At 61.7% G+C, this 55,206-nt stretch carries 59 protein-coding genes and 1 tRNA gene (1 of these 60 only partly in view); 42 read left to right on the top strand and 18 right to left on the bottom strand.

Translation table 11 applies throughout. The annotated features are described in order from the left end of the window. Positions 1–150 precede the first annotated feature (150 nt). From ACFQO4_RS17865 to ACFQO4_RS17815, 11 genes are all read left to right on the top strand, one after another. Positions 151–489, top strand: coding sequence for a DUF7528 family protein (locus ACFQO4_RS17865; RefSeq protein ID WP_500262212.1), 339 nt, complete (start codon positions 151–153; stop codon positions 487–489). Between the two features lie 109 nt (positions 490–598). After that, positions 599–745: a DUF8555 family protein gene (locus tag ACFQO4_RS17860; protein WP_500262211.1), complete on the top strand. Its 147-nt coding sequence runs from the start codon at positions 599–601 to the stop codon at positions 743–745. A gap of 522 nt (positions 746–1,267) precedes the next feature. Next, positions 1,268–1,543: a PadR family transcriptional regulator gene (locus ACFQO4_RS17855; RefSeq protein WP_252698748.1), complete on the top strand. Its 276-nt coding sequence runs from the start codon at positions 1,268–1,270 to the stop codon at positions 1,541–1,543. Between the two features lie 60 nt (positions 1,544–1,603). Further along, on the top strand, positions 1,604–2,911 hold the full coding sequence (locus ACFQO4_RS17850) for an MgtC/SapB family protein (RefSeq protein ID WP_500262210.1): 1,308 nt from the start codon (positions 1,604–1,606) through the stop codon (positions 2,909–2,911). Between the two features lie 139 nt (positions 2,912–3,050). Further along, a complete protein-coding gene (locus ACFQO4_RS17845; RefSeq protein WP_500262209.1) occupies positions 3,051–4,403 on the top strand; it encodes an aminotransferase class III-fold pyridoxal phosphate-dependent enzyme in 1,353 nt (450 codons plus the stop codon). Positions 4,404–4,475: 72 nt separating this feature from the next. After that, positions 4,476–5,234 (top strand): Ntn hydrolase family protein, encoded by a 759-nt coding sequence (locus ACFQO4_RS17840; protein WP_500262208.1) that lies wholly within the window; start codon positions 4,476–4,478, stop codon positions 5,232–5,234. Continuing rightward, positions 5,234–5,947 carry an archaeal proteasome endopeptidase complex subunit alpha gene (locus tag ACFQO4_RS17835; protein WP_500262207.1) on the top strand — a complete coding sequence of 238 codons (714 nt, stop codon included), beginning with the start codon at positions 5,234–5,236 and terminating at the stop codon, positions 5,945–5,947. Before ACFQO4_RS17840 ends, ACFQO4_RS17835 begins: the two co-directional genes overlap by 1 nt. Before the next feature lie 296 nt (positions 5,948–6,243). Continuing rightward, a complete protein-coding gene (locus ACFQO4_RS17830) occupies positions 6,244–6,735 on the top strand; it encodes a hypothetical protein (RefSeq protein ID WP_500262206.1) in 492 nt (163 codons plus the stop codon). Positions 6,736–7,011: 276 nt separating this feature from the next. Further along, the gene (locus ACFQO4_RS17825) at positions 7,012–7,278 is read left to right on the top strand and encodes a hypothetical protein (RefSeq protein ID WP_500262205.1); all 267 of its coding nucleotides are present in this window, start codon (positions 7,012–7,014) and stop codon (positions 7,276–7,278) included. Positions 7,279–7,469: 191 nt separating this feature from the next. Beyond that, positions 7,470–7,721 (top strand): hypothetical protein, encoded by a 252-nt coding sequence (locus tag ACFQO4_RS17820; RefSeq protein ID WP_500262204.1) that lies wholly within the window; start codon positions 7,470–7,472, stop codon positions 7,719–7,721. Between the two features lie 252 nt (positions 7,722–7,973). Further along, positions 7,974–8,693, top strand: coding sequence for a DUF2270 domain-containing protein (locus tag ACFQO4_RS17815; protein ID WP_500262203.1), 720 nt, complete (start codon positions 7,974–7,976; stop codon positions 8,691–8,693). Positions 8,694–9,150: 457 nt separating this feature from the next. Here ACFQO4_RS17815 and ACFQO4_RS17810 read toward each other — a convergent pair whose 3' ends face one another. After that, on the bottom strand, positions 9,151–9,810 hold the full coding sequence (locus ACFQO4_RS17810) for a helix-turn-helix domain-containing protein (protein WP_500262202.1): 660 nt from the start codon (positions 9,808–9,810) through the stop codon (positions 9,151–9,153). A gap of 835 nt (positions 9,811–10,645) precedes the next feature. On the opposite strand from ACFQO4_RS17810, the gene ACFQO4_RS17805 reads away from it, so the two are divergent. From ACFQO4_RS17805 to ACFQO4_RS17785, 5 genes are all read left to right on the top strand, one after another. After that, positions 10,646–11,167: an Lrp/AsnC family transcriptional regulator gene (locus ACFQO4_RS17805; RefSeq protein WP_500262201.1), complete on the top strand. Its 522-nt coding sequence runs from the start codon at positions 10,646–10,648 to the stop codon at positions 11,165–11,167. Between the two features lie 163 nt (positions 11,168–11,330). After that, the gene (locus ACFQO4_RS17800; RefSeq protein ID WP_500262200.1) at positions 11,331–11,681 is read left to right on the top strand and encodes a DUF7344 domain-containing protein; all 351 of its coding nucleotides are present in this window, start codon (positions 11,331–11,333) and stop codon (positions 11,679–11,681) included. Between the two features lie 253 nt (positions 11,682–11,934). Then, positions 11,935–12,753, top strand: a complete 819-nt coding sequence (locus tag ACFQO4_RS17795; RefSeq protein WP_500262199.1) for a TrmB family transcriptional regulator — start codon at positions 11,935–11,937, stop codon at positions 12,751–12,753. Between the two features lie 280 nt (positions 12,754–13,033). After that, positions 13,034–13,423 (top strand): hypothetical protein, encoded by a 390-nt coding sequence (locus ACFQO4_RS17790; protein WP_500262198.1) that lies wholly within the window; start codon positions 13,034–13,036, stop codon positions 13,421–13,423. Between the two features lie 298 nt (positions 13,424–13,721). Next, entirely contained in the window at positions 13,722–14,273 is a 552-nt protein-coding gene (locus tag ACFQO4_RS17785; protein ID WP_500262197.1) for a cupin domain-containing protein, read from the top strand. Positions 14,274–14,474: 201 nt separating this feature from the next. On the opposite strand, the gene ACFQO4_RS17780 is transcribed toward ACFQO4_RS17785, so the two are convergent. Next, the gene (locus tag ACFQO4_RS17780) at positions 14,475–15,482 is read right to left on the bottom strand and encodes an ArsR/SmtB family transcription factor (RefSeq protein ID WP_500262196.1); all 1,008 of its coding nucleotides are present in this window, start codon (positions 15,480–15,482) and stop codon (positions 14,475–14,477) included. 57 nt (positions 15,483–15,539) lie between these two features. After that, positions 15,540–15,863, bottom strand: a complete 324-nt coding sequence (locus ACFQO4_RS17775; protein WP_253435284.1) for a ribbon-helix-helix protein — start codon at positions 15,861–15,863, stop codon at positions 15,540–15,542. A 96-nt stretch (positions 15,864–15,959) separates the two neighbouring features. On the opposite strand from ACFQO4_RS17775, the gene ACFQO4_RS17770 reads away from it, so the two are divergent. Next, a complete protein-coding gene (locus ACFQO4_RS17770; RefSeq protein ID WP_500262195.1) occupies positions 15,960–16,919 on the top strand; it encodes an HhH-GPD family protein in 960 nt (319 codons plus the stop codon). A gap of 113 nt (positions 16,920–17,032) precedes the next feature. Here ACFQO4_RS17770 and ACFQO4_RS17765 read toward each other — a convergent pair whose 3' ends face one another. From ACFQO4_RS17765 to ACFQO4_RS17750, 4 genes are all read right to left on the bottom strand, one after another. After that, positions 17,033–18,121 (bottom strand): DNA-methyltransferase, encoded by a 1,089-nt coding sequence (locus ACFQO4_RS17765; RefSeq protein ID WP_500262194.1) that lies wholly within the window; start codon positions 18,119–18,121, stop codon positions 17,033–17,035. A 299-nt stretch (positions 18,122–18,420) separates the two neighbouring features. Continuing rightward, positions 18,421–18,990 (bottom strand): hypothetical protein, encoded by a 570-nt coding sequence (locus ACFQO4_RS17760; RefSeq protein ID WP_500262193.1) that lies wholly within the window; start codon positions 18,988–18,990, stop codon positions 18,421–18,423. A gap of 194 nt (positions 18,991–19,184) precedes the next feature. Next, positions 19,185–19,784, bottom strand: a complete 600-nt coding sequence (locus ACFQO4_RS17755; protein ID WP_500262192.1) for a YIP1 family protein — start codon at positions 19,782–19,784, stop codon at positions 19,185–19,187. A gap of 44 nt (positions 19,785–19,828) precedes the next feature. Next, the gene (locus ACFQO4_RS17750; protein ID WP_312907825.1) at positions 19,829–20,413 is read right to left on the bottom strand and encodes a thymidine kinase; all 585 of its coding nucleotides are present in this window, start codon (positions 20,411–20,413) and stop codon (positions 19,829–19,831) included. A gap of 120 nt (positions 20,414–20,533) precedes the next feature. Here ACFQO4_RS17750 and ACFQO4_RS17745 point away from each other — a divergent pair, with 120 nt between their 5' ends. Next, complete coding sequence (locus ACFQO4_RS17745; protein ID WP_500262191.1) at positions 20,534–21,181, top strand: hypothetical protein; 648 nt, start codon at positions 20,534–20,536, stop codon at positions 21,179–21,181. 20 nt (positions 21,182–21,201) lie between these two features. On the opposite strand, the gene ACFQO4_RS17740 is transcribed toward ACFQO4_RS17745, so the two are convergent. Together ACFQO4_RS17740 and ACFQO4_RS17735 are read right to left on the bottom strand one after the other, a co-directional pair. Further along, positions 21,202–21,780: an NADPH-dependent FMN reductase gene (locus tag ACFQO4_RS17740; protein ID WP_500262190.1), complete on the bottom strand. Its 579-nt coding sequence runs from the start codon at positions 21,778–21,780 to the stop codon at positions 21,202–21,204. Positions 21,781–21,842: 62 nt separating this feature from the next. Then, positions 21,843–23,141 carry an O-acetylhomoserine aminocarboxypropyltransferase/cysteine synthase family protein gene (locus ACFQO4_RS17735; protein ID WP_500262189.1) on the bottom strand — a complete coding sequence of 433 codons (1,299 nt, stop codon included), beginning with the start codon at positions 23,139–23,141 and terminating at the stop codon, positions 21,843–21,845. A gap of 227 nt (positions 23,142–23,368) precedes the next feature. On the opposite strand from ACFQO4_RS17735, the gene ACFQO4_RS17730 reads away from it, so the two are divergent. After that, a complete protein-coding gene (locus tag ACFQO4_RS17730) occupies positions 23,369–23,752 on the top strand; it encodes a hypothetical protein (RefSeq protein WP_500262188.1) in 384 nt (127 codons plus the stop codon). A 419-nt stretch (positions 23,753–24,171) separates the two neighbouring features. Here the strand turns inward: ACFQO4_RS17730 and ACFQO4_RS17725 are convergent, their stop codons facing one another. Next, positions 24,172–24,333: a DUF7838 family putative zinc beta-ribbon protein gene (locus tag ACFQO4_RS17725; RefSeq protein WP_500262187.1), complete on the bottom strand. Its 162-nt coding sequence runs from the start codon at positions 24,331–24,333 to the stop codon at positions 24,172–24,174. 275 nt (positions 24,334–24,608) lie between these two features. Here ACFQO4_RS17725 and ACFQO4_RS17720 point away from each other — a divergent pair, with 275 nt between their 5' ends. From ACFQO4_RS17720 to ACFQO4_RS17685, 8 genes are all read left to right on the top strand, one after another. After that, positions 24,609–25,181 carry a cob(I)yrinic acid a,c-diamide adenosyltransferase gene (locus ACFQO4_RS17720; protein ID WP_500262186.1) on the top strand — a complete coding sequence of 191 codons (573 nt, stop codon included), beginning with the start codon at positions 24,609–24,611 and terminating at the stop codon, positions 25,179–25,181. Positions 25,182–25,232: 51 nt separating this feature from the next. Further along, positions 25,233–25,307, top strand: a tRNA-Val gene (locus ACFQO4_RS17715). 442 nt (positions 25,308–25,749) lie between these two features. After that, positions 25,750–25,896: a hypothetical protein gene (locus ACFQO4_RS17710; protein WP_312907835.1), complete on the top strand. Its 147-nt coding sequence runs from the start codon at positions 25,750–25,752 to the stop codon at positions 25,894–25,896. Positions 25,897–25,899: 3 nt separating this feature from the next. After that, complete coding sequence (locus ACFQO4_RS17705; protein ID WP_500262185.1) at positions 25,900–26,445, top strand: cupredoxin domain-containing protein; 546 nt, start codon at positions 25,900–25,902, stop codon at positions 26,443–26,445. Then, the gene (locus tag ACFQO4_RS17700) at positions 26,446–28,164 is read left to right on the top strand and encodes a cytochrome c oxidase subunit I (RefSeq protein ID WP_500262184.1); all 1,719 of its coding nucleotides are present in this window, start codon (positions 26,446–26,448) and stop codon (positions 28,162–28,164) included. A gap of 55 nt (positions 28,165–28,219) precedes the next feature. After that, positions 28,220–28,930, top strand: a complete 711-nt coding sequence (locus ACFQO4_RS17695) for a hypothetical protein (RefSeq protein ID WP_500262183.1) — start codon at positions 28,220–28,222, stop codon at positions 28,928–28,930. 365 nt (positions 28,931–29,295) lie between these two features. Next, on the top strand, positions 29,296–30,528 hold the full coding sequence (locus ACFQO4_RS17690) for a hypothetical protein (RefSeq protein WP_500262182.1): 1,233 nt from the start codon (positions 29,296–29,298) through the stop codon (positions 30,526–30,528). Between the two features lie 73 nt (positions 30,529–30,601). Continuing rightward, positions 30,602–31,006 (top strand): ubiquitin family protein, encoded by a 405-nt coding sequence (locus ACFQO4_RS17685; protein WP_500262181.1) that lies wholly within the window; start codon positions 30,602–30,604, stop codon positions 31,004–31,006. On the opposite strand, the gene ACFQO4_RS17680 is transcribed toward ACFQO4_RS17685, so the two are convergent. Continuing rightward, positions 31,003–31,653, bottom strand: coding sequence for a helix-turn-helix domain-containing protein (locus ACFQO4_RS17680; protein ID WP_500262180.1), 651 nt, complete (start codon positions 31,651–31,653; stop codon positions 31,003–31,005). The two genes, ACFQO4_RS17685 and ACFQO4_RS17680, sit on opposite strands and share 4 nt — an antisense overlap. 143 nt (positions 31,654–31,796) lie before the next feature. Between ACFQO4_RS17680 and ACFQO4_RS17675 the strand changes: the two genes are divergently transcribed. Beyond that, positions 31,797–32,030, top strand: coding sequence for a DUF2249 domain-containing protein (locus ACFQO4_RS17675; protein ID WP_254156364.1), 234 nt, complete (start codon positions 31,797–31,799; stop codon positions 32,028–32,030). Positions 32,031–32,097: 67 nt separating this feature from the next. Beyond that, a complete protein-coding gene (locus tag ACFQO4_RS17670) occupies positions 32,098–32,433 on the top strand; it encodes a CGCGG family putative rSAM-modified RiPP protein (RefSeq protein WP_500262179.1) in 336 nt (111 codons plus the stop codon). A gap of 621 nt (positions 32,434–33,054) precedes the next feature. Here ACFQO4_RS17670 and ACFQO4_RS17665 read toward each other — a convergent pair. Both ACFQO4_RS17665 and ACFQO4_RS17660 read right to left on the bottom strand, forming a co-directional pair. Beyond that, positions 33,055–33,495 (bottom strand): DUF7970 domain-containing protein, encoded by a 441-nt coding sequence (locus ACFQO4_RS17665; RefSeq protein WP_500262178.1) that lies wholly within the window; start codon positions 33,493–33,495, stop codon positions 33,055–33,057. Continuing rightward, entirely contained in the window at positions 33,492–34,361 is an 870-nt protein-coding gene (locus ACFQO4_RS17660) for a ParA family protein (RefSeq protein WP_500262177.1), read from the bottom strand. Before ACFQO4_RS17660 ends, ACFQO4_RS17665 begins: the two co-directional genes overlap by 4 nt. A 1,047-nt stretch (positions 34,362–35,408) precedes the next feature. Here ACFQO4_RS17660 and ACFQO4_RS17655 point away from each other — a divergent pair. The 3 genes from ACFQO4_RS17655 (at position 35,409) to ACFQO4_RS17645 (ending at position 38,647) form a co-directional block, all read left to right on the top strand. After that, positions 35,409–36,302 carry a Gfo/Idh/MocA family protein gene (locus ACFQO4_RS17655; RefSeq protein ID WP_500262176.1) on the top strand — a complete coding sequence of 298 codons (894 nt, stop codon included), beginning with the start codon at positions 35,409–35,411 and terminating at the stop codon, positions 36,300–36,302. Between the two features lie 340 nt (positions 36,303–36,642). After that, entirely contained in the window at positions 36,643–37,686 is a 1,044-nt protein-coding gene (locus ACFQO4_RS17650) for a zinc-dependent alcohol dehydrogenase (protein ID WP_500262175.1), read from the top strand. A gap of 178 nt (positions 37,687–37,864) precedes the next feature. Beyond that, on the top strand, positions 37,865–38,647 hold the full coding sequence (locus tag ACFQO4_RS17645; RefSeq protein WP_500262174.1) for an IclR family transcriptional regulator: 783 nt from the start codon (positions 37,865–37,867) through the stop codon (positions 38,645–38,647). On the opposite strand, the gene ACFQO4_RS17640 is transcribed toward ACFQO4_RS17645, so the two are convergent. After that, entirely contained in the window at positions 38,628–38,777 is a 150-nt protein-coding gene (locus ACFQO4_RS17640) for a hypothetical protein (RefSeq protein ID WP_500262173.1), read from the bottom strand. The two genes, ACFQO4_RS17645 and ACFQO4_RS17640, sit on opposite strands and share 20 nt — an antisense overlap. On the opposite strand from ACFQO4_RS17640, the gene ACFQO4_RS17635 reads away from it, so the two are divergent. The 3 genes from ACFQO4_RS17635 (at position 38,776) to ACFQO4_RS17625 (ending at position 42,162) form a co-directional block, all read left to right on the top strand. After that, entirely contained in the window at positions 38,776–38,994 is a 219-nt protein-coding gene (locus tag ACFQO4_RS17635) for a DUF8074 family membrane protein (protein WP_500262172.1), read from the top strand. The two genes, ACFQO4_RS17640 and ACFQO4_RS17635, sit on opposite strands and share 2 nt — an antisense overlap. A 717-nt stretch (positions 38,995–39,711) precedes the next feature. Beyond that, positions 39,712–41,184 carry an arylsulfatase gene (locus ACFQO4_RS17630; RefSeq protein ID WP_500262171.1) on the top strand — a complete coding sequence of 491 codons (1,473 nt, stop codon included), beginning with the start codon at positions 39,712–39,714 and terminating at the stop codon, positions 41,182–41,184. Between the two features lie 189 nt (positions 41,185–41,373). After that, positions 41,374–42,162, top strand: coding sequence for a sugar phosphate isomerase/epimerase family protein (locus ACFQO4_RS17625; RefSeq protein ID WP_500262170.1), 789 nt, complete (start codon positions 41,374–41,376; stop codon positions 42,160–42,162). Between the two features lie 122 nt (positions 42,163–42,284). Here ACFQO4_RS17625 and xacF read toward each other — a convergent pair whose 3' ends face one another. Together xacF and ACFQO4_RS17615 are read right to left on the bottom strand one after the other, a co-directional pair. Then, positions 42,285–43,736 (bottom strand): 2,5-dioxovalerate dehydrogenase, encoded by a 1,452-nt coding sequence (gene xacF / locus ACFQO4_RS17620; protein ID WP_500262169.1) that lies wholly within the window; start codon positions 43,734–43,736, stop codon positions 42,285–42,287. 113 nt (positions 43,737–43,849) lie between these two features. Then, positions 43,850–44,896, bottom strand: coding sequence for an NAD-dependent epimerase/dehydratase family protein (locus tag ACFQO4_RS17615; RefSeq protein ID WP_500262168.1), 1,047 nt, complete (start codon positions 44,894–44,896; stop codon positions 43,850–43,852). A gap of 238 nt (positions 44,897–45,134) precedes the next feature. On the opposite strand from ACFQO4_RS17615, the gene ACFQO4_RS17610 reads away from it, so the two are divergent. Further along, positions 45,135–45,593, top strand: a complete 459-nt coding sequence (locus ACFQO4_RS17610) for a universal stress protein (protein WP_500262167.1) — start codon at positions 45,135–45,137, stop codon at positions 45,591–45,593. Between the two features lie 99 nt (positions 45,594–45,692). On the opposite strand, the gene ACFQO4_RS17605 is transcribed toward ACFQO4_RS17610, so the two are convergent. Then, entirely contained in the window at positions 45,693–46,790 is a 1,098-nt protein-coding gene (locus tag ACFQO4_RS17605; protein WP_500262166.1) for a M14 family zinc carboxypeptidase, read from the bottom strand. A 230-nt stretch (positions 46,791–47,020) separates the two neighbouring features. Between ACFQO4_RS17605 and ACFQO4_RS17600 the strand changes: the two genes are divergently transcribed. Next, positions 47,021–47,398 carry a Rid family detoxifying hydrolase gene (locus ACFQO4_RS17600; protein WP_500262165.1) on the top strand — a complete coding sequence of 126 codons (378 nt, stop codon included), beginning with the start codon at positions 47,021–47,023 and terminating at the stop codon, positions 47,396–47,398. A gap of 335 nt (positions 47,399–47,733) precedes the next feature. Continuing rightward, positions 47,734–48,504, top strand: coding sequence for an IclR family transcriptional regulator (locus ACFQO4_RS17595; protein WP_500262164.1), 771 nt, complete (start codon positions 47,734–47,736; stop codon positions 48,502–48,504). A gap of 586 nt (positions 48,505–49,090) precedes the next feature. On the opposite strand, the gene ACFQO4_RS17590 is transcribed toward ACFQO4_RS17595, so the two are convergent. After that, on the bottom strand, positions 49,091–50,038 hold the full coding sequence (locus ACFQO4_RS17590; RefSeq protein ID WP_500262163.1) for a dihydrodipicolinate synthase family protein: 948 nt from the start codon (positions 50,036–50,038) through the stop codon (positions 49,091–49,093). Between the two features lie 256 nt (positions 50,039–50,294). Between ACFQO4_RS17590 and ACFQO4_RS17585 the strand changes: the two genes are divergently transcribed. The 4 genes from ACFQO4_RS17585 to ACFQO4_RS17570 form a co-directional block, all read left to right on the top strand. Then, the gene (locus tag ACFQO4_RS17585; RefSeq protein WP_500262162.1) at positions 50,295–51,443 is read left to right on the top strand and encodes a HEAT repeat domain-containing protein; all 1,149 of its coding nucleotides are present in this window, start codon (positions 50,295–50,297) and stop codon (positions 51,441–51,443) included. A gap of 190 nt (positions 51,444–51,633) precedes the next feature. Further along, positions 51,634–53,808, top strand: a complete 2,175-nt coding sequence (locus ACFQO4_RS17580) for an ABC transporter ATP-binding protein (protein ID WP_500262161.1) — start codon at positions 51,634–51,636, stop codon at positions 53,806–53,808. Between the two features lie 54 nt (positions 53,809–53,862). Continuing rightward, positions 53,863–54,084: a hypothetical protein gene (locus tag ACFQO4_RS17575; protein WP_500262160.1), complete on the top strand. Its 222-nt coding sequence runs from the start codon at positions 53,863–53,865 to the stop codon at positions 54,082–54,084. A gap of 100 nt (positions 54,085–54,184) precedes the next feature. Continuing rightward, positions 54,185–55,206, top strand: partial view of an ABC transporter permease gene (locus ACFQO4_RS17570; protein ID WP_500262159.1) — the 5' portion only. The gene runs 64 nt beyond the window's last position; 1,022 of the gene's 1,086 nt are visible here — the first part of the coding sequence; it begins with the start codon at positions 54,185–54,187; its stop codon lies beyond the right edge, outside the window.

Raw genomic sequence — 55,206 nt, 5'->3', positions numbered from 1 at the left:
AAACGATTTTATTTCGAGCGCGAGAACGGACGGATACGATGACACGGAGTACCCACGCTCCTGGTCGAGAAATTCGTCGATAGCGACGGCACGCAGGTACGAACGACCGACGACGGCGTCGTCCTCGAGGTCGGTTCCACCACCTACGCGTTGACCAGTACCGACGCAGCACAGCTTCGCGACCAGCTCGCCGACGCGCTCTCGCGGACCCGAACATTTACCCACACGGAAGCGACGCATCGGCCCGACGGGTCCTACGTCGTTGCCCGTCGCGGCGCGACCTCGAGCGGCCACCGAAAGGTCTTCGACTCCTTCGAAGCGGTGGTCGACCTCTTCGAGGCGCTCCCGACGACGTTCACGGCGGACGACGTCGGGCGAACTGGGCTTTCCGGCAGTCGGCGACACATACTCGTCTGGCACGTCCTGGAGCATCCGGAGTTCCCCTGTGAGTTGCGCCGCCGACAACCGTTGACCGCTCGAAAAGTCTGACCCGAACCCATCGATGGGCCGGGATTCGAGAGCGGGCGTACGACACCCGGCCGATCGCAAATCGAGTTCCGGGGTCCCACTTTTTACCGTGCAGATACGAGATAGACCCATGCGTGAAGAGGACGAAATCCGCGACCAGTACGAGTTCCTCGTCGAGCAACTCGAGAGCGACGAGATGCGCCACGAGGGCGTCAGACAGATGTTCACGTACTACCGCCGGGCGCTGGGCTGGGTCCTCGAGGAAGAACACATGTGACTGTCGAGCCCGAACGTAGTCCGACACTGACCAGTCACGTTTCGAGGCGGTGTCGGTACCTTTAAGGTTCTTCGGTGAATTCTACCAATTGACGCTTCGCTTTGGAGGGCCGAAGCGTCAGCGGGGACCAATTCAGGGCGGCAAGCAATCACGCGGCCCTTTTCACGCCGCGTGGTTTGCTTTCCTGTTTACAACGCTTCTGAGCGCAAAGTCCTGCACGTCGAGTAGTCGTACCGTCCGCTATCGGTTTCGTATCGGCATATACGACGGCTGGCGACAGTCGACGACGGTCGATAGAGTCGAGCACCGGGGGTCGCACAGAACACAATTAATTCCAGACTGAACACAATTCATCGTAGACATGAGGACTTCGTTATGCGTCACGCGTTCCATACTGGTCGAAGCCCTTACGTTTCGAAAGTCTCGCCAGTCGCGTGTTCGACGGAATACTCCGTCCGTGTTCCGACTGCAACCCGGTATATTTATTAAAATTCGACAAGAAGTACGAGTGGTACGTTCCCAATGTACGACTTGACAGGATTTCAGCGCGACCTCCTCTACGTGATCGCCGGCGAAGAAGAGCCACACGGCCTCGCGATCAAGGAGGAACTCGAGCAGTACTACGAGAAGGAGATCCACCACGGCCGGCTCTACCCCAACCTCGACACGCTCGTTGACAAGGGACTCGTGGAGAAGGGGAGCCGAGACCGACGGACCAACTTCTACACGCTCACTCGACGCGGTCGACGTGAACTCGAGGCTCGTCGGGACTGGGAGGGCCAGTACGTCGACCTTTGAGACGCGTTCTCTCCAGGTATCGCACTCGACTAGCCCGAAATCCGGTTTGTGTACGACGCAATGCTACCAGACGCTCCCCTGCAGATACAGTTACAGATACTCGAAGCCCCCCTCGACGAGGCAGTCGTTCGAATCGCTCTCGCCGGCGCCCTCGGGATGTTCCTGGGGCTCGAGCGCGAGTGGTCACAGAAGTCCGCCGGCATCCGGACATTCTCACTGATCAGCTTGCTCGCTGCGGTTTTCACGATTCTCGTCCTCGAGGCCGACGTCGGCGAGAGCCTGTTGCTCCTCGGCGGTCTGCTCGTCATCGTCCAGGGCGTGTTGCTCGCCGTGCAGGGGCTGATGAGCGAGGAAGACACCGGCCTCTCGCTGACGACGTCCGTCTCGATGCTGGTCGCCTACGGCGTGGGTTCGCTCGTTGCGGCGGAGTTCGTCATCGAGGGCGTGACCGTGGCCGTCCTCTCCTCGCTCCTGCTCGTGCTCAAACGCGAACTCCACGAGTTCGCGTGGGGACTCTCGCGCGAGGAGATGCGGTCGACGACGGAGTTCGCCATCCTGGCGTTCGTCATCTACCCCATCTTGCCGGCCGAGTACGATCTCTCGCTCGGTTCGGTCACGATTCCGCTCGAGCCCCAGGTCATCTGGCTCATGGTCGTCGCCGTCGCCGGAATCGGGATCGTCAACTACGCCATCGTCTCGACGTACGGCGGTCGCGGCATCGCGGTCACCGGGTTCTTCGGTGGCCTGGCGTCCTCGACGGCCGTCGTCGGGACGATGCTCGACCATGTTCGACAGCGCCCGGAGGCAGCCTCGTACGCGGTCGCCGCAATCTTGCTCGCGAACGCGGCGATGGCGGTGCGGAACCTCGCAATCGCCGTCGCGTTCACCGCGGGAAGCGCCGTCGCGCCGCTCGTCCAGGCCGTCGTGCCACTCGGCACGGTCATCGTCCTCGCGTTTCTCATCGCGTTCTTCATCGCCGATTGGTCTGAATCCACGGAGATGGACCTCGAGAACCCGTTCTCACTGAAGAATGCCCTCGCGTTCGGGGCCGTCTTCTTCGCGGTCCTCGTCTTCGGTTCGCTGGCGGAAACCTGGTTCGGCACGCTCGGCTTTTACGCCACCGCCGTCGCGAGCGGGCTCGTCTCGAGCGCCGGGGCGACTACCTCCGCCGTCGTTCTCTATCGCGGCGGGACGCTCACTGCCTCCGAGGCGACGATCGCAATCTTGCTGGCGACGGTCTCGAGTATCGTCGTCAAGGCGTTCCTCGCGGCGACGTCCTCGGACGGGCAGTTCAAGCGCAAAGTTGCGGTTTCCAGCGGTGTGCTCCTGGCCGGCGGGGCCGTCGCCACCGCCCTCATCGTCGTCTGAGTGGCGTTCCAGGCCTGAACTGATAGGTCAAACCGATAGCGTTCATCCGGTTTCACTCGTCAATCGACGCTTAGGAGGGTACTGAGTATTGCCCGAACCACAACGAATATTTTTAATCGTCGGCCGGCGCAACTGCGGTATGGACCGAGATACGGTCGAGCCGCGAGTCGAGACGATGCCGGGCAAACGAGCGACGAAGTGGGCCGAGTACCACCACCAGTTCGCCGCCCCGAGCACCTACGTCTACGACTTCGTCTGGGATACGCAGGCCGACGCTATCGGGCCGTTCTGTACCGACGTCGACGGAAACGTCCTCATGGACTTCACGAGTCACGTCGCTGCGGCCCCGCTCGGGTACAACAACCCGGCGGTGAAGGAGAAACTCGAGGCCTTCGACCTCGTCGATCCGACGAAAATCGCCGGCCAGGACTTCTACGTGAGCGGTGGTGGCTCCCCTTCGAACCCGGACTTTCCCGGACCGTCTCAGCTGATGGATCGACTGATCGACCTGACCGACCACTACGACATGGATCGGGTGTTCCTCTCGAACTCCGGCGCCGAGGCGGTCGAAAACGCGATCAAGATCTGTTACGCGAGTGGCGGCCACCGCGCGATCACCTTCGACGGCGCGTTCCACGGGCGCACCCTGGGCGCCCTCTCGCTGAACCGGTCGAAGGCCGTCCACCGGAAGGGGTACCCCGAGGTACCCGGCGTCATCAGCGTTCCTTACCCCTCGAGCCAGGAGAGCTACGAGAACGACTGGCTCACGGACGGACCCGGCGGCAACGTCGTCGCCGACAAACTCGACCCCGACCGCGGCGTCGTCGATGCCGACGAGGTAGCCTACCTCATCCTCGAGCCGGTCCAGGGCGAAGGCGGCTACCGCGTTCCCCATCCCGAGTTCGCCCGCGACGTCGAGGCGCTCCGAGAGCTGTTCGGCCTTCGGGTCATCGCCGACGAGATCCAGTCCGGACTCGGCCGGAGCGGCGAGATGTGGGCGGTCGACCACCTCGATCTCACCCCGGACGTCATCACCAGCGCGAAGGGCCTGCGCGTCGGCGCGACTATCTCCCGTTCGGACGTCTTCCCCGAGGAGACGGGCCGCATCTCCTCGACGTGGGGAGCCGGCGACGTCCTCGCGTCACTTCAGGGCGTGCTCACTATCGACGCGATTCGCGAGCAGAACTTACTCGAGAACGTACGCGAACGCGGCGAGCAGTTCCGCTCGATCCTCGCCGAACGCGACGTCGAGGGCGTCACCGACGTGCGCGGCCGTGGCCTGATGCTCGCACTCGAGTTCGACACCAAGGATCGCCGCGAGGCCGTCGTCGAGGCGGCGATGAAGCGCGGGCTGCTCACGCTCGGCTGTGGACACAAGACGCTGCGAATCCTGCCGCCGCTCGACGTCACCGAACGCGAGATCGACCTCGGCTCGCGGCTCCTACTCGAGACGATCGACGACGTCGCGACGCAGACGGCGACGACCGCCTGACGACCTGCGACTCGACTGGCTAAAATATATTTTAGCTAACATATATTCCGATGGATCGCGTCCACTCGAGTGATGACGCGATACAGCAGTGCCCACGACTCGCGGCTGAGTAATGACTCGCAACCGGGTAACGACTCGCGGCCGGGGCTCGAGTTCGACAAGCGATTCTCGATCCCGGGCTACCGAACCGCACCACTCGCACAGCACGCACCAGCGACGGAAAGTAGCGACACGCACGACCTCGAGTTCTCGACCGGAACGACGATCGTCGGAATCAGAGCGGCGGAGAGCGTCGTGATGGCCGCCGACCAGCGAATGAGTCTCGGGGGCCGCTTCACCGCCAACAAGGACGTCCGAAAGATTTCGGCGGTCCACCCGACCGCTGCGATGGCGATCTCGGGGTCCGTCGGCCCGGCACAGGAGGTCATCAGGCGGCTACGTGCGGAGGCTGGACTCTACGAATCCCGCCGAGGCGAGCCGATGAGCCTGCCCGCACTCGCGCGAACCGCGGGAGCCCTCGTCCGCGGTCTCCCCGTCGCCCCGCTCCTGTGTGGTGTCGACGACACGGGCGGGTACGTCTACGAACTCGACGGTGGCGGGAGCGTCGTGGAGGACCGCTACGCGGCCGGCGGGAGCGGCATGCAGGTCGCCTACGGCGTGCTCGAGGGACGGCTCGAGGACGACCCGACGCCCGAACTCGATACGGCGACGGACGCCGCGATCGCCGCCGTCGAGGCTGCGAGTGAGCGCGATACCGCGAGCGGTGACGGGGTGACCACCGCTACGATCACGACCGACGGCGTGACCGTCGATCAGCGGAGGGCGAGCTGATGCAGTCGAACCAGCAGGCCTACGACCGCGGGACGTCGATCTTCTCGCCGGACGGCCGACTCTACCAGGTCGAGTACGCCCGCGAGGCCGTCGCTCGAGGGAGTCCCGTCGTCGGGGTGAAAACGACCGGCGGCGTCGTGTTCGTCGCCGACAGCCGAACGCCCTCGCCCTTGCTCGCGAACGACAGCGTCGAGAAACTCCACGATATCGACGGCCGACTGGCCGCCGCGAGCGCGGGCCACGTCGCCGACGCCCGCCGCCTCGTGGATTACGCTCGTCGGTACACTCAGGAGGAGCGACTCCGGTACGGGGAGGCGCCGGGTGTCGAACCGGTCGCCACGGCCGTGGCCGACCACGTTCAGGAGTCGACCCAGTCGGGCGGCACCCGACCGTTCGGGACCGCGCTCCTGCTCGGCGGGGTCGACCCGGAGCCGCGGCTCTACGAACTCGACCCCTCCGGGCTGACCCGGCGCTGGCGAGCGACGGCGATCGGCGGCGACAGCGAGGCGATTCGGGCGTCCCTCGAGGCGACCTACGAGGCCGACCTGGACGGCGACGACGGCGTCCGGGTCGCGCTCAAGGCGCTCGCGGATGCTCGGGGCGAGGAGTGGTCCGGCGCGTCGGTCGACATCGGCGTGATCGACTCGAGTGGAATCGATCGGTTCGATTCACAGCGGTGTGCACAGGCGCTGGTGGACGCCGGACTCACGTAAGTCGATCACGCCCTCAGGGTCACGGAGACTGCTGGCCGATAACAAGCCCTCGCCGGTGAAAGTCAAATCGCTACTCCTGGATGTCAAAAATTCGAAGACTGGAGCCTGTTAAACTCATAGAAACAGACAGTAACGTAGTGCGAGATACAGAGGATGAGTTCAGCACGGCGCCCACGTTTATTCCATGTGTTTAGTCCGAAACCAACCGGCACATACGGATGCGAACTGAGAGTACGAGTAAAATGACTGTTTGACCTTGGTGAAGGTATATGCTCAATCGCTGAATATATTCACCTATGAACCGTCGACAAGCCCTCACTTTTACTGGTGTCGCCTTCGCATCCGCTTTTGTTGGTTGTTTGGGGAACATTAGTGGAACAACTCCCGAAAACAAAGATGACGACAATAACTCGGCTAACTCCGGACACGATGCTGAGATGGAAGACAACCCCTCCGGCTGTTCTTTCAACGTTGAAATAGTCGAAGATCCCCCTGACGATGCTCCGCTCATCATCGCCGAAGATGAAAATTTGAGGGAGATTGAGATCATAGACCGGATTTTTGAAGAGGCCACTGATTCAGAAAAACAGCACGGGACGGTGTTGAGGGGAAGCGGGGAGTACGAACAATTCTCCGTGGTACCAGAATCAACCGACGAATTTGAAGAGGCAAAAGCGACGCTCAAATCACTTCCCCAGTATGATAATCCCGCTTACCCATCGGGAGTCTACGTGAAATCCGAGAGTGATGAAATTGTGGTAGCAATCGTTGAGCAATGTCAAACATAACGCCTTCGTGTGGTGTGTTTCACATGTACTGAGCGATCATGGGCTCTTGTAGATCGCCTCTCATCTCGTGCCACATTCGCGCTTTGTATTCAGCAGATCGTGATCAAACTACCGAAGCGCTGTCAAAAGTGGCGTGCGATCCCTAGCTTCAACCCCACAAGGATTCGTCTGAAACAAGTTGATAGGAGGTAGAAAGCCGATGTCGTTTTTCTACGTGTTTATCTCAAATCTGCGACAACACTTATTACACCTACAGGTTGATTGAACAGTAGAGCTATGGCCCAGTCAGATCGAGATCGCATAGACCCGCCAGATCCAGAACTCCGGTTCGATGCTGGAAGCTACGAAGGATCCTTGGTTAACGCAATTATTGTTCTCCGGGGCCTGATCGGGATCTGCCTGATCCTCACCATGCTGATCTGGACACTTATCACCGCCAACTCCATCTTCTCCGAGCGATCAGTGCTGTACCTCGGTCACTGGATACCGGTGATCCTTGCGATGGCCGCAGCCGTGTACCTCCTTGGAAAGCTGTACGAGTAACTCTACCTGGAGCAGCCGACGCGAACCGCGACGACCTGCATAGGCGGATTCCGTTTCTCGACGTCACACTTCTCCTGAAGCGCCTGCCGAACGAGGAGATCGCTGGGAGGCGATGCTCCGATACCATTTCGCTACCTGTTTGATGCACAACCGCAACAACCCTTAAATCTTTGATGGGAGAACCACCAAGTATGGCTGTGAGTAAGTCCGAACCACGACTTCGATTCGATGCTCGCGGCTACGAGGAGTCCGTGCTCGGGCTGATCGTCCTGATCCAAATCACCCTCGCGGCGGTTCTTATCTTCCTGCTTCTGGTATGGGCGCATCTCGCTATCGGTGCTCTCTTTTCCTCTCACGTGAACTGGATGGACGCATTCACTGATCTTGGTTTCCTGGCCGTAATCGGCCTAGTCGTGTACCTCCTGGGCCAACTGTACGAGTAGTTCACTCCGGGAGGGCCTGACGGACCAGGAAGTTGATTGGTAGAACGGTAGGTTGATAAATACAACACCTGTTGTTAGTAATCATTACCCATCCGATTGGTACCAACTCCTGCCACATCCGCGCTTTGTATTCAGCACACACTAAATGAACTACCCGGTTCTTGTCAGAAACGACGTAACCGACTCAGTACATGGCACTCAGAGTACGCCGTCACCATAGCTGCTTATGGAGCGAGGAGGTGTCTCTTCTCTATGCCCGATTCGAGTAGCGACGAGTTCGACCCAACCGCACCAGACCAACGGGAGATTGGCCGCGAAATGGTTAACGACAGCACGGGACTTGGTTCGGTGATGGCCCACGCCTATCGCGGAGAGATCGACCGAGTAGGGACGTGGCGCCAGCGCCTCGACGAGACGACGACGTGGGCGGTGACGCTGATGGCAGCAATCTTGACGTGGGCGTTTTCGAGTACCGATAACCCACACTATATCGTGCTGATCGGGATCGTCGTCGTCACCGTCTTTCTGGGCATCGAAGCCCGGCGGTACCGGGACTACGACGTCTTTCGCTCTCGCGCTCGAGTCATCCAGGAGAACCTGTTCGCAAACGCCCTCGATCCGTCCCAGGGCACTGAAAGCCACGACTGGCGAGCGGAACTGAGCAGGGACTATCGCCGGCCGACGCTGAAAGTCTCGTTCTACGAAGCACTCGCAAACCGGCTCCGGCGTGTGTACCTTGCTCTGCTCAGTGTCTTATTGGTCGCGTGGGTCTTCAGGATTACAGCGTTCGCGCCGCGCCAGGACTGGCTGACAACCGCTGGAATCGCCCGTATCCCCGGGATTGCTGTGGTTGTCGTTGTGGGTGTGTTCTACGTCGTACTGCTGGGCGTCACCTTCTGGCCTCATGAGCGCCATGCCAAGGGTGAATTCCGTGAAGGGGACCCGGACGACTGGAAAGAGACAGACCGATAAACCCGTTCTCTGTACTGAACGATCACCCCCATCCAGATTGACTCTCACTTTGTGCGACATTCGCGCTCTGTATCTTGCAGAGAGTCGACTAACTACCGAACTGTTGTCAGAAGCGGTATGCAAGATCCAGAGGATAAGATCACTACAATAGTTTCGCGTCTTTCCTCGGACTGCTCAGTAGCTCGGCGTATCCCACTCGTTCGTCAGCTCAGTCGTCACTCAAACCCGTAGTACTCGTCTTTTCGACGGCCTGAAACTCGGTTGATCCGCATTGACACCCGTTTCTCGCCCCGATCGGTTGTGCCGTGCCGTCAGGCCACTGCTCCGCTGCATAGGCAGCTCCGCAATTGAGACATGTAACGGCTGTCCGTTTGCTCTTTCCATTAGGCATAACTATCCCTTCAACGGGTACTTCCGTCAGCACTTCTTTTGGGTATCCAACGGGTTTTTAAGCGAGCTATTGATTCGACTCTACTGTTTCGGGGAGGGTGCTCTCGAGGATGTGTTTCATCCCTCGGCGGAGTCGAGACGCGATGGCCTGCTGAGAGATGCCGAGTTCGTCGCCAAGTTCTTCCATCGTCACTTCGCGCGGGGATTCGAAGTACCCACGCTCGTGGGCGAGTACCAGTGTGTCTTGTTGCTTGTCAGTGAGTGCTGCCTCGGTTTCGGTCTCAACCGGCGTCAGTGCGTGTAGTTCCGTCAGCGTGACCGGGATTTCTAACTCTCGACAGCGAGATTGAAAGGTTGCAAGATCGCTTCGTGTGTCTCCGCGAATGTCGAACGTCCACCGACGGCTCGTGCCGGTCGCTTTGATGAGCGGAACGCCGGTTTCGGTCAGTACGCTCAGCACGTCGTCGTACTCGATCGACCACTCGACACGCAGGAGATACTCGCCATCAACGGAATCGACGAGTTGGATGTCCCTCACGCCTGGATGGGAATCAAACGCGCTCTCGATGTCCTCAACGTCCGTTCCTCGAACCCAGAAGTAGGGGATCACCACGTCCTGTGAAGGGATCAGTCGCTCCAGTTCGACCGTCACGTCCGGGAGTTGTGCGAAGACGGTGCCGAGGGGGAACTGATCGGATGGAACGGTATAGGTCGCCTCAGTCGCCATGACTCGAACGATGTCACACTGATTGTAAAACTCTTCCATGGAACAATGTGGAGGGGACGAAGGACTCCGTCAATCCGCTTTGATCGCGCTCGCCGTGCTAACTACGCGCCCTGAGTTCTGCACATACCAAATGAATTGCCTGGTTCCTTTCAAAAACGACATGAGCGACTCAGAGGGTGTATGCAGTACGGCCAGCCCATTTATTTCGCCGTTTCAGGAAGAGACCCATCACTACATACGAACGCTTACAGACCAAATCTCACGATAGCCGTACACGGTCGATTTCAGCAATATTCGAATTCATAACGTACTCTCTGATACAGTCCTCGCAGACGAATGTCCAATAGATCTTCCCACTCTCATATGTTACTTTAGTCACTTTCCCATCCTCAATCTGACAGTCAGTACATTCGATAGTTGATTGAGGGGATAGAAACGGATACTCATGTTCTACAGAATAGTTCATGGTTTCACTACAGGCTACAGTGACTTATCCTTGGTGTGATTATCTGGGTTACAGGGCAAACTCTCAATTCTTCTAAACTGGCGTTACGTCTATTATTTGTACTGAGCGATTCAAGCAACCCGGATCTGGAACCACTCCAGTGAGAGATATACGCCTTGTATCTTGCAGAGCTCGACTAACTATCAAACTGTTGTTAGAAGCAGCGTGCAAGATACAGAGAGTGGATACAGCAAGCTGGCTTTGTTTGTTGTGGACATCCTCTGCTGAATCAGCCGGTCAATAGACCTGCGGAGTTAGCGGACAGACTGCTTCAATCTACTAATGAATGGCCCGTGCGGACTTTTCAGCCGCGCTGTCCAAGGACACCGTATGGACGACAACCCACTCGACGAAGTGGACCGGAGCATCCTGCACCAACTCCAGCTCAACGCCCGCCAGACCGATACGGAGATCGCCGAGAAGGTGGATGTGACCTCCACGACGGTCCGGAACCGCCTCGACAAACTCGAAGGTACGGGCGTGATCCGGGGCTACCACCCCGAGATCAACTACGAGGAAGCGGGCTACCCCCTCCACGTCATGTTCGTCTGCACGGTCAATCCGAATGAGCTGGAATCGCTGGCCGAACAGATCCTCGACGTTCGCGGTGTGGTGACCACCCGCGATTTACTTGGGGGCGAACGGAATGTCCACGTCGAGGTCGTCGCCGGCACGGTTAGGGAGATCGAAGAGATCCGCAACGAACTGGCGGGCTTGGGCATGACGATCAACAGCTCCGAGATTATCTCCGAGACGCAGGTCCAGTCATGGGATCACTTCTATCCACGGACGGGCCCCGACGCGGATCAGGACAACGACACCGACGACGGATCAGTCACCGATCAAGGATAGTCGGGGAACCGCTTGAAATTTTCAAATCTATCCTGCTTCTATAGGCCCTCGATCCACACTCGAGTTTCAATATATCCACCGACAATCGACTTAGGTTGGATTTTCCAAATGTAACAATTATCTGGGTAACAGACCTTATCCGTTAGCACGTCCTTGCCACGGTATGGGCGAATCAACCGAAGCGGTAACCAATACGTTCAGCATATTGGCAGATTCCGTTCGTCGGTACGTCCTGTACTACCTCGACGAGCAGGAGACTCCAGTCTCCTTCGATCGCCTCGTCACTCGGGTTGCCGCTTGGCACACCGACAGTGATCCGGACACCGTCGACGACGCCACCCTCTCCGAGATACGCACGGCCCTGTATCATGTACACCTACCCAAACTCACCGAGGCAGGCTATATCGGGTGGGATGGGGACACCCACACGATTCGGCGAGGACCCAACTTCGACGAGAACGCGCCGTTACATCAGTTGGTGGCAGATCACGAAGACGAACTGGCCGCGGGGTAGCCGTAACCCAATGAGCCGGCGTCTCCGCACGTTTCTCTCCCGACTCGGTGGGCGCACACAGGCCGAGCCACCGGCCTCTCGTCACGATTCCGAGAATAAAGCCACGTCGACTCTGTATTCGTGCCCTGCCTGTGAAACGACGTACATCAGCGAGAAGATGGATGCCTGCTCGAAGTGTGGAGAGTCAGTCACCCAAATCCCGACCGAGCGTGAATTGGCCCTCTCAACCAGTCGGACATGACAGGATCACCCAATGACAACTCAGCAACGTAAAGCCGAGACGGTGAGTCTGTTACAGGACCTCGGGCTGAAGGAGTACGAGGCGCGGGGTTTCCTAGCATTGACCCAACTCTCGACGGGGACCGCCAAGGAAATCAACGAGATCTCAGAGGTACCTCGGACGCGGGTGTACGACGCTGTCCGAGTGCTGGAGTCAAAGGGGCTGGTCGAAGTGCAGCACTCGAACCCCCAGCAGTTTCGCGCGGTCAGCATCGAGGAGGCAACCGCGATCTTGCGTCAGCAGTACGACGCACGGATCGACACCCTTCAGTCACACCTCGAAGCGCTCGATCTTCAGCCGGAGGACGACGACAGCGAGCGAATGCAGGAGGTATGGACGCTGTCCGGCCATGATGGCATCCAGGCCCGGACACACAATCTGCTGGCGGACGCCGAATCGGAGATTGTCCTGCTGGTCGTCGAGGAGGAACTTCTGACGGAGGCGTTGTACGACCGGCTCCACGACGCAGTAGACCGCGGCGTCGACGTGATCATCGGTGGTGAGACGGACGCGATCATCGCCAAGCTCGGTACCGAGCTGCCATCCGTGAAGGTGTTCGAAACCGAACTGGACTGGCTCCTGGGGCCCGCGAGCGACGACGAGGTTGCCATCAGCCGCCTGCTGTTGGTCGACCGCATGACGTTGCTGGTCAGTTCCTTCTACCCGGACGCCGACCCCGACGACTCACACGAGCAGGCGATTTTCGCCAACGGCCTGGAGAACGGTATCGTCGTCCTCCTTCGCCGGATAATCTCCTCGGGTCTGCTCCCCGTGGCGAACCCGGTGAGGTAGCCAGTCAGCGGTTCCCGAGCCAGACTGCGCGAACAGAGTGATGACTACAGACTCTGTACTGATCACAACGCCCACGTTTCGTTCGCTCCCTATCGGCTGAACCTGACGGTCACTACAGTTATGATTGTGTGATTTTGTGAGTGACATTTGGTCCTTGTTTAGTCTACAACCTGTACTGACCGAGAATCTCTTCTAAATATCTCCTCTGATTCACCTGTATCCTCACAGCCAAACCTGCTTGGAAAAGCGTTTACCATTTCTACGTCGCCTGTCTTTTGTTATGGGAACAGATAACGAGTCGAACGCTGGTACTGTCGACGCCATAGTATCGGGTTCCATGTCCTCAACTGATTTTCCGATAGATCTTGATGATTTCTTCCAGCACCTTGCCAACGAACAGACTCGTTACGTACTGTATCTCCTAACGGAAAGGGGAGAGACTGTTCATCTGGAAGAGATCAATGACTATTTTGACAGTAGTAGTGACAAAGTGATGCTTCATCACACTGTTGTCCCACGGCTGGTCGATTTCCATCTGATCGACCACGATCAGGAGACCAAAGCAATAACACCGACTCCGCTTTGCGACGATCTAACATCTGCTCTCGAAACCGTCAAAACATTGGAAAAGGAACCCGTTAACGAGTTTCTGGAACAGATGAACCGATAAACACCCTGAACTAAGCATATCGATGCGGTAAGTCCTTTACCTGTACTGGTCAATCACCACTCCTCGTTGATTGACTCTCACCACATTCTGCATTCGCGCTCTGTATTCAGCAGGCCTTGATCGAACTGTCGAGCTGCTGTCAAGAGGAGCGTGCTGTATACAGAGGCTCTATGCAGCAAGTCGGTTCCTTTGTCTCTCGTTGGCACGGCGTAGATTATATGTTCGCAGACTCTGCAAACACTATATCATTTTTCTGTTGTATGTATAAGTATAAGGTCATTCTTCATAATGGCCAGTTATGACAAAGGACGAGGTTCCTAAATCAGAACTGACCCCTGAGGAACTTGCCCGTACTCACCTTCCCGACCAAACGATGTACAAGATCGGGACCGAGCACCCCGAGGATACGGATTCCGAAGGTGTTAGGAGTACTCCACTGGTTATCAGAACAAACGAGTTCAGATTGCTCTACTTCGAGATGGAGCCCTCCAAAAAGATCGATTGGCATACACACGTCCCGGGTCTCGACGAGGTAAATATGTGTCTTGATGGGCGGGCCAGGTATACCCTCGAACGGGAAGATGGGAGCCATCAAACGCTCGAAATCGGGCCGATGGAGTTCGTCTACGTGCCGGGTGGAGCTCGGCACAAAATCGAGGCAATCGGCGAGCAGTGTCACGAATCACTCTCTGCGGCCAAATTCGATAACGTCGCCCGACTCGAAGCTCTTGAAGACGTTACGGACACGGATGCGACGGATACCGACGAGACTGAATGGCAGGATGCGCTCTTCGTCGATCGGAAACGGAACGAAGTCGTCGCTCTCGATGAGAACTACGTTTCAAAGTAGCATCCGAGTCTCTCAGTGGTCCACCAGACCTGTTCAATTCGCATCTGGACGCCCGGTGAACCGCCTGTATTGAGCGAATCGGGAGTATTCGATTTGAACGCCCTTTCAATGCGAGATACGCGCCCTGTATTCAGCACGGTCACAGCGACCTATCATTCCTCGAGGGTTTCAATGGCCGAAGAACATACCGTCGAGGGCCGATCAGACAGTCGCGCTCTCGTCGCTCGAGTCTGTTTCGAGCGCGGGTTGCGTCTCGTCGTCCTCGGCCGTCGACGGTTCGTTCGCATTCGACTCCGCGTCGGACCCGGAATCGGCCCTGGCGCCGTCGTCGGTAATCGGCCGTCGGCGGCTATCTACGACGGTCCCGTCCCCGCTGACGTAGAGGATCAACGTTTCGCCCTCGAGTCGCGTGCTCACCAGGAGACACCAGGGATCGCTCGAGACGACGCGTTCGCGCCACTCGCGACCGACGTTCCAGAGCGAGCGCTCCTGAACGTCGCGGTCGTGATCGTAGTAGAACGACACGACGGCGGGATGCTCGAGGACCGCGAGGGTGACCGGGCAGCGAAGCGACGCTCCGCAGGCATCACATTTGAAGGCCAGTTGGACGCGGTCTGGACCGTCGGCGTCGCCGTCGGGTATCCCGACCACCGGTTCGACGTCCGCCGTCGTCTCCCCGCCGCAGTCGGGGCAGACGCCGTCGGAGAACGTCCGAATGCGGTGACGGTGATAGGAGTCGAGGGCCGCGGGTATCGAGTCCGCCTCTCGAGTCGCGTATCCGCTCGGCGGGAACGACAGTTCCAGAATCGGCGCCTCGCACGCCCGACACGCCACTCGAGAGACGTTGTCGGTGACGGTCGCGACCAGTTCGGTCTCCTCGCAGAACGGGCAGGGCTCGGAGAGGGCGATCGATTCGCAGTCCACGCTGTCGGTGTAGGTGCCCGCCCGGATCGCCCGGCCGACCTCGCGGCCGGCGTAGGTGAGTTCGTACTGATCGTCCTCGCGCTGTCGGACGAACTCGCCGGTTAGCTGTCGGAGGTGGTAGGCGAACCCCGCCGACGTGTCGGTGCCGCCCGCCTCGAACAGTTCCGAGAACGTGCACGGGCCGTCCGCGAGCAGGGTACGGACGGTACGCATCCGGATCTCGTTTCCGAGCGCCTGGAACGCGTCGCTGGGGGCTGGGCCGTCCTCGACGGATCCGGTATCCATGTCACACGTTGTGATACGGGCGGCCAAAACCCTGTCGGCGACGGGGCGATCAGACGGTCAGAACTGGTAGCGCCGTTCGTCGTCCAGTTGCGGGTAGTCGTTCGCACCCGTCATCTCGTCGTAGGTCATCCCGGAAAGGTACTCGTCGTAGGTCACGTCGTACCCCGACCGGAGCTGGAAGTCGAGCTTGCCCGTGTCGACCGTCGTCTGAAAGAGCATGTGAACCGCCCGACGGAGGAGCTCGTCGGTCGACTCTGGCTCGAGCGCGGTCGCCAGCAGAGCCAACTCGTTCCGGGTCTCGCGGTCGAGGGCCACGGTGCACTCCTCGCCCAGGTCGGCGTAGGTCGCTTCAATCTCGTCGGTCAGCGCGTCGAGGCTCATGGCATTCCCAACTCGAGGACGATTCATAGACCTTTCGCGCTCGCTGCGAACGCAGGAATCGCTAGCCGTAAGGTCGTTGATTCACAATCCACGACAATGAGCGAGGACGCCGGATCGACCGACGGCGAAGGAGGGGCACTCGAGTCGACCGCCCTCCCGACCGGAGACGACCTCGAGGACGTCCAGCAGGGGCTAATCGCGTGGTACGAGGCCGACCACCGGGAGTACCCCTGGCGCGAGACCGACGATCCCTACGAGATTCTCGTGAGCGAGGTGATGAGCCAGCAGACCCAGCTCGATCGCGTCGTCGACGCTTGGGATGCGTTCCTCGAACGGTGGCCGACGACGGAAGCGCTCGCGGCAGCCGACCGCTCGGCCGTCGTCGGCTTCTGGTCGAGCCACAGCCTCGGTTACAACAACCGGGCGAAGTACCTCCACGAGGCGGCGACCCAGATCGAAGACGCGTTCGACGGCGTCTTCCCGGAGACGCCCGACGGCCTCCAGGAGCTGATGGGCGTCGGCCCGTACACGGCAAACGCAGTCGCGAGTTTCGCGTTCAACGCCGGCGACGCCGTCGTCGACACGAACGTCAAGCGCGTCTGCTACCGGGCGTTCGACGTACCAGACGACGACTCGGCGTTCGAGACGGCGGCCAATCGGCTCATGCCCGAGGGCCGCTCGCGCGTCTGGAACAACGCGATCATGGAACTCGGCGCGGTCGCCTGCACCCAGCGACCCAGGTGCGACGAGGCCGGCTGTCCCTGGCGCGAGCACTGCAGCGCCTACGCGACGGGGGACTTCTCGGCACCCGACGTGCCGACGCAGTCCACGTTTGAGGGCAGCCGTCGCCAGTTCCGCGGGCGGATCGTCCGGACGCTCCGGGAGTACGACGAACTGTCCCTCGACACGCTGGGGCCGCGTATTCGCGTCGACTACACTCCCGACGGCGAGCACGGGCGCGAGTGGCTCGAGGGACTGTTGTTGGATCTGGCCGACGACGGCCTCGTCGAGCTAGCCGAAAGCGAGGGAGAGACGGTCGCCAGGCTGCGGGCGTAGTTGGAGCACGCATAGGTGGAACGTGATCGCACGCAGGTCGACTCGACCTGCGTGCAGCCGGTCGGCTACCCGTCGGTTTGCGTGTGAACGGATCAGCCACTCGTCGATTCTCGTCACTCGAGCGGCGCGTGGGTCAGTCGATACCCTACGTTATCGGCGTCGTCACCGGTACCCGCATCGCCCCCATCGGAAAGCTGGACGTCCACCACCTCGTAGAGACGGATCCCCGACTCCATATGCGTGACGACGGGCGTCTCGTAGTGGTCGGCATCGTAGTCGAGACTCGGCCCGTCCGTCCGCTGGCGCTCGCGGTCGACGAACGCCCGGTGACGCTCGAGTCGTCGTTCGCCGATCGATCGAGAACGATCCTGGACCTCCCGCACGCGGTCATCGAACGCCGAGACGAACGCCGCCTCGAGTTCGTAGCCGATCGAGTGACGGCCGGCACACATCGCCGCCAGCGACGTCGTCCCCGTGCCCCAGAAGGGGTCGAGGACGGTGTCGCCGTAGGTCGAGTACATACAGCACAGACGATAGGGAATTTCGAGGGGGAACGCCGCCGAGCGCTCGCGTAGATCGTCGTCCGGCGAGTCGAGGGTCTGCAGTTCGCCGGTCACGTCCGACCAGAGGTCCGTGAACCAGCGGTTTCGCTCCTCCCAGAAGTAGGCCGCCTCGTAGCGGTCGTCGTCGCCTGGCGGAAACGACCGTCGGGAGTCACCCTTTCGAAAGACGAGGATGTACTCGTGCTCGAGGGTGACGTAGGCGTTCGGGGGAATCATCCCGCTGCCCATGAACTTCGCGGCACTGTTGGCGGGCTTGCGCCAGAGGATATCGGGAAGGGGATCGAACCCGCGGGCCTCGAACGCCTCGAGTACGCGGGCGTGGTTCGAGTAGACCCGGAAGCTGTCGTCGAGCGTCCGGGTCGCGTCCCCGACGTTGATACAGGCGATGCCGCCGTCGACGAGCACGCGCTTGAGTTCGTCCCACACCCGATCCAGCTGGGCGTGCATCGCCTCGAACGCCTCGCGACCGTCCCCTCGCTCGAGGGCGTCGCCGACGGTCGGATCGAGTTCGGCGAAGAGGTCGTCCCACATCTCGATCATCGGATAGGGCGGCGACGTCACGACGAGGTCGACCGACTCGTCCGCGACGGCAGGGAGGTCGCGGGCGTCGCCGGTCACGACACGGTGGGTCGTCTCCATCGTGTGTCTGTGTCTCCGTCGCCCCCTTAGGTCTTCTCACCCGTTGCCGGTGGGGCAGGCGATTTCCGCCGATCGACACCGAGGTGGAACGGTGAGATCCGACTCGAGACCGTGACGCGGCAGGGCTCGAGTCCCGGTCGAGTCGATGGTCGAGGACACTATACATTTTGAAGTAAGTAATTCTGGGAGCCACACCTTCCCTCGACGCCGTATCCGTCTGTGGAAAGTTGCCACTCCGAGCTCACGTGCCGAACGTTCAGAAACGACTCGAGAACGTGGCGACGGTCGTCGAAGTTCGATTACTCTTCGTCTCCGGCTTCGTCTTCGTCCTCGTTCTCGTCTTCGGATTCCGCCGCTTCTTCATCTGCTTCCTCGTCTTCGCCTTCCTCCGAGGCGTCCATCGACACCGCGTCGGTGGCCGGTTCGAACTCCTCGATTGGTTCCCACTCGTCTTCCGCGGCCCGGCGACGTCGCCAGGCCAGTGCCGCGGCGACGGTGACGCCGAGTACCACGAGTTTCGAGAGCCAGCCACGGGATCCGTCGGACGATTCTGCGGATTCCGATTCGTCAGTATCCATCTCCGTCACCGATTCCATCTCGGCGGCCGGGATGTCGATGTCGGAAAGTTCCTCTTTCACCTCGTCTCGCATCTCCGAATCTGGGAGTTCCGAGCGACCGAGCAGGTAGCCCACGGCCGCACCGGCGCCGAGTAAGAGTCCCGCCGCCGGAACCATCCGCTTCGACGACGAACTGCCTCCGTCGGCTTCCTCGACTGCTTCGAGGATCGAGTCTCGCATCGGTGAGTCCATGCCGGCGCCGATCGCTTCTTTGACGACGCGCTCCGAGAGGGGCGTTTCTTTTTCGGACATAGTTCGACCATCCACATCCCGATAAATAGTTCTGTGCAATGTTTCAATTTGGGCCGCCACTCAGTGGAGTGGTAGGACGTCCCTACTGAACCGGCCGAGGAAAAATACGCGTATTGGACGTCTTTGACGGACTCGAGCCGACAATTCGACGATGCGACGCTCGACCAATCGAACGATCGCTCGCGAGACGTACCTCAAAATGGGGTCGCAATGCTGAGGGCCTCGAGCGCTCCGAATCCACCGAACCCGTACCCGAAGACGAGCACCGCGGGAATCGTACCGGCGACGACGGCTCGAACGAACGAGGTTCGGTGGACGACCTGGAGGCCGATCCACAGGAGAACAGCCCCGTACAGACACGCCGCGAGTCTGACCGCGGGCGCGGGAAGCCCGGCGACGAGACACGGGGCCGTCGCGTACGCGATCACCTGCACGGTCTGGCTGATGCCGGCGCGGTCGTCGACGACGATCAGGAGCAAGAGCGTCTGGATAGCCGAGACGATGTGCAACCCGAACGGGGCGACGAACAACACGAGCAGGCTAATCCAGAACAGCCCCTCGAGGACGGGCGAGACGGGGACCGACGGGAAGTTGTCGGGGACCAGTAGATAGTGAGAGCTCGCGGCGATTAGCACTACCGTCATCCCGAAGAGCAAGCCGGGTGCCTGATCCCCCGGCGCGACCCCTACTCGGAAGAAGTTCCGTGGCCGGACCAGCACCTCGACCCACGCGCGAGCGAGACCTCTCGGGCCGCGCTCGCGTCCGCCGTGGGGGTCCTCGATCCACTGAGTCATCGGGTACAGTTTTGGTTTCGGCTCCGCCGGTCTCGATTCGTCGATCAGTCTCGCCGGAGCGTGTGGCAGTGTCGACACCGGGCCTCGTAGGACTCGTCCGCGCCGACGAGGATCGTCGGATCGTCCACGTGGGCTGGCTCGCCGTTAACCAGCCGTTGATTGCGCGTCGCCGGCTCACCGCAGCGAGCACAGATCGCGCGAAACTTCTCGACGTACTCGGCGCAGGCGATCAGTTGCGGAAGCGGGTGAAACGGTTCGCCGCGGAACGTCTGGTCCGTCCCGCTGACGATGACACGCCGGCCGTCGTCGGCCAGTCGTTCACAGACGTCGACGAGCGACTCCGTGAAGAAGTTGGCTTCGTCGAAGGCGACGACCTCTTCGCCATTGAGGCCGTCGAACACGCGCTCGAGGTCGCTGTCCGGATCGATGGCGGTCGCCTCCCAGCGCCGTCCGTCGTGTGAGCCGACGAAGTCCTCACCGTAACGGTCGTCGAGCGCCGGCGTGAACACCGCGACCTCCTGGCCCGCGATCTCGGCCCGGCGGAGCCGACGGAGCAGTTCCTCGGTCTTTCCGGAGAACATACTCCCCGTGACGACTTCGATCCAGCCACTCTTCGTGATCGCGTGCATCGGATGAAAGCGGGGAAAGCCGAGGTTAAATCGGTTTCCAATTCCGTTCATCCGGCGTTCGGTCGCGCCGGTTCGCAGAACGCATCCCATAACGAAACCGATCCGGTCCATGTCGCCAGTATGAGCGTCATCCGCCAGCCCGGACGCTTCAGCCGCCACACCCGCCGCCGACTCGTCGGCCTCACGGCGGCGGGCAGTGCCGCGACGCTCGACACCGCCGCCGTCGGGCTCTGGTTCACGCTGATCGTCGTCGAATCGCGAACGCCATCGACCGCTCTCGCCGGACTTGGCATCCTCTTCTGTGGGGCGTTACTCCGGACGGGCGTGTTCGGCGCGACGACGACCCCGATGTTCGCCTTGCTCACGCCGCGTCGGATCGGAGTCGCGCTCCTCTTCGTCGCTGCCTGGCCAGTCTGGCTGCTCGTCGCCGAACGAATCGGGAATCCCGAGGGACTCCTCGTCGCCGGACCCTTCCTAGCCGGCGTCGTGGCCGTCCAGCTCCACTTCGAGCGTCGCGTGTTCCAACTCCCCGAAACGCGTCGCTGTCGAGTCACGTCACTGCTCTCGGGAGCGCTGATCGCGGTCGGCGCAACGACCCTGCTCGCGTCGGCCTGGTTGACGAACTGGACGGTCCTCACGGAGCCACTCGCGTTCGGGGCGACCACCGTCGTCTTCCGCATCGAGGCCTACCAGCTGGGCTTTCTGGTCTTCGGCGCGTTCGCGTTTCTCGCCCACCAGCGGCGGTTTCAGCTCGCGCTCGAGCCCTGACCGTCTCGAGTTCCAGTGGGTCAGGCGCCGACGTTCTGATCGCTCTCGAACGTTCCCGGATCGGGTTCGATCGTCGCGTACTGCACGGCACGGACGCCGAGGGTCGCGACGCGCTCCTCGAGCGAGTCGTCGACGAACGACCCATCCTGGATCGCGCTGTGGGCCCGCGGCACGGCCACCTGGTGGGGCAACACCCACGCATTGAGCGCTCGACAGACGGATCGCAGGTGCTCGAGCGTGGTCACCGGAAATGAGCCGCCGGCGATCCCCACCAGCCCCACGGTCTTGTCCTCGAACTCGTCGAATCCGCAGTAGTCGAGCGCGGTCTTCAGCGGCGAGGAGTACGAGCCGTGGTACATCGGCGAGCCGAGGAGCACGGCGTCCGCGTCTCGAACGCGCGTGGCGATTGTCGCTGCATCACCCGCATCCTCGCGGTCGACGTCGGCGTCGTACAGGGGGAGGTCGTAGTCTCGAAGGTCGACTAACCCCGTCTCCGCGCCCGCGTCGGCCGACGCCTCGAGGGCTCGTTCGAGGGTGATTCGCGTGTAGCTCTCCTCGCGGAGGCTGCCACAGATTGCCAGCACCTGAACGTCACTCATGCGAGCTACGACGCAGCGTCGTCCTAAAAAAGTGCGTCAGTCCCGAACGGCCACCCAGCGGCCTAGTTCGAGGTCGCCGCCTCGATGGCCGACTCGAGGTCCGCGATGATGTTGCCGGGGTCCTCGATGCCGACCGAGAGCCGGACGAGGTCGTCGGTGACGCCCGAGGCCTCCTTCTCCTCGGCGCTCAGTTGCTGGTGGGTCGTACTCGCCGGGTGGATGATCAACGTCTTCGCGTCGCCGACGTTGGCGAGCAGGCTCGCCAGCTCGGTCGACTCGACGGTCTCCCTGGCGGCGTCGTAGCCCGCTTCGAGTCCGAAGGTGATCATGCCGCCGTAGCCGCCTTCGAGGTATCGGTTCGCGTTCTCGTGGGTCTCGTGTGACTCGAGGCCCGGGTAATTCACCCAGGAGACGGCCTCGTGATCCTCGAGGAATTCCGCGACGGCCAGCGCGTTCTCGCAGTGGCGTTCCATCCGGAGGGGAAGGGTCTCGAGGCCCTGGATCGTCTGCCAGGCGTCGAAGGGCGACTGCTGGTTGCCCAGGTCGCGCAGGCCACGAGCGATGGCCGCGTAGGTGAACGCCGCCTCGCCGAAGGTCTCCGCGAAGTTGACGCCGTGGTAGGCCGGGTTGTCCGCCGCGAGTTCGGAGTACTTCTCTGGGTAGTCTGCCCACGGGAACGACCCGCCGTCGACGACGACGCCGCCGACGGTCGTCCCCGACCCGTGGAGCCACTTCGTCGTCGAGTTCCAGACGACGTCGGCGCCGTGCTCGAGCGGGCGACAGAGCGCCGGGGTCGCGAACGTGTTGTCGACCACCAGCGGCGCGCCGTTGTCGTGGGCGGTTTCCGCGATGCGCTCGAGGTCGGGCGTGTCGAGCGCCGGATTGCCGATCGTCTCGAGGTGGACGAAGGCGGTCTCCTCGTCGATCGCCTCCGCGTAGGCGTCGTAGTCGAGCGTGTCGACGAATCGCGTCGTGATCCCGCGGCGCTCGACGGAGTGTGTCAGGTAGGTGTAGGTACCGCCGTACAGCGAGGAGGCACTCACGATGTTGTCTCCCGCGCTGGCGAGGAGGAACGTCGTGAGGTCGAACGCCGCCATCCCCGAACTCGTCACCGCGGCGCCGACCCCACCCTCGAGGGCGGCCAGTCGCTCCTGAAGCGTCTCGAGGGTCGGGTTCATCAACCGCGAGTAGATGTATCCCGGTTCCTCGAGGGCGAACTGCGAGGCAGCGTCGTCGGCGTCGTCGAAGACGTACGACGTCGTCTGGTACAGCGGCGGGGCTCGCGCACCCGTCGCGGGGTCTGGCTCCTGTCCGGCGTGGACGGAGTTCGTGGCGAACGATCGGTCTCGGTCGTCGCTCATACGATGATACAGCGTGGCTCGAGCCATTACCCTGCGCAGAGTGGCTAGTATTGCCGTCTTCGACGACAGGTCGATCGGAACGGGGCTCGTGATCCACAGAAAGATTCGCCCGACGAGACGCTTGTCCCCGTCTCGAGCACGTACATGGCCGCTGAGAGGACTATAGGCCTCGAGCGCTTGTAAGTGCAAGTACAACGGCTACCGGTTTTGGAAGCGACTAGTCTCCCGTGAGCGACACCGATAACACCGGGTCGGACACCCATGACTCGGGGTCGGACACCCCTGGCACGGACCAGGAGGAGATCAACGAGGACGCCCGACTCCTGGGTAACGAACCCGACGCGGACGCGATCGACGAGCCGGTCACCGATAGCGAGCAGGAGGCTCGAGAGAGCTACTGGATGATCAAGGAGACGATCGCTATCGGCCTCATCTCGATCGTCGGGATCAGCCTGATCGCGTTCGGGGCGATGCAGGCGACGGGTCTCATCACGCTTCCCGGATGGCTCGGAAACTCGCCGTTCGTCCACTGGTCCCTGTTTCTGGTCCTCGGCGTCGTCCTCGTGCTCGTCTTCGCCTGGAGCCAGTGGGGAACGACCGTCGATCGGTAACTACGCGGTAATGAATATCGCGATATATAGTTTATGGGCGTGGGTCGCTGAACTATCGCGTACGGACGATTCTCGTTTTCACAGCCGTCGAGGAGCGCAGGGCAAGACTTGGGCGTTCCAGTTGACCTCGATGATTTCCGTAACCGATTCTCGAGTTAGATTGCTCGATTCTTCACTGGAAACACCCGGTTTCGCAGTGGGTACACGCGGTTTCGTGAAGCTAGCGGTTCGGAATGTAGCTCCATCACCAGAATTGCCAAGCATTCTGGCTGTCGCGAGTCACACTCCCGCCGTCGATAGATCGGCGTCCAGAACGGCAAGGACCCTCGCACTCGTTCGGTGTATTCAATTCGACGCTGAAATCTCACCAGAACGGAGCTGCCGGGTACCGTTCGAGAGAATTACGTTTCGTACGCCGTCTATATCGCACTCGAGTCGATGCCGTCGATCTGAACGAACCCGTACGAGCAGTTCGGGCAGTGCCACTTCACCTTCTTGCCGAGATGCACGGTCGTACTCGCCGCCCGGTAGAACGTCTGTTCACCGCAGTCGGGACACTCGGCCTCGAGTTCCATCGTCATGCGCGCCGATTACGCCTCGAACGAGTTTAACGTACTGATTCGCCGATGTACAATTCGCTCGCGATCCAGATATGAACGATATAGTGGTATATGGAATCGGATGCGGGATCCACGATGCTGGAACCTCGCGGATTTGCGGGCTCCGGCCGATTCCATCGTTGCCGAAGGTGTGAGAGTCGGAGACGACTCGCAATGCGCTCGTCGAACGGGCGAGGCGCATCCCGACAGCGTTCGGCGGGGAAATTAAGACACGCCCGGCCGTTTGCACGGGTACGATGCCGATTTACACCGGACGCGGTGACGACGGCGGCACGGACCTGCGGGACATGACGCGCGTGTCGAAGACCGATCCGCGGATCGAAGCCTACGGAACGGTCGACGAACTCAATGCGCTCCTGGGGACGATTCGACCGACGGGACACGCGGACGTCGACGAGCAATTGCGGACGGTCCAGAATCACCTCCACGTTGTCCAGGCCGATTTTGCGAATCCTGACCCCGACTCCGATACCGATTCCAACGACTCCAACGACGGCGACGGCGACCCCATTATCACACAGGATCACGTCACGACCGTCGAGACGTGGATCGACGACCACGACGAGGACCTCGAGCCCCTTCGCTCGTTCATCCTCCCCTCCGGCGGGGAGTCGGGCGCCAGCCTCCACCACGCCCGAGCGGTCTGCCGACGCGCCGAACGACGAGCGGTCGCGCTAGCGGACGCCGAGCCAGATGCCGTCAACGAAAACGCGATACAGTACCTGAATCGGCTGTCTGACGGGTTGTTTACGCTGGCTCGAGTGGTCAACCAGCGCGACGGGGAAGTCGAGGAGACCCCGACATACTGAGTCGTCCGTGAAAGGAACGCTTAAGTTTCGCCCGCGGATACCGTGGGTTGAGGGTTGGTGATCTAGTTCGGTTATGATACCTCCTTCACACGGAGGAAGTCGGCAGTTCAAATCTGCCCCAACCCACTAATTTTGCGCCGAACAACTCCGTGAGGCGCAAATTCGTTACGTCGGGCACTTTGAACCAGACGAGGCGCGCACAGCGAAGCGAGCACGTCTCGGCGAGGTTCAAATCTGCCCCAACCACTATCCGCCTTGCCGAGTGTTGAAATTGCCCTACCTGGCAACTATAGCAGGCGTTGAAGTCATTACCTTCTCGTCGCGACGGTATGGCCGGAGCGACTGGTTCCGGCCGTCTGCCTGCGGCGATCGGTAAATCGTGTCACCGACTACTATAGATTCGCTACCTACCTCTCGAGACGCGACCATCGTAGCGACGGTTGCCTCTCGAGCCGTAACTGGTCACGGAAAGGATGTGAATCGCCTCCCAGCGGCCGGGAACGGTTGCGAACATGTGCGTGGGAACGCCCATGGAACCGTTATCCAAATGACCGACAGGGAGATTCGAATGACGACACAGTCAGCTGACGAGATACCGTTCATGCAGCGGGTGTACGATCGAATATGGGTACTCGCCATCCTCGCGTTCGCGTTTTTCCTGTTCGTGTACGTGATCTGGGGGGCAATCGACGTCTTTTCGGTTCCGCTGGGGTGAACCATGACGTCACCAATCAAACCGCCCGAGGGCAACTGGTGGGATCAAAAAATCAACCGACGCGAGACGGTCTGGCTCGGACTCGGTGGAATCTGGTCGATCATCCTGTTCGGCTGGATGAGCGTCTGGACGCGAACGGGCGACCAGAACCCGACCGGCGAGACCTACGAGGTGTCAGCCGAGGCGTTCCGCGAGAAGATGGCCACGTACGAAGACGCGGCCGAAGAAACCGAGGACGGACTCGTTCCCGACGGTACGGACGTGTACCTGGCTGGCATGCGATTCACGTGGGACGGCGCTCCGGTCGTCCTCGAGACCGGGGTGGAGTACGACATCCACCTCACTTCCTACGACGTCCAGCACGGCTTTTCGTTGCGGCCCGAAGCGAACCTGAGCAAGCAAATCAACCTGCAGGTGTTGCCGGGCTACGAGTGGGTCGTGCCGATGGAATTCGACGATCCGGGTACCTACCACATCATCTGTAACGAGTTCTGCGGCCAGGGACACCGAACCATGCACGGAACGATCGTCGTTACGGAGGGGGTATAGATGCTGGATCTCTTCGACAACGATTACGGCCCCGACGGATTTCGAACGTGTTCGGTGACGGGGCTGCGGATTCATCGCTCCGCCGAAAACCCCACCAAGCTCTTCGGGTTGACAGCGATCGTCGCGCTGCTCGTGGGCGGCATCTTCGCCTTCACTGTGGCGATGACCCGCTGGGAGTTCGTCGGATTGCTCGAGGCAGGCGACTTCTACACGCACCTGAGCATGCACGCGTGGAACCTGCTGATCTTCTGGATGATCTTCATGGAGATCGCCATCCTCTACGTGGGCGGGCCGATGGTCCTGGGTCGGCGACTGTCGATCCCGATCCTCGCCAAAGTCGGCTGGGTGACGATGGTGCTCGGCGCGGTGGCGGTCAACTACGGCATCTGGACGACGAGCGCGCCGAACGAAGCGCCGTTGCTGACAGCGTACGTCCCCAACCCGTCAGAGCCGCTCTTCTACGCGGGTGTGATCGTCTTCCTGCTGGGGGCGACCGTCGCGGCCTTCCCGTTTTTCGCCACGCTCTGGGTCGAGAAGCGCGAGAACGCGGGCCAGACGCTCCCGCTCGTGACGTTCGCGGCGTTCACCACCGCGGTCATCGCCGTCGAGGCGATCCTCGGCGGTCTCGCCGCGTTCAGCTACGCGTTCCTCTGGCGAATGGAGATCATCGCCTCGGTCGACGCCGCGATCTACCGTCAGCTGTACTGGATCGCCGGTCACGGGACCCAGCAGATCAACCTCGTGGCGATGATCGCCGTCTGGTACTTTTTGACCCACGTCGTCGGGGGAGCCGAGGTCGTCAGCGAGAAGGTCTCGCGGACGGCGTTCATCCTGTACCTGTTCTTCATCAACCTGGGAGCGGCCCACCACCTGCTGTCTGATCCCGCGGTTTCGACCGGGTGGCGTATCTTCAACACCTCCTACGCGTTCTACGGGGCGACGTTCGCCAGCCTGATTCACGCCTTCGCGATTCCCGCGGGTATCGAGGCCGGACGACGCAGGCGCGGCCTGGGGGGCGGGCTGTTCGGCTGGCTCACTGGCGCGCCATGGCTCAATCCGATGTTCTCGGCGACGATCTTCTCGATCATCCTGTTCGGCTTCCTCGGGGGGATCACCGGCGTCATCATGGGGCAGCTTCAGCTCAACATGACCTGGCACAATACGCTTGCCACGGTCGGTCACTTCCACGCGACCGTCGTCCTCGGCACGACGCTCGCCTTCATGGGGCTGACGTACTTCGTCATCCGGACGCTGTTCATGCGCCAGTTCATCTCGCCGAAACTGGCCTCAGTCCAGCCGTACCTCTACTCGGGCGCGATGGCGATCGCGACGCTGATGCTGATGTACGTCGGGATCCTCTACGGCGTCCCCCGTCGGACAACCGAGGTCGTCGAGAACATCCCCGGGACCGAGTTCAGCCTGAGCGCGGCGGGACCGCTATTCAGCGTCTTCGGCGTGTTCGCCCTGCTGGCGATTGCGGGGGGCGTCCTGTTTCTGGTGCTCGCCGTCGGCTCGGTCCTGTTCGGCAAGCGCATCGAGCCCGGCGACAATGACGACATCACGCCCGACGGTGGCCTCGCAGCCGACGGCGGCGAGTCCGTCCACCACTACGAGATGCGCGGGACGTTCGTCCTGTGTCTCGTCTTCCTGACGGCGTTCGTGATCACGTACCTCCTCAACTGGTACCTGCTCAGCCAACTCTGGAAGATCGGCCTGTAGCCGTTCCACCTGCCTTCGTCTCTCAACCACCGCCACAACACCACGACATCCAACAATGACCGACCGTACGTCTTCATCCGTATTCTCGTTCGCCAGCGGTCTGTGCAGACGGACCTGGAACGACGTCCTGAGCGTCTACTACGCCAACACCCCCATCTGGCGAGTGCTGAAGAGCGTCGGCCTGCTGTTTTTTGGGTTCTTCTGCTGGTCGGCCTCGAATCTGTTACTCTCGTATCGCCCTTCCTGGTCGTTCCTGTATTTCGTCGCGGCCTACGGGTTCGCGCTCATCGTCTGGGGGCCGTTGACGCACCTCGTCTTGCTCCCGGGGGTTATCCGCCTCCGACGTACGGCGAATCACCACCTGACGCGGACGATCGCTCGCAATGGATCGATGCTCAACCTTTCGATATTCCTGACGATCGTTCTCGTCCTCGGGATGGCCCCGATATCCCCTATGCTGCTCGACTTCGGGACGCTCGTCGACGACGGAACGGGAAGCCCGGACGTCGACCCCGACCTCGAGTGCACCGTCGTCGACGAACTCGTCGAGTGCTCGCTGTCGGATCCTTCGGGGATCGACCACGTGGTCGTCACTTCAGGCCAGAAACGCATCAAAACCGTCGAGGAACCGCCGTGCGATTTCGAGATCCGGCGGTCCGATCTCGAGACGGTCGTCGGTCAGAAGCAGTTCACCGTCGAACTTCGCGACGAAGACGGCGACACGCTACGGCGGTACAAACGGACGGTTCCAGCAGACAGCGAGTGACCGCCAGATCGGACTCCCGATGAACGCTCATTCGTCGCTCTTGAACGCCGCTCCACGGCGAATCGAACCGGCGGCAGGAGCGAAGTGACCAGGGTCGCCGCCAGTTCCTCGATGACGCGCCGCTGTGCCGCGGTCAGCGTCCCGCACTGCTCGAGCGTCCGGTGGGCGGTCTCAACCTGCTCGAGTTCCACCGCTTCGACGTACGCCCACCACTCCTCGGACGAACAGTCCGCGTCCGGAATCGATCGACCCTCGTCTGTCGACGCCATACCGACGAGAATGCGGAACGACGGTCCAAACCATTTCGGCGAACGTGTTCGGCCTGGTGTCAAGGTTCTATACCGTCCATCTCGTGAGGGGAACCAATGAGCACGGCGATCAAAGCCCGGTGGGCGCGTAGATTCGTCGCGGTCGGCATCGTGTGGTTCGTGAGCTGGCAGCTCGCAACCGTCGCTGGCGTGGGCCGTCGTGTCGGGGTCGTGCTCGGACTGTACGGCTTCGTCTTCCACGTCGTCTTCGGCAAGGGGTACAGCCTGCTGCCGTCTTACTTCGATCGAACGCTCGCGTTCCCCAGGGCACCCGCCGTCCACCTGCCCCTGGCTGCCGTCGGCACGGGCTGTCTCGCCCTCGGTGCGGCCTTGAGCGGCGGTATCGACCTCGACGTCAGTCCACTGTCCCCGGCGACAGGTGAGACGCTGACCGGGATCGGGGCCTCCCTCTGGCTCGCGGGGTGTCTGGTCTTCGTCGGCACGATCGGATGGACGGTCCGGGACAATCTCTCGGGGCGCGAAACCGGAACCGGAGACGCGAACGCCGACCGCCGGTGGGTCGACCGCTACGCGAACGCGTTCGTCCCCGTGGTCGCCCTCTACGTCCTCGCGGGAGCGACGATTCCCGTCCTGGAGTGGCTCGAGTTCGACCAGTCCCTCGTCGCGGGCGGGCCGCCGGTGACGCACCTCCTCGCAGCGGGTGGGGCCGCCCTGTTGCTATTCGCCGTCGGGTTTCGCCTCCTCCCGCGATTTCTGGTCGTCTCGCCCCGGACGTGGCTCGTCGCCCTCGCCCTACCGGCCGGCGCGCTCGGCCCAGCGCTCCTCGTGGGCGACTTCCTCGGTGGGTCGCGCTTTCTCCTCGGAGCGGTGCTCGAGGCGACAGCCCTGGTGGGGTTCGCGCTCGCCTACGTCGACATGTACTCCCGGAGCAACCGTCGTCGGGTGGGGTTTTACGCTGTCGCACTCGGCGTTCTCTGCGGAGCCGGTGTGGCCATCCTCGGTCTGAGTTTCGCCACCGACTGGTTCGGCGTCCCCGGCGACCCCTTCGATGCCCACTATCGCCTGGCACTCGTCGGCCTGCTGGGGCTGACCGTCGTGGGCGTCACGTACCAGTTTTACCCGCCGGCTGTCGCCTCGAGCTCCCTCGTCGACAATCGGACTGCCGGCCTCTCGATTGCGCTGCTCGCCGGTGGTCTCCTCGTCGAAGTCGGCGGTCTGCTCCGCTCGGCTCCAGTGGTTGAGCGCGGTGGTCGTCTCGTCGTTCTCGCCGGCTCGATCGTGTACGCAACCGTCGTGTTCGCGGTATTTCTCGAGCGACGAGGGCGGTAACCGACGGCCGACCTCGTTCGAGACGAACATATTCGGAGCCGGACGTTTGCATCTGGCCGCCGTATCGAACGGTATGGCGACGCGACCGACTACCGAGGATCACGCTGAGGCGACGCAATCGACGACGGTGGAAGTCACCTGTACGGGCCACGTTCGAACCGCCGTCGGTCGACACCGTTTCCCGTTCACCTTCGAGGGGACGACGCTCGCGGAGTTTCTCGAGGCGTTCTTCGCGGAGTACGACGTCTCTGACCTCCTCATCGCCGAGACGGAGGCCGAGTCGACGGCCAGGGGATGGGCTCCAGCGCCCGCGGAGCTACCGGGTACCTGGCGGAAGAACCCCGAAGGCGAGCAGACGCGGGCGTACGCTCGAATCCTAGTGAACGGCCGATTCAACGAGCACAACGAGGGATTTCAGACGCGACTCGAGGAGGGCGATCGCGTCGCGTTGATGAACCCGTTTATGTTCTGCTGTTAGGCGTCGACTGGAACTTGTTCGGCGGTAGCGCCCATGAACGCCTTGACGATCCGTTCCTCGGCCCGATGAAGGACCTCGCTGCACGTCGAGCGAGCCACGCCGACGGCCTCGGCGAGTTCGTACTGCGTGCAGGTGCGAGGCGTGTCGTAGTACCCCGCTTCGAGCGCCGCCTCTATCACGCGAAACTGCTGATCGGTCAGCAGTTGCGACGTGTCCATATCCGGCGTGATCGAGTCGACGGCGTACTCGACGCCGAAGGCCTCCAGTTGCGCTCCCAGTTCTGAGAGCCGGTCGTGCGAGGTCGTGATCTCCCAGGTTGCCGTCCCGTCCCGAATCGTGAACGGCATGCCGATCGGCACGCCCGATTCGCGGGCGGCGTTGAGTAACACCGGGAGTTGTGTCTCGAGCTGGAGGAGTGCGCGGTCGTCTTCGAGTTGCAGCACCTCGACGTCGGCGACGGTTTCGACGTCGCGAATCGCGTCGATCGTCGCCGACGGATCGAGTGCCGTGAGTTCGACGACGGCGGTCCCGTGGGCGCCGCTCGGGATCGCCGAGAGGATGCGAACCTCCTCGAGCAGGTCGGTCCGAGAGAGGCGAGCGATCCACATCGCCTCGGGAATCGCGATCTGGAGCGTTGCGCGTGGCATACCTCGAATGGGTGGGGACGTGCCCAGTACCTACCGTCGAACATATTCGGACGGTGGACGGCGACGATGTCGGTTGCTGAACCGTGACGAGGGGAATATGATCGCCGATACCACTACCACGGTGGTTTTCGTAGGGTGAACCGATGACGAGCGACGATACCGACCCAGACCGCGTTCTCGACGCCCGGGAGATCGACGGCGAACCGTTCAGCGACATCATGAGCGAACTCGAGGCGCTCGAGGATGGTGAGACGCTCTTGCTGATCAACAGTTTCGAACCGGCCCCGCTCTACGGCGTCCTCGAGGGAAAGGGCTTCACCCACGAGACGACCGAGGTTGCCGCGGACGAGTGGGAAGTCCGGATCGAACACGCCTGAGTCCGGATCGAGGCGTGCGAATATATTCGGGAACGGTGACTTCACGCTCGAGGCATTAATTACGAGTATGACCACCACAAGCAGTACCGATCACGACCACGACCACGATCACGATAACGACGCCGAACCGATCACCGACCGCATCCACGACAACTCATGGTCGGCCAACCTCGAGAAACCCGCCCACGGCGAGGACGTCGACCTGGTCCGTCGACAGGCCCTCGAGGCGGTCGAACACACGACCTCTGGCCACCACGTCAATCTCGTGACTCACGGCGCCCACGGTCACCCCGAGTCGTACCTGTACGAGACGCTCGAGACAGGATTCGACGGCAACGTCGACTGGGAGTACGTCGAGCAGTGTGGATGTGGCGGACACGTAACGGGCGTCCACGTGCGGTAGCGCTCCTCGAGTATCGACGAAGTCCGTTCACGTTTACTTCTACGGACGTGAGTCGACGTGAGAGCCGCGCTCACGATGGTTCTCAGATATCTATACGAAAGCAGAGAGGTTTTTCATAGTGGCAGAATGAGTGAATTTGCTTGCGTTCGTATCGGGACTGAGGTCCTCGACGAGACGTGCGCTGTAATTGGATCGCGCCACGAAAAAGTGACGACGCGCCCGTTGCATTCTGAGCGTTCTCGTCCTGCACTGTGAGTGTAGGAAGCGACAATACTGCCCGAATTGGGCGTACAATCGAGTAAATCGACAGGGACCGGCCCACTACTGTCCATCGACTCGAATCGTCGTTCGACCCAGCGTAACGTGTGCTGACGAGACGTTGTCAGCGACGTTCGTCTATATTCGATACTCGATTGAAGCAATGTGGGGATTCTCGACACCGAGCTATCCTTTTCCTTAGTAGTCTAGGAAAACGGTAGGTGGGTGAGCGTACTATCTCGTCGTGACTGGCACGACACTCACGTTCTCCAAGCGCTGTTTCGATACGAACGGTGTTCGAAACGAACGCTGTCTCGAATCCACTGGGACGACCATCGAACCGATCGAAGAACCAGCGAGAGGTTAGTCTCGCCGACGCTCGAGGATGAGTTCGACCAGTCGCTCTGGTTCTTCCACCGCGAGGGAGATGACGGCGTCGTGTATCTCGCGTTTCGCTTCGTCCCGAACGCCCTCCCGTCGCAACTCGGGAACCACGGAGATTCCGACCGCGTCCTTGAATTCTTCCCACGTGCGCTCACGCACGTACAGTGGTCGCTGCTGGACTTCCGCGTATTCGAACGACGGTCCCGAGAGGTCCGCGTCCGTCTCGGGGTCTGTGTCCTCATCCCCGTCCGTGCTCGTCTCCTCCTGTTTCGACGCGCCCGACTGTACTCGATCGGTCGCCGGCGGGGCGGACGAGGGTTGCGAAGCGGCTTCGGTCGCCGGCTCGGACTGTTCGTCCGCCGCATCCGTCTCCTCGGTCTCGAGCCCGCCGAGGTCGTCGAACGGGTTCTCGCCGCTCACCGTTTAACACCCCCATTTGCGACGATCGACGCGAGCTCTTCGAAGTTCTCGACCTGGCTATTCTCCGGATCGTAATCGAGAAGTGGCTGGTGCGCCTTGAGCGACTTCGACAGCGCTGCGCTGTATCGGACCCCCGGTTTGGGAGGGTTCATCTCTCCGTCGTCGATCGCGTCGAACTCCGCCGGCGTAATCCGGGCAAAGTTCGGGATCTTCCCCTGGGTCGCCTCTGCGGTGTTCAGGTTCTCGAGGAGTTCGCGATCCTCGGTCCGCTGGTCGATCCGTTCGCGGAGCTTGTTCGGAACCAGCGCCAGGACCTCGATGTCGATGTACTCCCGCGCCGGTTTGATGAGTCGATCCATCGTTCGTTTGTACCCGCCGATCGAACTCGAGCCGGGCTCGAGCGGGATGATGACGTTTTGCGTGGCGACCAGCGCGTTGTTGTTGAGCATCCCTGGATACGCGGGACAATCGAACACGATGTAGTCGTAGCGCTCGCCGAGGAGCGGGTCGACGATCTTGGTTTTGACTCGAGCCGACCCCTGGAGGGCTCCGGCCAGATCCTTTTCAACGTCCTCGAGTGTGTTCGACGACGGGAGGAGGTCGAATCCGAACGGCGTCTCGACGATGAGGTCGCCGGCGGTCGCGTCTCCCTGATCGAGGATCACGTCGCCGAGCGTGAGTTCGTCGCGATAGGCGTCTCCGAATCCGAGGCCGTTCGTCGCGTGGCCGTTCGGATCCAGGTCGGCGAACAGGACTCGCCCGCGTTCGGTCAGTTGGCGCGCGAGGTTCATCGAGATCGTCGATTTCCCGACGCCGCCTTTCAGGATGACGACGCTGACTGCTCGAGTCGTTTCTGCGTCACTCATGCGTTCCCCTCTGCTTCGAATCGGAATTTGGAATAGTCACCTATTGTTCCTATTCCTCGTTTCTGGACCATCACGCTTGTCGGTTGTATCCTCTCACGTGGTCCGCTTAAAACTACCGTAGGGACCTTCCCAAGGTTGAATAGGTGCAATAGGCTGAATAAGTGCGATAGGTCGGATAGGCATAATAGTTGGAATAGGTGGTTCGGGCAAGTAAGGTTGAATAGGTAGGGTAGGCACCTTGGAAAGGTTACCTGAGGTAGCTAGCTTAGGTAGGTCGTCAGAGGAAGAGTGGCCAGGTCACTAAGGTGGCCCAGGTTGAGCAGATTGGCAAGGTGTCACAGACACTCTCGCTGGTTCCAGTGCCTCAGGAACTATTGGGACTCCAGGCCGGGTAGCACCAGCTCGGTGCTGCGGTCCGAGGAGAAGTTCAGCATCATCCGAGGCCATGGCGCCGACAGTAATGTAGATCTCACTCGAGTGATGCGGAATCCTGGAAGGGTTGCGTGCGCATCTCGCACAGCGGAACGCACGGATAGTGGCTGGCGATACAGATGGTCCCTCACTGGGCGCCACGTTCCCCCGGACGTGAAACGACTCCGGTATCGTATCGAACCGAGAGCTACAGAGATTCTGGTGAACGTACGTCTACGCCGAAGCAGGTCGCACCATGGGAAAGCGGCCGTTTCGTGATAGCGTCCGAGTGATAGTTACCTCGAGACGCGCTTCGACTCACCAATGAGCCAGTCTTCGAAGGGCAACAACTCTAGGATGCGCGGAGATCGCCAAGGGTTCGACTCCCGGTCGGTCCCAGCGAAGAAGAGGTAAACGTCGTCGTTCTCAGCAACAGTCTGGGTTCGAATTGGCCGATGACGCTAGCGCTCGAGAACGCTTCGCTCGCACTCCCCCGTAAGCAGGCGCAATTCGACCGATTCAGTATATAAACTACGGCCTGATAAACTTCATTGGGCTATACGAATTCCCCTACTCACACAACACCGCATCCCTATTCGCGAGCAATTTAAGTCGATGAACCGTCAGTGGCCGGCAATGGTCGAAATCGGCATCATCGGGTTAGATACGAGTCACGCCGAGTCGTACGCGACGGCGATACGAAATCACCCGGAAACCTCGATCGCCGGCGTCTGGGACGGGGGAACCGTTCGCGATCGAGCGTACGCTCGAGCCTACGCTGAACGAAACGAAGCGACGCTGTACGACGAACCGCTCGAGATGGCCGACGACGTCGACGCGGTCATGATTTTGACCGTCGACTGGACCACGCACCGCGACCTCGCCGTCCCCTTTTTACGTGACGCCGTTCCGACGGCAATCGACAAACCGATCGCTGGGTCGCTCGAGGACGTTCGAGCGATCCAGTCGGCCGCCGACGAGACACCTCTGTTCGGCGGTTCCGCGGTACCGTACCACCCCTCCCTTCGCTCGGTTCGGGTTGCCGGAGACGGTCGACTGTTCTACGGCGTCGGATACGGTGATCCGTTCTACTACGGCTGTCACGTCGTCGACGCGATCCGTTTTCTCGTCGGCCATCGGTGGGCGAGTGTCGCTCCTGCTGATGGTCCGGGGCAATCGGTCGACGTCGTCTTCGTCGATGGCACCCACGCGACCGTTCGTCTCGGCGAGGCGAGCGACCGTGAAACGTTCACGTTCGTCGGCATCGGCGACGAGACGATGGTCCGGGAGGTCGGAACCAGCGACGGCGACCTCGAGGCGATGTATTGGGGCTACCTGAACGCGTTCCTCGAGGCCATAACTGGGGCGCGTGACGCGACTGGCGAACGGATGCTCGACGCTACGACCCTCTTGCTCGGGGTGAACGCCGCACTCGAAGCGGGCCAAACGATCACCCCGACGTCCGACTCGTTAGCGGCTTACAGCGTGGACGGGCGGGCGTTCCTCGAGGACTACCAGCCCTACTACTGACGCCACACGCGAGGATCGTGCTGCCTTTCTGTGAACAGCGCACGTCTCGAAATGGTTCACGAGGCGAACGACCAGGCCGAGAGGGGGTAGGAGCATCGGTAGTATTATCGACGTCGAGTGTCACCACCAGATTGAGCGGGACTATGGAAGTAATTCACACGAGCAGGGCTCCAGGAGTGATCGGTTCGTTCACCAGGACTGTCGGCAGTAGCCGTCTTTCCGGTGGCAGACGTCGATCGGGCGACTCGCTTCGACCGTCGTTCGAAACGGCCGTTTCGGACGCCGTTCGCGCGGCGGCAATGGACGCGAGCGAACACGGCAACGAGGTGACCGTGACGACATGAGCGTCGATCGAACGGAGGGACAACAGGCGGTCGTCACCGACGGAACCGGTGACGTGTGGGCCGAAGAACGCGACATTCCCGAACCAGCACCCGGCGAAGCGCTGGTTCGCGTCAGTGCGATCGGCATCTGTGGGAGCGACGTCGGCCTCATCGAGGGAGAAGGGCCGCCGTGGACCGACTACCCGGTCGTGCTCGGTCACGAGGTCGCCGGCGAGGTCGTCGAACTCGGCGAGGGCGTCGACCACCTCGAGGTCGGGCAACGAGTCGCCCTCCACGGGTTCGTCTACTGTGGCACCTGCGAGGCGTGTCGAGACGGCCGGTACTACCAGTGTACGGATCTGCAGGAGATCGGTTTCACGGTCGACGGCGGCTACCGGAAGTACGCCGCCTGGCCGGCGTACACGCTGACGCCGCTTCCGGACGACGTCTCGGACGTCGAGGCGAGCCAGATCGACTCTGCGGGGTGTACGCTCCACGCCCTCCAGCGCATTCAGACGTCGTTCACCGATACCGCCGCCGTCCTCGGGCCGGGGTCGCTCGGTCTCTACGGGGTACAACTCCTGCGAGCACAGGGCGTGAAGGACGTCGTCCTGACGGGCACGCGCGATGCACGCCTCGAGGCTGGGAAACGCCTCGGAGCGACGCGCACGGTCAACGTCTACGAGGAGGACCCAGTCGAGGCAATCATGGAGCACACGGACGGGAAGGGCGTCGACGTCTGCGTCGAGGCCGCCGGGGCTGGCGACGTCCTCGACACGTGCGTCCAGAGCGCCGCCAAGCAGGGGAAAGTCGTCCTGACGGGCGTCTTCGGTGAGCGCAAGGAACTCGACCCGGACCAGATCGTTGCGAAGGAACTGACCGTCGTCGGTGGCGTGACCGCCTCCCACGCGGTCGACGAGGTGATCGAACTGTTCCGGCGCGACGACCTCACGATAGACGGCGTCGTCACTCACGAGTTCCCGCTCGAGGAGTTCGAGACGGCACTCGAGACCGTTCGTGAACGGCGCGATGGCGTCGTCAAGGCGGTTCTCCGGCCGTAGTGAGGCGGTTCCGGTTTCCGGTTTCCAGTATTTCGTTTTCGATTGTCGGTTTCCGATTTTCGGCTCACTCGTCGTCGAAGCGAGAGTAGGGCCTCGAATCTCGAGTCTCGACTCTCGAGTCACCGGCCGGTTTACCAGAGCTGAACAGTTAAAGGAATCAGGAACGTATTGCAAGAACATGCCCCGTCAACGAGAGGACTCGAACGAGAAAAAACGAATCCAGGCGGTACAGACGACGCTGGACATCATCGAGGTTCTTCGCGAGAACAGCGGAGCGGGAGTCACGGAGATCGCTAGGGAGCTCGACGTCACGAAGGGCACCGTCCACAACCACCTCGCGACGCTCGAGGCGAACGACTACGTGATCAAAGATGCCGACGAAACGTATCACCTCGGCCTCCGCTTTCTCGACGTCGCCCACCAGGCCAAATCGCGGATTTCGACGCTCGACATCGCGCGAACGGAGGTCGATAAACTGGCAGAACGGAGCGGCGAGACGGCGCTGTTCACCGTCGAAGAACACGGCGTCGGCGTCTGCCTGTACGTCGAATACGGCGAACGGGCGGTACAGACGCCGCTACACGTCGGCTACCGGAGCGAACTCCACCACACGGCCGTCGGCAAAGCGATCCTCGCCCACCTTCCCGAAGGGCGCGTCGAGGGGATCGTCGATGAACGGGGATTGGCCCAGCAGACGGACCGAACGATTACCGATACCGACGACCTCTTCGAGACACTCGAGGCGGTGAGAGAGCGCGGTATCGCGTACAACGAAGGGGAAACGATACAGGGGCTCGTCGGCGTCGGTGCGCCGGTCACGGACCAGTCGGGGACGGTGCTGGGTGCGTTGAGCGTCATCGGACCGGCCAGCCGAATGGGCGAGGATCGGCTTCGTGGCGACCTCTCGGAGATGATCAGGCAGAACGCCAACGTCATCGAGATCAATCATACGTCGCTGTGATCCCCTTCGTCCACTCGAGGGCAATCATACGGGTGGGACAGGGACCCTGGATCGACCGCATCTCCTCGTCGAAGAACGCAGGCTCGAAGAACCCCTTCATTTTTACAGGATACCCGACTACGTATCCCATGAACCTCACGATAGGTGACGGGGCTATGTTCATGTACAATCTCGGCGTCCTGATCAGCGGCGGATTCGTGGTGATGACCTACGACGTTGAGGGGCCACCGTTCTTCGGAATCATGTTCGTGTTCGCCCTGATCTGGACGATCTACTTCCGGTTCTACGTACAACACCGATTGACGGGAGTGGGCGAGGACGAAGACCCGAGCCCGAGCGAGACCTAGTGCTTTTCCAGGCCTGAACTGATGGGCGAAACCGATAGCGTTCATCCGGCTTCGCTCGTCAGTCGACGCCGGGGAGAGGACTAGCAGTTTGGTACCGCGTTCGAATATTAGATCAGTTCCGTTCCGGACTGTTCGGAAGTTCCGCCCTCGCCCGGTCTCGCGAGCACCTGCTGGTGGTCGCCACTCGAGTAACGGCACGAATGAGGAGGAAATCGCCGCTCCTGAAGTCGAGAGAACTGTACCACCGAGACGGGCCCTCGCGCACTAGTCGTCGATCTCCGATCCGGACCGTTCGGTCGAGAATCGAGAGTCGCCGAGTCGGGGCCGGCCGTCACCGGGATGAGGGGTGCTGGGGATAGTCCGCGTGTACTGGCTTGTTGAGCCCTAGCTCGTCGAACGCTGTGACTCGGAGGCCGCTTCGACGGCGTCGACGTCACTCCAGGAAGTCTTTAACGGAGCGATTGGGCGTCGCCTCGAGGTTCGTTCGGTCGATGAACGTGTCGGCGTGCGTTTCGGCCACGAATCCGTTGCCGATGATCCCGATATGTGTCATACGACGTCGTTTGTAGTTCCGATTCCGGCCGTTCCCAATCGGGAACTCGGCATGCGTGCGCCGTTGTGGCGCAAGCACGGGACGGGAGAAACACACCGCAACGGCCGCCGAGCTGAGGCTGACAGAGACGTAGACTTATGGTGTCCCCGTCAGTGACGTGCAGTATGTCGGAGCGCCCGAACATCCTGTGTATCGTTACCGATCAGCATCGGGGCGACTGCATCGGGGCGGATCCGCACGCGCCGACCGATGCCGACGGCCGCTCGCTCGTCCACACACCGAACATCGACAGTTTCGTCCGGAAGGGGGCGATGTTTACCCGGGCGTATACGCCCGCTCCATCGTGCATTCCCGCACGCCGATCACTGCTTACCGGGCAGACGCCGTACACCAACGGCGCGCCCGGGTGGGTGACGACGCCGTGGGAATTCGAGCACACGCTCCCCCAGGAACTTCGCGACGCGGGCTACCAGACCAGGCTCACCGGCAAGATCCACTCGCTCCCGATTCGAAATCACGTTGGCTTCGAGAGCATGGACCAGCACGAGGCGCTTCACGCCCACCCCGACGACGACTACGCTCGCTGGCTCGAGCAAGAGACCGACGGCCAGTGCGACGAACTTTCCCACGGGCTCGGGCGAAACTCCTGGGATTCGCGGCCGTGGCACCTCGAGGAGTACCAGCACCCGACGAACTGGACGACCAGGCGAGCGATCGAGTTCCTCGACCAGCGAGACGATACCCGCCCGTTCTTCCTCAACCTGTCTTACGTCCGCCCGCACACACCGTTCGATCCGCCGCAGGTGTACTGGGACATGTACGTCGACCGCGACACCCCGAAGCCGTACATGGGCGACTGGATCGACGACGAACACGGCGAGAAGATACCCGACTATCCGGGGATCAGCGCCTGGGTCGCCGATCTGCCGCCGACGGTCGTTCACCGGGCGCGGGCAGCCTACTACGGCCTCATCACCCACATCGATCATCAGATCAAACGCGTCCTCGAAAAACTCCGTCTGAACGGCGAACGCGAGAACACGTTCGTCGTGTTCCTCTCCGATCACGGTGAGATGCTCGGAGACCACCACATGTGGCGAAAGACCTACGCCTACGAAGGCTCGGCTCGCGTCCCGCTCCTGTTTCGGTTCCCCGACTCGATGGAACTCCCACAAGCGCAGCTCATCGATCGGCCCGTGGGACTCGAGGACGTGATGCCGACGCTCCTGTCGGTCGCGGGCGTCGACGTTCCGGATGCCGTCGAGGGACGAAACCTGCTGGATCTCGTTCGCGACCCGGACCGCGAGGACTGGCGCGAGTGGTATCACGGCGAGCACGCCGCCGGCAGCTACGATCCGGAGAACGGCACCCAGTACCTGGTCGACGGTCGGTTCAAGTACGTCTGGAACCCCGTAACCGACAGCGAACTGCTCTTCGACCTCGCACACAATCCGGGAGAGGAGCGCGACCTCTCGAGCGAGGCCGAACACGCGAGCGATCTCGAGCGCGCCCGGATCACGATGATCGACCGGCTCGCGGGAAGACCGGAGGGGTTCGTCGAGGACGGGACACTCGTCTCGACAGATGCTGGGCCGGGCGATATCGGGGATCCGGACGACTGCAGTTCGGACAGCTGATTGTCGACTCACGCCTCGAGTCCACCATCGAGAGGCCGTCGACGAGTAACTCGAGGACGGATCCAGGCTCGTTTCGACGCGACCGACACCACGACGTTCGGTCAGTGGGTCGAACTCGCAAGAAAGAACTCTCGACAGAGATGGGGCCGTGCAACAGTACTTTTTACCCCACCTCGACATCTTCGGAGTATGGTACGCACGGCGATACAGCTGTACACGCTGAGAGGCCTCGAGGAACCGATCTGGGAGACGCTCTCGCGCGTAGCTGACACCACCTTCGAAGGCGTCGAACTCTACGACGCTCACTTCGACTCCTTCGCGGACGAATCGGCGCTCGAGCGAACGGTGGACGCACTCGTCGAGACGGACATCGTCGTCGCCGGTGCACACGTCGGCGTCGACCGGATCGAAGACGAATTCGACGACATTGTGAGCGCATTCAAGTCAGTCGACGCTTCCAGGGTCGTCGTTCCATCGTACGACGCAAGTGCCTTCCAGTCGGTCGCGGGGATCGAAGCAGCCGCGGATCGTCTCGCCGAGGTCGCCACCAAACTCGACGTACACGACCTCGACCTGCTCTATCACAACCACACGTTCGAGTTCGACGTCGTCGACGGGAGAGTCGCCTTCGAGCGGTTCGTCGACTGCGCCGACGGGCGCTTCGGATTCGAACCGGACGTCGGCCTCGCGGCTCACGCTGGCTATGAACCCATCGAGTTGCTCGAGATAACGGCGGGGAACGCGCCGCTCGTTCACCTCACGGACACGGTACCGGGGGACGAGTCCCTCCTTCACGCCGACGTCGGGGACGGTGTCGTAGACGTCGATGCCTGCACGTCAGCAGCGGCGTCGGTGGGTGCCGAGTGGTTCATCTGCGAAAACGGCCTCACCGAGGAGCCCCTCGCGTCGCTCGAACGTGGCAGTGCCACGTTCGCAGACAGTCGTGCTCGAGCAGAGACCGTGGATGACGGCTGCTGACCGTAGCGTCCCACTGGATTGCGTGTACCTCCTCCCTAAGACGACTCTCGCTCTCTCGAGACTCGTCCAAAACAACGACGACGGGATCAGTCGCTCGAGGCGTGTGATCGGGTATTCACCCCTCAATAGCCCACGTACACCGTCTTGCTGATGGTAAAGAAGTCGAGACCGGGGTCTCCCTGCTCGCGATAGGTTTCGCTCGAGGACGCTTTCATGCCGCCGAAGGGGACGTGGAGTTCCAGCCCCGTCGTCTGCTGGTTCACCTTGACGACGCCCGCCTCGACGTCGTCGACGAACGCGTTCGACTCGCGGAGATCGTTCGTGACGATGCTGGCCGACAGGCCGTACTCGACGTCGTTGGCGATCTCGACGGCCTCGTCGTACGTCGCTGCCGGGATAACGCCGAGAACGGGGCCGAAAATCTCCTCCTGGGCGATCCGCATCTCGGGTGCGACGTCGGAGAACACCGTCGGCTCGACGTAGTAGCCGTTCGCGTGGTCGCCCTCGGTGAGGCGCTCTCCGCCCGTCTCAAGGGTCGCGCCTTCTCTCTTCCCGACGTCGACGTACTCGAGGGTGCTCTCGAGTTCGCTCTCGCTCACGTGCGGTCCGACGTCCGCCCCGTCGAGGCCGTCACCGACCGTCAGCGATTCCGCCCGGTCGACGACGGCTTCCACGAACTCGTCGTAGAGCGACTCGTGAACGATCGCCCGCGAGGTCGCGGTACAGGCCTGGCCGGTTACCCCGAACGCACCGCCGGCGGCGATGTCGGCGGCCTCCTCGACGTCGGCACTGGAAGTGACGACGACCGGGTTCTTGCCACCCATCTCGAGCTGGACGCGCTTCTGGTCCTCGGTCGCCTGCTGATGCACCGTGTCGCCGACTTTCGCGCTGCCGGTGAACGAAACGGCGTCGACGTCCTCGTGAGTCGCGAACGTCGAGCCGACCGCGCTCCCGGGACCGGTGACGTAGTTGACGACGCCGTCCGGCAGTCCGGCGTCCTCGAGACACTCGACGAGGATCCTCGCGACGTTTGGGGCGAGCGAGGCGGGTTTGAAGACGACGGCGTTGCCGGCGGCCAGCGCCGGTGCGAGTTTCCAGGCCGGAATTGCGATCGGGTAGTTCCACGGCGTGATCAACGCCGCAACGCCTAACGGTTCGTCGACCGTGTACAGGCGGGTGTCCTGACCGCTCGAGGACTTCACCGTGCCGCCGATGTCGGCGGCCTTCTCGCCGTAGTAGGCGAAGATGTCGATCGCTCGCTGGACCTCGCCCGCCGCCTCGGGCTCGGTCTTTCCTTCCTCCCTGACGAGCGCCGTCGTCGCCTCGTCCTTGCGATCTGCGAGCCGTTTCGACGTCTCTCGGAGGATGCGCCCGCGCTCGGGGCCCGGCGTGGCGGCCCACTCGTCTTTTGCTGCGTCAGCCGCGGCGACCGCTCGTTCAGCGTCTGCGGCATCGGATCGTTGAAAGACGCCGATCGTGTCGTTCACGTCGGCCGGATTCGTGTTTTCGAACGTTTCGCTGGTAGACGCTTCGGTCCACGTCCCGTCGACGAAGTTCAGATAGGTGTCGGCCATCCACTCGTCAGTACCGACGCGAACGACTACACGTTTTCGGTGCTCGAGAGTATTGCGGGTTGGTGAGTTGTTTCACTCGAGACAGCGGTTCCGGATCGGATCAGGCCTCCGGATCAGAACTCGCCGTCTCTCACGTGAAACTTCGTGGGTTTGCCGAGGGTGGGGCCATCCTGTTCGACCCACAAGGCGACGAGTTCGACGACGTCGTCGACCGGCATCTTCGGAACCGCGAACCGCTCCTGGCATCGACTCGCGTCGTTGAGTAACGCCGTCTCCTTCTCTTCGCCTTCGAACGTCACGTTGCAGCCGAATTCGTCGGCGAACTGTTCGGCGAGGTCGCGCACCGAGAGGACGTTCGGCCCGGTGACGTTCAGAATGTCGGCCGGTGAATCGGCCAGCTCCAGGGAGCGGAAACACGCCGAGTTGGCGTCGCCCTGCCAGATGACGTTCACGTGGCCCATCTCGAGCGGAACCGGGTCTTCGGCGTAGACGCGTTTCGCGAGGTCGAGCAAGACGCCGTAGCGGAGTTCGACGGCGTAATTGAGCCGGAGCAGACACGTGGGCGTCCCGTTCTCTTTGGCGAAGTGCTGGAAGACGCGTTCGCGCCCCAGACACGACTGGGCGTACTCGCCCACCGGCCCCGTCTCGTCCGTCTCTACGGATCCGCCGGAGTCGACGGGCACCGGCGGGTAGACGTTGCCCGTGGAGAGCGCGGTGATCCGCGAATCCGCGAATCGGCTCGCGACGCGTCCGGGGAGGTAGGCGTTGATCGCCCAGGTTTTGGGCTCCTGGCCGGTCGTGCCGAACTTCATGCCGACCAGGTAGATGACGTTCTCGCAGTCCGGAAGCGACTCGAGCGCGCCCTCCTCGAGGAGGTCCGCCCGAATCGTCTCGGCGCCCCACGACTGGAGTCTCTCCTCGACAGCGGAATCGGAGTACCGCGAGACGGCGTATACGGTCGAATCGGATCCAGCCTCGCCGATCGCTCTGAGCATTCGCCTGATGAGCGTCGGTCCCATCTTCCCTCCTGCACCGAGAACCATAATATCGCCCTCGAGTCGTTCCGCGAATTCGACGTCCTCGGGGTAGGGTTCGGAGAGGAGGTCCTCTAGCTGTGCTTCACTCGTTATCGTCGATGAAATCGAATTTCCGTCACTCATAACTCTGTGTGTCAATGGGTCTCGCTTCGTCCAGAGAGACCGCGAGTTCGACCATAAACTTACCGACCACCTGGACGGGGGTCGCGTCACGTCTAACCGCGAACGCTCAGTACTGCTGTACAGGGTAACGTAGAACTAACACTGACAGGGAGGGCAATAACGTCTCGAGCGCGACCGAGGGCCGAACATGTTTCGTCCCCGCCACAAGTGATTAGTACGTAATGGGCTATGTGACCGCATGGAACGACCACTCGTGGTGACGGACTCGAGCGACGCAGTCGTCGAGGTCATCCGTGAAGCCGGCGAACTCGCGGCCGCGGCCGACGCACCGTTGCTCGTCCTGACCGTCGTGACCGAATCGGAGTACGAGAAGGACGTCGACGTACTCGGAACGATCGACCGAGTCGAACGTTCGGGTTTCGAACCGAACCCCGAAGAATACGCAGAGAAAGTTGCCCAGACTGCGATCAACGACCTCCTCTCCGACCTCGCTCTAGAGACGGAAGCGGTCGGAAGGTACGTGGAAGACGACAGTGACCGGGCTGACGCGATTCTCGACGTCGCGGCGGCGAACGACTGCGATTACGTCTTCCTCCTGGGACGCAAACGAAGCCCGACCGGGAAGGCGCTGTTCGGGGACATGGCCCAGGCGGTCATCCTCAACTTCGACGGCTACGTCGTCACGATGGCGGAGTGACACAAGCGGAACTTACCGTTCCTTCAGTCGAATTGGAGCGCTCCGCCTCGAGGTGCGAGCGCTGGAGGATTTTCGACGGAGAGTAGTGACCGTTCACGCCTACGGTCCGGCTGGTTCGGCCGGTTCGAGTGCGTGCCGAAGGACCGCCTCGTAGAACGCGAGTTGCACGTCCAGGATGCCCTCGTGGCTGATCTGAAACACGTCGTCGCCGGAGAGACCGTGGGGACACTCGTGGAGCACGCCGGTCGTGCCGCTGACGTGATACGCTGCGCTCACGAGATTGAAGTACGGACCCGGACGCCCGGATTCGCCGGTGACGTCGTGGAGGTACAGGCGGGGAACGTCGAGGTCCGCGAGGAGCGTATTGTACGTCCGGTGAATCGATCGAGAATCCGCCTGTTTGTGCAGGGGAACGAACTGCTGCCGGTGCAGCGTCGGGGGGTAGCCGTGGCTGTGGAGCGACACCGTCACGTCCGGCGCCTCCCGTCGAACGACGTCGAGAATCGCCGGCGCTTCGACCCCCATCGGATCGAAAGGTTCGTCGTGCATTGGGTTGACTCCGTCGTCATTGAAGTAACACCCGAGGAAGCCGACATCGTCGCCCGTCATCGGGTGTTGCTGTTTCGCGTCGGGCCACCCGATGAGGCGGTCGTCAGCCCACGTTCCCTGGCCCCAGAACTCGAGGTCGGCCAGCGTGAGTCCCTGTAACGAGTCCGGTTCGAATCGGGCGAGTCCGTCGGGGTTCCCACACGGGAGGATCACGACCCGGCAGTCGTCGGCGAGGTCGCGAAGGGTCGGCTGTGCCCGTCCCCGAAAATCCTGACCTGTCTCGAGGATCGACAGCAGGTTACAGAGTCCGGTCAGTCCCTCGACCTCGTGGCCGTGGACGGGACCGACGAAGCAGACAACCGGCTTCTCGCGCCGCTCTCTGTCGGCGTAGTTCGTCGGATCCCGGGAGGCGACGGCTGAATTAAAATTCGCTCGCGACTCGAGTTCCTCGAACTCCCCGTAGGTAACCAGTCGAATCGGTCGGCCACCGCCCGAGTCGGGGAGTTCTTCGATCGACCCGCGCTCAAGCGATCGCAACCGATCCTCGAGAGTCTCGAGGCTTCCGACCCAGAACTCGGGGACGGGGTCGTCGGGGATTCGGTCGACGGCCTCTTCGTACGTCATGGTGTCGACGCTGGCCTTCGTCATCGCTCTGGTTCGATGGATCGATGCGGCTTAACTCTTCGGCTCACGTGAACGTCGGTGACGTAGGGCTACCAGTAGCCGTCGCTTCCAGGAGCGTACACGTCAGCGGTGACGGCGAGTTGCGTGGGGACCGACTGCCCCTCGAGGCGAGAGTCGAGAGCCGAGAGCAAAAGGCTAAGAGGCGAGAGGCGAGTAGGAGGATTTATTCATCGGGCCTCCGTCTCCGAGAGCGTATGGAAGAGATCAGTACCGACGATGCACCTGCCAGTATCGGCCCGTACTCACAAGCGATGGTCCACGGCGACACAGTCTACGTCTCCGGACAGGGGCCGGCGAACCCCGAATCGAGAGAAGTCGAGGTCGACGACATTCGAGACCAGACGGCCCAGACCCTCGAGAACATCGGCGCCATCCTCGAGGCGGCGGGGACATCGCTCGACAACGTGATCAAGGCCAACGTGTACGTCACCGACATGGACAACTACGACGCGGTCAACGAGGTGTACGCCGAGTACATGTCCGAACCGTTCCCGGCGCGGTGTGCGGTCGAGGTGTCCGACCTCCCGATCGACATCGGCGTTGAAATCGAAGTCGTCGCGGCGACGTCGTAGTCGTCGAAACGGTTTCGCCATCACTTAGGCAGACGACGGAACCAGCCGTTCTGGCCGTCCAGTCACGACCGAGGGAACAACGACGTTCGACGCTCGCTATAGCGCTCACCACCGTTTGTCCCCGTCGAGTGGACTGGCGAATCGCGGAGACGTCGACTCCATTATCATCCGTTTGTCCCGATGAATATGAGGGCAGATACGACGGATTCCCCGCCGAACGGCTCTCGAGGCCGGAGCACACCGGTCTCGTGTAGAGCGGGTTTTCGATAATAAAACGTCGCGGAAAGTGTTCGGCAGTAAGGAACGTTTATTGTGATCGAGTCCCATTCCCCGCTATGAACCAAGACGCCCTCCCCCCCGGCGGCCAGGTGCAAGCGACGCACCTTTCGCTCGAGATCCTGGACGAGATTCGTCGCCGAGACGGGGCCGGCGTGACCGAACTCGCCACCCACTTCGATCGGTCGAAGAGCACGATTCACAGCCACCTGCGGACGCTGGCGAGCGAGGGATACCTGGTCAACGAGGACGGGTTCTACACCGTCGGCCTTCGAGCCCTCCAGCTGGGCGGTCACGCCAGGGTCAAACATCCCCTGTACCGGATGGCGAAAGACGAAATAGACGAACTCGCGAGAGAGACGGGGGAAACGGCTAAGATCGTCGTCGAAGAGGGTGGAAAAGGCGTCTACCTCTATCAAGCTCGGTCGAAGCAGGCGGTCACCACGGACTCTCACGTGGGAACACACGTGTACTTGCACTCGACCGCAGTCGGCAAAGCGATTCTCGCCTACCTGGACGAATCGCGACGGGAGGCCATCCTCGACGAGTACGGACTCCCCGAAGTGACCCCGAATACGGTCACCGATCGAGCGGCGCTCACGGACAGACTCGAGGATATCCGGGAGCGTGGCTTTGCGTTCGACGATGGCGAACGCATCGAAGGGTTGCGGTGCGTTGCCGCCCCGATCAAATCGGACGAAGCGGTGCTGGGTTCGATCAGCGTCTCCGGTCCGAAGAAGCGAATCGACGACGAAACCTTCCGATCGACGCTCCCGGAACTGGTACGGGATACCGCTCGCGTCATCGAAATCAACGTGATCTATTCGTAATCGCCCCTCTCCGTCGGACCTCCGGTATTTGGCTCGCGTTCGCCTGACGCTCGTCTGCTCGAACGATGGATCGCACCGTTGTCCGGGAGTCACTATTGCGAGACGATAACACACCCGTTACTAACTTAGGTATGTAACGTTCTCGCCTCCTCCGGACCGGCGACGGTAATCTGAACGCCATCTACAGTTTTCGTTCCCCACAGAGGTATGATTGTTCGGTGTGAGGGAACAGTAAGGCACTTTCGGTACGTTCGACTCCGATTCGAGGCCGACCTCGTCACCGCGAGTACCTTTCAGTGTGCTATCTCAGGGCAATCGAAGAGCGGATCGGGTTCGTGGGGTTCGACTGGGGCATCTACCGTAAAGAGTCAAGGGAGCCAGGAGAGGTCCGTTTCGTTCGGTATCGAGGAACGAACTCACGGGAGCGGAGAAAGCGCGCGTTCGACCCAGCGTCCTCGCGAAACGACACACGGAACGACCGGGCGGAGCGACCACCTGTCTTTCAGCGGCTTATCGATACGCGGGCGGTCAGCGAGCGAGTGTACAAGGGACCTACCCTGCCGTACTGTACAGCCCTTCGCTCGAGTTACGCCTCGAGCGAGATCGTCTCGTTCTGGTTCTCGAGTCGCTCAAGGTACCGTTCGACGCGGTCGCGATCGTCGCTCGAGAGTTCGACGAGGGGTTCGCGTACGGGACCGCCGGCCATTCCCTGGAGTTCCTGTCCGTACTTGACGACCGGTACGTTCTTCGCCGAACTGTACGCGGATCCGCCGCCGCGTTCTTCCCTGAACTCTTCGAACGGGCGGAGTGCGTTCCTGATCTGTCTGGCGCGATCCCAGTCGCCGGCCGAGAGCGCCTCGTCGAGCGCCAGAACTGGTTTCGGGACGAAGTTCCCGATTCCGGTAGTGAACCCGTCGGCACCCTCGATGGCGTACGCGAGCGCGTATCGTTCGGCCACGCCGTTGAGCCACTCGACGTCTCCCGAGACCGTCTGGACCAGCCGAGAGAAGAGTTTGACGTCGTTGACGGCGTACTTCACGGCGACGACGTTGTCGATCGTCGAGAGTTCGTCGAGCACCGTCTCGCTGAGCAGGTCACCGCGCTTGTACAGGACGATTCCGAGGTCTGTGGCCGCAGCGAGCGTACGGTAGTACTCGATCAACCCCTGCTCGTGTACGTAGGTGTGTCTCGGGTACATGACCATGACGGCGTCCACCCCGGCCGCTTCGTACGCCTCGATCAGTTCGACGGCGTTCTTCGCGCTGCCGCCGACTCCGCCGACGACCGTCGCGTCGTCGGGGAGGGCGTCGACCGTCGATTGGATCACGTCGATTCGTTCGTTCTGGGCTAGCGAATAGTACTCGCCCGTGTTTCCACAGGGGATAAACGTTCGAGCGCCCGCGTCGTAGAGCGTTCGAGCGTTCTGCTCGATTTTCTCGTGGAGTACTCGATCACGGTCGGCGCTAAACGGCGTCGGTGTCGTGAACGCTACGCTTTGCAGACTCTCGCGTAAGTCACCGTATGCGGTAGCCATAGCAGACGTATTAGAAACTGCCACTCATTATTGTTCCGGTCAGATCGATTGTCGAAGCCTGCGGAACCTGCAGGGCACCTGTGTCGAGACTCGAGAGACCGAGATGCTCGAGATGTTCGATAATTCGAGGGATTCGAGACGCTCGCGACGGGGTTCTACGCTCGAACACGCAGGCGGCCGGCGCCGTCGTCGCTACGGGCACCTCGCCCGCGTTCCGAGCAGCAATTATAAGTCGAGATGGTCGTAACTGTGTACCATGTCGTCGAAAGATTGCCGGGAGCGCGCCGAGGCGGTTCGAACCGTCGTCGAGTCGAACCCGGAGGCGGTCGACGTCGACGAACTCGCCGACCTCCTGGTGTCCGAATCCAGGGAGGCCCGCCAGACTGCGTTCGAGGCCTATCGGACCCTCGTCTCGGACCGACCGACGGTCGCCGACGACGTCGGTGCTCGACTTGAGTCCCACCTCACCGACGACGCGGCCGACGTCCGCAAGCGAGCGGCGTTGACGGCTGCCGCATTCGCCGACGACCATCCTGCTGTCGTCGACGAGCTGGTCCCTGCGCTCCGATCGATCGGCATCGACCCAGCCGAACCCGGACGAGAGGCGGCCATCGTCGCCATCGCAAAACTCGCACACACGGGGCCGGCATCGATCGTCCCCGCAGTCGACGACCTCGTCGCCATCTGTCACGATCCGATCTCCGCACCCGAGTCGAATCGATCCGAACGCGGCGGCCCCGATAAATCGGGGGTGGCGGCGCTACAGCCGGAGCGAGAGCAGCGCGATCAGGCGCGCCTCCACGCGATCGCGGCGCTCACGCTGATCGCCGCCGACGAACCGGCAGCCGTCCGATCCGCCGCGCCGTCGATCGCTTCCCTCCTCGAGGACGACCACCGTCTGATTCGAGCCGGCGCCTGCGAGGTGCTCGAGGAACTCGCGACGGCGTATCCGGCGTCCGTCGAGCCGTTCGCGCCCGAACTCGCCGAACGGGCCGCGAACGACACGAAACACCCAGTTCCGTGGCGGGCGGCGGATGCGCTCATCGCCCTCGACGCCGACCGACCCGAGTGCGTCGGTGAGGCGGTGGCCCCGTTCGCGAACGACCTGTCACGGTTTCTCGAGTCGTCGGATGTCGATCGGCGGCGGGCGGGCGTCGCGTTGATCGCCGACGCGGCGTTGGCTCGGCCGGAATCCGTCGAGTCGATACGCCCGACGCTTCGAGACCTGCTCTCGGACGACGACGCGTCCGTCCGGATGAACGCGGTAATTGCCATCGGCGCCGCCGGGACCGATAGCGATCGGTCGACCGTCGCCGACCTCGCCGATTCAGATTCGGACGAACGAGTTCGGGAAACCGCTACCCGTGTCTGTGGGCGGTTCGATGGGTCGCCCGGTAGCGAGTAGCCGTACTCGTCGTCGAGGGAGTAGTCGAACTCGTCACCGACCATCTCGGGAAGGCACAACAGAGGTCACCGTTGCCACGCAGACAAAGTTTATATAGCTCATATTCAAACACGTACCTCAGGAAGACGAACGCAGTGAACACCGATAACACGCGACTTATCACGACCGAAATCAGATCGATGGTAACGAAATGACACAGTCTAAATCCGAACTCGAGTATCGAAACGCTACCGAGGAACCGATTCTAGAGGTACACGACGTCTCCGTAACGTTCGACATGGATCGGGGAACCTCTCGCGTCCTCGATACCGTCAGCTTCGACGTCCACCGCGACGAGATGCTCGGCATCATCGGCGAGAGTGGAAGCGGCAAGTCGATGTTCGCCTCGGCGTTGCTCAACGCGGTCGTCGATCCAGGCGTCGCCACCGGCGAAATCACCTACCGTCCCCCCGGCGAAGAGCCCGTGGACGTCCTCTCGTTGACCGACGACCAACTCGAGAAGTTCCGCTGGGAAGAGATCGCGATGGTGTTCCAGGGAGCCATGAGCTCGTTCAACCCGACGATGAAGATCGGGGACCACTTCGAAGAGACGATCCACGCTCACCGGGCAGACATGGACGAGCAGATGGCCCACGCCCGGCAACTCCTCGCGGACCTCTATCTCGACCCGGATCGCGTGCTCAACTCCTACCCGCACGAACTCTCCGGTGGTATGAAACAGCGCGCGCTCATCGCCCTGAGTCTCGTCCTCGAGCCGCAGGTGCTGGTCATGGACGAGCCGACCGCCGCGCTCGACTTGCTCATGCAGCGGTCGATCATGAACCTCCTGGACACGCTCCAGGACGAGTACGATCTGACCATCGTCTTCATCACCCACGACCTGCCGCTCGTCGCTGGACTGGCGGATCGACTGGCGGTAATGTACGCGTTCGAGTTCGTCGAGTACGGCCCCAGCGAGCAGATTATTCGCGAGGCGGCCCATCCGTACACACGCGCGCTGCTGAAGTCAGTCCCGAGCGTCGACGCCCCCCTGGAGGAGATGCACCCGATCGAAGGCGAGAGTCCGGATCCGGTCGACACCCCGGCTGGTTGTTCGTACGCACCGCGCTGTCCGCTCTCGACGCCGAAGTGTATCGACGAGGATCCGGGGTATCACGACGTCGACGACGAACAGAAGGCGACGTGTTTCCACTGGGAACAGTCGGCTGAAGCGATTCCCTACACGCTCGGGACCGAGAACGTCGATGCCCAGCTAGATCAGGCGACGGTCTCCGAAGAGGATGCCGTCGTCTCGTTGACCGACGTCGAGGTGCACTTCGACCAGTCCGGGTTCATCGACCGGCTCTTCGACAAGGACATGACGGTCCGTGCGGTCGACGACATCTCGTTCGACATCAGGGAAAACGAGGTCATCGCGCTCGTCGGCGAGTCCGGGTGCGGCAAAACGACGCTCGGGAAGACCGCCATCGGTATCCAGGAACCGACGGGTGGAACAGTCGAGTATCGAGGGCAGGACATCTGGGAGGCCAGACGCGGTGACGGCGAGATCGACTTCGACGAGATTCGGCGCTCGCTGCAGATCATCCACCAGGACCCGGGAAGCTCGCTCAACCCCACTCGGACCGTTCGGACGAGTCTCTCGGCGCCGTTGAAGCGATGGCGACCGGACCTCAACGCCACGGATCGGGAGACCGTGGTGTACAACCTGCTTGAGCGGGTGGGCATGAAACCGGCGGAGGACTACGCCCTTCGGTACCCCCACCAGCTATCGGGCGGGGAGAAACAGCGTGTCGTCCTCCTGCGGGCGCTCCTGATGAGTCCGGACCTCATCCTGGCCGACGAAGCCGTCAGCGCGCTCGACGTCTCCTTGCGCGTGGAGATGATGGACCTGATGCTCAACCTCCAGGAGATGTTCGATACCTCCTACCTGTTCATCTCTCACGACTTCTCGAACGCACGGTATCTCACCGAGAAGTCCGGTGGTCGCATCGGGATCATGTACCTGGGTAACCTCGTCGAGATCGGTCCGGCAGCGGAAATTATTCACGAGCCGAAGCACCCGTACACGAAGGTCCTCCGATGGGCGACGCCGCCCCTCGACCCGGACGCGGCGAAGGAAGCCCAGTCGACCAAGCCGCCGGTTCGAGAGATCGACATCCCCGATCCGACGGATCCGCCGAATGGCTGTCAGTTCCACACGCGCTGTCCCGAGGCCCGCGAGGTCTGCCAACGAGAGGAACCGGCGCTCCTCGAAACCGACGGCGCCTCGCTCGCGGCCTGTTTCCGGGAGGACGAGACTCACGAGTACTGGGAGAGCGACCCCCTGTACGACGACGAGTCAGTGTCGGTCGACGAGTTGCACTGATCCGAGGCCGACGGCGGGGCAACTATTTTCATGCCCCGACGAATCGTATGGCACATGACCGGCAAATACGACAAAAGTTTCCTTGAGCATCTCTGTGACTACGAGCAGGGCTGGCGTTTCCTGTTTACGTTCTCGGTCGGCTTTCTCGGCCTTTCCATCATCTGGCTCTACACTGTCGACCCCGGAAGTCCGACGTACGTCGTCACCGTGATGAACGTCGTCGGACTATCGATTCTCTCCCTGTTGAGCGGATTCGTGCTGACTCGATGCCGGTGACACAGGAAGCGTGTGGGCCCGTAGTGAGTGCACAAATCGAACCAAAACACACCGGTGGGGCAAACTATATTAGTATCGAGACGACACTCGATAGCAGTACATGAGTCAGCTACTAGACCGTACCCGTAACGGGCTCGTCTCTCTCTTCGGCGTGCTCGTCGGGTTACGCTACTACTGGGAACGCATCGCCCACGCGTTCGTGACGCTTTTCGCGGTGACGACGATCACGTTCGCACTGTTTCGGCTGATGCCCGGTAGTCCGGCCGACGCGATGCGCGCGGAGTTCGAGCGTCGGCTCGCAGGGAGCGGGCAGACCGCCGACCCCGAAGTGGTCGATCAGATGATCCGAGTCCACACGGGATTCGATCCAGACAAACCCATCTACATTCAGTACGTCGAGTACCTTCGAGACGTCATCATCTACCAGGACTTCGGCCAGTCGATCCAGTACGGCGACCCGGTGTTCGACATCCTGTTCGCCGCGATGCCGTGGTCCATCTTCATCAGCGTCTACGGCCTGGCGTTCGGATACACCGCGAACATCCTGCTGGGAGCGGCGATGGCCTACAAGGAAGGGTCGCGTTTCGACAGCTACTCTACGGTGGCTGCCACCTTCCTCAACTCGATCCCGTACTACGTCGGAGCTTTCTTCTTCCTGGCGTTTTTCGCGTACGATCTCGGCTGGTTCCCGGGGAGTGGGCGATACGGCAGGGACGTCACCGCTGGACTCAATCCCGAGTTCATGTGGAGCATCGTTCACCACGGGACGCTCCCGATCATGTCGAGTTTCATCGTCGGCTTCGGCGGCGGCGCGCTCGCAATGCGCGGCAACTCCGTGCGGATCCTGGGCGAGGACTACCTCCGGGTCGCCAGGTTGCGGGGGATTAGCTCGAGTCGGATCGCGACTCGGTACGTCGCCCGGAACGCAATCTTGCCGCTGTACACCCAGATGATGATCGGTATCGCCGCCGTCTTCTCGAGCAGCGTCGTTCTCGAGTACATCTTCACGTATCCAGGCGTCGGTTGGTACACCTACGACGCGATCATGCGGCGTGACTACCCGTTGCTCATGGGATCGTTCCTGTTCTTCACGATCGTCACGCTCATCGGCATCCTCATCGC

The organism is Saliphagus sp. GCM10025334, from assembly GCF_042663485.1.
In the GTDB taxonomy this organism is placed as follows: domain Archaea; phylum Halobacteriota; class Halobacteria; order Halobacteriales; family Natrialbaceae; genus Natronosalvus.
The sequence above is the reverse complement of the archived record's forward strand: the minus strand, read 5'-3'. Positions and strand labels throughout refer to the sequence as shown.

Excerpts from the sequence above, each read along its gene's own strand:
- ACFQO4_RS17610 (WP_500262167.1), top strand. The coding sequence starts at position 45,135 with ATGGAACGACCACTCGTGGTGACGGACTCGAGCGACGCAGTCGTCGAG.
- ACFQO4_RS17685 (WP_500262181.1), top strand. The coding sequence starts at position 30,602 with ATGGCGACGCGACCGACTACCGAGGATCACGCTGAGGCGACGCAATCG.
- ACFQO4_RS17680 (WP_500262180.1), bottom strand. The coding sequence starts at position 31,653 with ATGCCACGCGCAACGCTCCAGATCGCGATTCCCGAGGCGATGTGGATC.
- ACFQO4_RS17860 (WP_500262211.1), top strand. The coding sequence starts at position 599 with ATGCGTGAAGAGGACGAAATCCGCGACCAGTACGAGTTCCTCGTCGAG.
- ACFQO4_RS17695 (WP_500262183.1), top strand. The coding sequence starts at position 28,220 with ATGACCGACCGTACGTCTTCATCCGTATTCTCGTTCGCCAGCGGTCTG.
- ACFQO4_RS17650 (WP_500262175.1), top strand. The coding sequence starts at position 36,643 with ATGAGCGTCGATCGAACGGAGGGACAACAGGCGGTCGTCACCGACGGA.
- ACFQO4_RS17810 (WP_500262202.1), bottom strand. The coding sequence starts at position 9,810 with ATGGCGACTGAGGCGACCTATACCGTTCCATCCGATCAGTTCCCCCTC.
- ACFQO4_RS17705 (WP_500262185.1), top strand. The coding sequence starts at position 25,900 with ATGACGTCACCAATCAAACCGCCCGAGGGCAACTGGTGGGATCAAAAA.
- ACFQO4_RS17800 (WP_500262200.1), top strand. The coding sequence starts at position 11,331 with ATGGGCGAATCAACCGAAGCGGTAACCAATACGTTCAGCATATTGGCA.
- ACFQO4_RS17815 (WP_500262203.1), top strand. The coding sequence starts at position 7,974 with ATGCCCGATTCGAGTAGCGACGAGTTCGACCCAACCGCACCAGACCAA.
- ACFQO4_RS17855 (WP_252698748.1), top strand. The coding sequence starts at position 1,268 with ATGTACGACTTGACAGGATTTCAGCGCGACCTCCTCTACGTGATCGCC.
- ACFQO4_RS17605 (WP_500262166.1), bottom strand. The coding sequence starts at position 46,790 with ATGACGAAGGCCAGCGTCGACACCATGACGTACGAAGAGGCCGTCGAC.
- ACFQO4_RS17785 (WP_500262197.1), top strand. The coding sequence starts at position 13,722 with ATGACAAAGGACGAGGTTCCTAAATCAGAACTGACCCCTGAGGAACTT.
- ACFQO4_RS17825 (WP_500262205.1), top strand. The coding sequence starts at position 7,012 with ATGGCCCAGTCAGATCGAGATCGCATAGACCCGCCAGATCCAGAACTC.
- ACFQO4_RS17590 (WP_500262163.1), bottom strand. The coding sequence starts at position 50,038 with ATGGCTACCGCATACGGTGACTTACGCGAGAGTCTGCAAAGCGTAGCG.
- ACFQO4_RS17640 (WP_500262173.1), bottom strand. The coding sequence starts at position 38,777 with ATGGGATACGTAGTCGGGTATCCTGTAAAAATGAAGGGGTTCTTCGAG.
- ACFQO4_RS17735 (WP_500262189.1), bottom strand. The coding sequence starts at position 23,141 with ATGAGCGACGACCGAGACCGATCGTTCGCCACGAACTCCGTCCACGCC.
- ACFQO4_RS17750 (WP_312907825.1), bottom strand. The coding sequence starts at position 20,413 with ATGCACGCGATCACGAAGAGTGGCTGGATCGAAGTCGTCACGGGGAGT.
- ACFQO4_RS17760 (WP_500262193.1), bottom strand. The coding sequence starts at position 18,990 with ATGTCCGAAAAAGAAACGCCCCTCTCGGAGCGCGTCGTCAAAGAAGCG.
- ACFQO4_RS17645 (WP_500262174.1), top strand. The coding sequence starts at position 37,865 with ATGCCCCGTCAACGAGAGGACTCGAACGAGAAAAAACGAATCCAGGCG.
- ACFQO4_RS17710 (WP_312907835.1), top strand. The coding sequence starts at position 25,750 with ATGACGACACAGTCAGCTGACGAGATACCGTTCATGCAGCGGGTGTAC.
- ACFQO4_RS17675 (WP_254156364.1), top strand. The coding sequence starts at position 31,797 with ATGACGAGCGACGATACCGACCCAGACCGCGTTCTCGACGCCCGGGAG.
- ACFQO4_RS17655 (WP_500262176.1), top strand. The coding sequence starts at position 35,409 with ATGGTCGAAATCGGCATCATCGGGTTAGATACGAGTCACGCCGAGTCG.
- ACFQO4_RS17615 (WP_500262168.1), bottom strand. The coding sequence starts at position 44,896 with ATGAGTGACGGAAATTCGATTTCATCGACGATAACGAGTGAAGCACAG.
- ACFQO4_RS17670 (WP_500262179.1), top strand. The coding sequence starts at position 32,098 with ATGACCACCACAAGCAGTACCGATCACGACCACGACCACGATCACGAT.
- ACFQO4_RS17740 (WP_500262190.1), bottom strand. The coding sequence starts at position 21,780 with ATGAGTGACGTTCAGGTGCTGGCAATCTGTGGCAGCCTCCGCGAGGAG.
- ACFQO4_RS17755 (WP_500262192.1), bottom strand. The coding sequence starts at position 19,784 with ATGACTCAGTGGATCGAGGACCCCCACGGCGGACGCGAGCGCGGCCCG.
- ACFQO4_RS17600 (WP_500262165.1), top strand. The coding sequence starts at position 47,021 with ATGGAAGAGATCAGTACCGACGATGCACCTGCCAGTATCGGCCCGTAC.
- ACFQO4_RS17720 (WP_500262186.1), top strand. The coding sequence starts at position 24,609 with ATGCCGATTTACACCGGACGCGGTGACGACGGCGGCACGGACCTGCGG.
- ACFQO4_RS17580 (WP_500262161.1), top strand. The coding sequence starts at position 51,634 with ATGACACAGTCTAAATCCGAACTCGAGTATCGAAACGCTACCGAGGAA.
- ACFQO4_RS17745 (WP_500262191.1), top strand. The coding sequence starts at position 20,534 with ATGAGCGTCATCCGCCAGCCCGGACGCTTCAGCCGCCACACCCGCCGC.
- ACFQO4_RS17575 (WP_500262160.1), top strand. The coding sequence starts at position 53,863 with ATGACCGGCAAATACGACAAAAGTTTCCTTGAGCATCTCTGTGACTAC.
- ACFQO4_RS17660 (WP_500262177.1), bottom strand. The coding sequence starts at position 34,361 with ATGAGTGACGCAGAAACGACTCGAGCAGTCAGCGTCGTCATCCTGAAA.
- ACFQO4_RS17845 (WP_500262209.1), top strand. The coding sequence starts at position 3,051 with ATGGACCGAGATACGGTCGAGCCGCGAGTCGAGACGATGCCGGGCAAA.
- xacF (WP_500262169.1), bottom strand. The coding sequence starts at position 43,736 with ATGGCCGACACCTATCTGAACTTCGTCGACGGGACGTGGACCGAAGCG.
- ACFQO4_RS17820 (WP_500262204.1), top strand. The coding sequence starts at position 7,470 with ATGGCTGTGAGTAAGTCCGAACCACGACTTCGATTCGATGCTCGCGGC.
- ACFQO4_RS17770 (WP_500262195.1), top strand. The coding sequence starts at position 15,960 with ATGAGCGAGGACGCCGGATCGACCGACGGCGAAGGAGGGGCACTCGAG.
- ACFQO4_RS17595 (WP_500262164.1), top strand. The coding sequence starts at position 47,734 with ATGAACCAAGACGCCCTCCCCCCCGGCGGCCAGGTGCAAGCGACGCAC.
- ACFQO4_RS17585 (WP_500262162.1), top strand. The coding sequence starts at position 50,295 with ATGTCGTCGAAAGATTGCCGGGAGCGCGCCGAGGCGGTTCGAACCGTC.
- ACFQO4_RS17840 (WP_500262208.1), top strand. The coding sequence starts at position 4,476 with ATGACGCGATACAGCAGTGCCCACGACTCGCGGCTGAGTAATGACTCG.
- ACFQO4_RS17850 (WP_500262210.1), top strand. The coding sequence starts at position 1,604 with ATGCTACCAGACGCTCCCCTGCAGATACAGTTACAGATACTCGAAGCC.
- ACFQO4_RS17625 (WP_500262170.1), top strand. The coding sequence starts at position 41,374 with ATGGTACGCACGGCGATACAGCTGTACACGCTGAGAGGCCTCGAGGAA.
- ACFQO4_RS17690 (WP_500262182.1), top strand. The coding sequence starts at position 29,296 with ATGAGCACGGCGATCAAAGCCCGGTGGGCGCGTAGATTCGTCGCGGTC.
- ACFQO4_RS17780 (WP_500262196.1), bottom strand. The coding sequence starts at position 15,482 with ATGGATACCGGATCCGTCGAGGACGGCCCAGCCCCCAGCGACGCGTTC.
- ACFQO4_RS17635 (WP_500262172.1), top strand. The coding sequence starts at position 38,776 with ATGAACCTCACGATAGGTGACGGGGCTATGTTCATGTACAATCTCGGC.
- ACFQO4_RS17830 (WP_500262206.1), top strand. The coding sequence starts at position 6,244 with ATGAACCGTCGACAAGCCCTCACTTTTACTGGTGTCGCCTTCGCATCC.
- ACFQO4_RS17700 (WP_500262184.1), top strand. The coding sequence starts at position 26,446 with ATGCTGGATCTCTTCGACAACGATTACGGCCCCGACGGATTTCGAACG.
- ACFQO4_RS17775 (WP_253435284.1), bottom strand. The coding sequence starts at position 15,863 with ATGAGCCTCGACGCGCTGACCGACGAGATTGAAGCGACCTACGCCGAC.
- ACFQO4_RS17795 (WP_500262199.1), top strand. The coding sequence starts at position 11,935 with ATGACAACTCAGCAACGTAAAGCCGAGACGGTGAGTCTGTTACAGGAC.
- ACFQO4_RS17725 (WP_500262187.1), bottom strand. The coding sequence starts at position 24,333 with ATGACGATGGAACTCGAGGCCGAGTGTCCCGACTGCGGTGAACAGACG.
- ACFQO4_RS17805 (WP_500262201.1), top strand. The coding sequence starts at position 10,646 with ATGGACGACAACCCACTCGACGAAGTGGACCGGAGCATCCTGCACCAA.
- ACFQO4_RS17630 (WP_500262171.1), top strand. The coding sequence starts at position 39,712 with ATGTCGGAGCGCCCGAACATCCTGTGTATCGTTACCGATCAGCATCGG.
- ACFQO4_RS17765 (WP_500262194.1), bottom strand. The coding sequence starts at position 18,121 with ATGGAGACGACCCACCGTGTCGTGACCGGCGACGCCCGCGACCTCCCT.
- ACFQO4_RS17790 (WP_500262198.1), top strand. The coding sequence starts at position 13,034 with ATGGGAACAGATAACGAGTCGAACGCTGGTACTGTCGACGCCATAGTA.
- ACFQO4_RS17835 (WP_500262207.1), top strand. The coding sequence starts at position 5,234 with ATGCAGTCGAACCAGCAGGCCTACGACCGCGGGACGTCGATCTTCTCG.